The following is a 44,968-nucleotide window of genomic DNA, read 5'->3' on the forward strand; positions in this document are numbered from 1 at the left end:
ACTTGGAGAAGTCCTCGCCAAAGCAGCAGTCGTTAATGAAGTCAGACCCGACTACGGAAAGGTTGAAGCGATCAGTCTTGCAAGTGATATCGATGATCACGAGACCCTTCCCTTGAGCCCTAACACCTAGTAGACCCCATTTCGGGGTGATAGCGCGGAGTATTCAGGTGCTGAGGCTCGGCCGTCAACGCTGTAGAGGCTTGGTATCAACGCTTTCCCTCAAACGTCTGCATCACCGCCGGCTTCCTCGTCACGTGAATATCCAGCGGTAGTGCGGTTGCCGATGGAATATCAGGGCGGCGTTGGGGTGATAGCGCTGTGCGTCTCGGAAGAGATGATCATCGGGATCTCGACGCACTTCGCGGATGAATGGCGGCGTGCTGTAGTGCGTTGGCTGGTCCGGCCGTTTCGTGGGGGCCGGGTGTGCATTCAGGCAACGAATGTGAGAGCGGTCTTCTTTCTGCGGTTCACTCGGCTGGAGGGGTGGGTGCGGGGATGTGGTGGGCGGCGAGGAAGGCGCGCAGGGAGGCCGGTTTCACGGGTTTGGTGAGGAGGCGGTAGCCGCGTTCGCGGGCGTCGCGCTTGAGTTCGTCACGACCGTCGGCGGTGAGCAGGGCGCCGGCGATGGGGCCGGGGCTGGCGGCGCGCAGGGCGTCGAGGGTGGCCAGGCCGTCGAGGCGGTCGTGCAGGTGGTAGTCCACCAGCATCACGGCCGGGCCTTCGGCGATCTTCTGCAGGGCTTCGTCGACGGTGGTGGCGGTGATGACCTCGACCTGCCAGCGTCCGAGCAGGGCCTGCATGCCGTCGATGATCTCGCGGTCGTTGTCCACGCAGAGCACGCGCAGGCCGGCCAGCGAGTCGTTGGCCAGGGTGCTTCGACGCGGGACGGCGCGGCGCTCGTTGAGCTGGGTGCCGCGTGGCACGACGATGCAGAACATGCTGCCGCGGTCGACGGTGCTGCGCGCGTCCAGTTCGTGTTGCAGCAGGCGTGAGATGCGCTGGCAGATGGACAGGCCCAGCCCGAGGCCGCGTTCGCCCCAGTCGAACGGCTGCTGGTAGCGGTGGAACTCGTCGTAGATCTGCCGCATGTGGTTTTCGGGAATGCCCGGCCCGGTATCCCAGACCTGCAGGGCGATCCGTTCGCCCTGCGCGCGCATGCCGATGACGATGCGGCCCTCGCGCGTGTAGCGCAGCGCGTTGGCGAGGAAGTTCTGCAGCACGCGGCGCAGCAGGCGACGGTCGCTGCGTACGGGAATCGCACGCGCGTGCACGCGCAGCTTCAGCCCGCGGCCGGCGGCGACCGGGGCGTACTGCGCCGCCAGTTCGCGCATCAGTTCGCCGGCATCGAAGTCGGTGATCTGCGTCTGCAAGCCGCCGGCATCCAGGCGCGAGACGTCGAGCAGGCCGTCCAGCAGTTCCTCGGCGGCGCGCAGCGAGGCATCGACGCGTTCGGCCAGGTGCTGGCGTTCCTGCGCCTGCGCATCATTGCCCTGCTCGCTGTCGCGCAGGGCGCTGACGAACAGGCGTGCGGCGTTGAGCGGTTGCAGTACGTCGTGGCTGATCGCGGCGAGGAAGCGGGTGCGCGACTGCTGCGCGTGCTCCGCGGCTTCGCTGCGCTCGGCGACGCGTTGCTCCAGTGTCTCGTTGGTCTCCAGCAGCAGCGCTTCGGCATGCTTGAAGTCGGTGATGTCGTTGTAGCTGGTGACGTAGCCACCGCCCGGAAGCGGTTGGCCGCGCATCTCGATCACCTGGCCGTCGGCGCGCACGCGCTCGAAGATGTGCGGCGAGCCCGCGCGCATGTAACGGATGCGCTTGTTGATCTGCGCATCGATATCGCCTTCGCCCAGTTCGCCGCGCTCGGCGTTGTAGCGGATCAGGTCGGCGACGGGACGGCCCACATAGAGCATGCCGTCGGGATAACCGAACATCTGCTGGTAGCGGCGGTTCCAGGCGACCAGGCGCATGCCGGGGTCGACCACGCTGACGCCGGCGCTGATGTTCTCCAGCGTCGTGGACAGGATCTCGCGGTTGAAGCGCAGTTCCTGGCCGGCCTGGTCGAGCACCGCCACCACTTCGCCCAGTTCCATGCCCGAGCCGCGCAGCACGCTGGTCAGCACGATGCGCGCAGACGCGGCGCCGATGGCGGCGGCGAGCAGGCGTTCGGTGAACTGCACCCAGGCGCGGTCGGCCGGGACGTTGGGCTGGTATTCGCGTCCCAATACCTGCGCCTGTTCGGCGAAGGCGCGGCGCGCATGACGCTCGCCGACCACGCGCTCGGCCAGCGTGCGCAGGTCGCCCACGCGCACGCTGCCGGGCCACTCGCCGGCCACCAGCGCGGGCCGCTGCGCGTAGGGATCGAGGAACGGCGCAGCGCGCAGGCGTTCGTCCACGCCGGGGCGCGAGCGCGCCGACACGATCATCATCGCGCCGGTGTTGACCAGCAGCGACCAGAACGTGCCGTGCGTCAGCGTGTCCCAGCCGCTCAGGCCGAACAGCTGCTGCGGGCGCAGCCAGCGGATGCCGAAGGGACCGTCGTGCAGCCACAGCACGTCGAACCAGCCGGCCTGCGTCATCGTCGGCAGCAGCAGCGTGTAGATCCAGGTGGCGAAGCCGAGCACCATGCCGACTTCCACGCCGCGGCGGCTGGCACCGCGCCAGTACAGGCCGCCGATCAGGCCGGGCGCGAACTGCGCCACCGCGGCGAAGGCCATCAGGCCGTACGAGGCCAGTGTGCTGTCGTTGCCGCTGCTGCGGTAGTAGCTGTAGGCGGTCAGCGCCAGCAGCAGGATCGCCACGCGGCGGATCCACAGCACGCGCGAGGCGACGTCGGCTTCGGCATGGTGCTGCGCCCAGCCGCGCCGCAGCAGCAGCGGCATGACCAGGTCGTTGCTGACCATGGTGGCCAGCGCGATGCTGGCCACGATCACCATGCCGGTGGCGGCCGAGAAGCCGCCGACGTAGGCGATGATCGCCAGCGCGGTGCGGCCTTCGGCCAGCGGCAGCGCCAGCACATAGCTGTCGTCGGCCACGCTGGTGCCGCCGAACAGCGACGCGCCGGCGGCGGCGATCGGCACCACCATCAGCGAGAACAGCGCCAGGTAGCCGCCGAACAGCCAGCGCGCCTTGCGGATGTCGCCCACGTCGCTGCACTCCACTACCGCGACATGGAACTGGCGTGGCAGGCAGACGATGGCCAGGAAGCCGAGCAGGGTCTGCGCGATGAAGCCGACCGGCGGCGCGTTCTCGAACAGCGTGCGTGCGGAGTCGGTGATGCGGAAGGTGTTGTCGCCCAGCCACAGGTAGGCGAACACGCCCACCGCGATCATCGCCACCAGCTTGACCACCGATTCCAGCGAGATCGCCAGCATCATGCCGTGGTGGTGCTCGGTGGCGTCCACCTGGCGCGTGCCGAACAGCGCGGCGAACAGCGCCATCAGCAGCGCCACGTAAAGCGCCGGATCGGTGAAGAAGCCCTGCGTGCTGTCGCCGCCGTCGCCGCTGAGCACGCTCAGGCTCATCGCCACGGCCTTGTACTGCAGCGCCAGGTAGGGCACCACGCCGATCAGCGCGATCACCGTGACCAATGCGGCCAGCCGGCGCGAGCGGCCGTAGCGCGAGGAAATGAAGTCGGCGATGGAGACGGTGTTCTCGCTGCGCGCGATCAGCGCCAGCCGTTCGATGATGCGCCAGCCGAACAGCAACAGCAGCACCGGGCCCAGGTAGATCGGCAGGTAGCCCAGGCCGTTGCGTACCGCGCTGCCGACCGCGCCGTAGAAGGTCCACGACGAGCAGTACACCGCCAGCGCCAGGCTGTAGACCACCGGTCGCAGCCAGGGGCGGTCGGGATACAGCGGGCGCCGGTCGCCCCACCACGCCACGCCGAACAGCAGCGCGGCGTAGCCGACCGACACCAACAGCAGGATCCAGCTGGAAACCAACGCGTTCTCCCCGCGCTCAACCCGTCGCCGAGTGTACCGGCTGCGGCGTGCCGCGGCGGACGGTCAGGGCGTGGGCGGCGCGAGCAGTTCGCGCACGGCGGTCTCGGCCTGGCCGCGCAGTTCGGGGATGGCGATGCTTTCCCACACGCAGCCGATGCGCAGGCTGCCGAGGATGAAGATGCGTGGCTGCGATCGGCCCTCGGCATCGACCATGCGGCCGTCGCGCGCGGCCTTCAGGCCGATGCCGTGCGGTCCCGGCTGTGCGTGGCCCTTGCCCAGCAGGTCGTGCAGCAGCGGGTTGCGCATGGTCTGCGCACGCATTTCCACGCCGGTGGCGTTGACCACGTAGTCGACATCGAACTCGTCGGTGCGGCCATCGCGGGTATGCGTGCTCACCCGCAGGCCGCGGTCCATGGCCATCACCGTGTCCAGGCGGCCGCGATGCAGCCGCAGCTGGCCGCGGTCGAGCATCGCCTGCAGCTGGGCATGCACCTCCGGGGCGATGCGGTGGCGGTGCACGTCCCACTGGCGCACCACGTGGCGCAGGAAGCGGCGCTGGTCGGCAATCGACATCGACTGCCACAGCGTCTGTACGTGCGGACGGATCCGTTCCATCGCCGCCTGCCACGGCAGGCCGTCGGCGACGGCCTGTTTCGCCGCCGCGCGCAGGAAGCGCATGCGGGCGCGCAGGTCCATGGCCTGCAGCGGGGCGGGGTCGTACGTCGCCGCGCCTCCGTGGCAATGCGGCAGCGGCAGCAGTGCGTGCCGCGATAGTACGTGGATCGTGCCGGCGTGGCCGTTGTCGGCCAGGCTGAGTACGGTGTCGACCATGCTCAGGCCGGAACCGACGATGCAGAGTTCGGCGTCGGCCGGGATGGCCTTCACCGCATCGAAATCCCAGGCCGCCAGCGAACGGCCTTCCGGCAGCTGTGGCGCGCCGCGTGCCGGCAGCGGCTTGGGCGTGTTGCCGACCGCCATCACCACGCCGCCCGCCTGCAACGGACCGTGTTCCAGCAGTTGCAGCGTCGCACCGTCGTCGCGCGCATCCAGTTCGTACACGCTGTCGCGGATCACCTGCAGGGAAGCGGCACTGGCGGCGATGGCGTCCCGCAGCCGTACCCGCAGATAGTCGCCATAGCGACGGCGCTCGATGAAGGCATGCGCCAGCGTGTCGCGGTCCGGGCCATCGGCAGGCGTGGTGGCGACCACGTAGTCGAGGAAATCCGCGGGGCGGTCGTCGAAGGCGCTCATGCGCGCGGCCGGCACGTTGAGGACGTGTTCGCCGTAGGTCGTCGCATACGCCACGCCCTGCGCCAGCACTTCGCGCGGTTCGATCATCACGATGCGCAGCGGCGTGGTGGCCAGGCGCAGCGCCTGCATCGCCGCCAGCACGCCACCGGCGCCGCCGCCGATGATCGCGAGGTCGCAGGGCGGCAGGGGCGTCGTGGTCGCGGCAGTCATGCCGCCATTGTAGGCGAACGGGCGCCGTCGCCCGGACGGCACGCGGCCGCTACATCAGCGAATCCGCCAGCCGCGCGACGCCCTCGCGGCTGCGCTGCCAGCCGGGACGGCGGCGCCATGCCGCGCCGTCCACGTGGTCGGCGTGGGCCAGGTAGTCGGCCTCGATCGCACGGATCCGCGCCACCACGTCGGCGTCGTAGCAGACCAGGCCGATCTCGGCGTTGAGGGCGAAGGAGCGGATGTCCAGGTTGATCGAGCCGACCAGCGCGATGCCGTCGTCCACGGTCAGGTGCTTGGCGTGCAGGAAGTGTGGGCGGTACAGCGCGATCTTCACCCCGCAGGCCAGCAGTTCCTCGTAATACGACTGCTGCGCCCACGCCGTCAGCGTCTGGTTATTGGTGGCCGACAGCACCAGCTGCACGTCCACGCCGGACAGGGCGGCGATGCGCAGCGCACTGAGCGTGGCGTCGTCGGGCACGAAGTAGGGCGTGGTCAGCACCACCTTCTGGCGGGCGAGATGGATCAATGCGTTGACCGTGTCGCGCGCATTCTCGAACGGATACGCCGGCCCGCTGGGCAGCAGCTGCGCGGCCACATCCTGCGCCTGCACGCTGAGGTCGGGCTGCACGTCGAGGCGCTCGCCGGTCTCGATGTACCAGTCGCTGGCGAACACGCCTTCCAGGTGCGACACCACTGGCCCCTGCACGCGCGCGACCAGTTCGCGGTTCGGATGCCCGGGCACGAACACCGCATCGGCCAGGTTCTGCGAGCCCACGTAGCCGATGCGGTTGTCGATCACGGCGACCTTGCGGTGGTTGCGCAGATCCATGCGCCCGCTGCGCCGCCACTGCAGGCCGCCGGGCAGCATGGCATGCACCTGCACGCCGGCCGCGCGCAGTCGCGTGCCGTACGCGCGCAGCCCGCGCTTGGCGCCGACCGCGTCGAGCAGCAGGCGACAGGCCACACCACGCGCGGCAGCCCGGCACAGCGCAGTGACGACGGCTTCGCCCACCGCATCGTCGAACATCAGGTAATACAGCAGGTGCACCTGTTGCGTGGCGGCATCGATGTCGTCGAGCAGGGCACGCAGCGAGGCGTTGTAGTCGTCCAGCAGCGCCACCGCGTTGCCATGCGTGGGCATGAAAGCGCCTTGCCGTTCGATCAGCGGTGCGATCTCGGCGGCCGCGCCCTCATGCGCCGTCCAGCGCAAGGCGCTGAGCGGACGCTGCTCCTCGCGGATCACGTCCGACGCCCGCGCCTGCCGTTCGATGCGCTCGCGCGACAGCCAGGGATGGCCGAGCAGCAGGTACAACGGCAGGCCGAGCAGCGGAACGAAGCCCACCAGCAGCAGCCAGCTGCGCGCGGCCGCCGGCGAGGTCCGGCTGGGAATCCACCACAGCGCCGCCAGCCGGATCAGCCAGTCGACGATCAGCAGCGCGGTGCCGTAGGACCAGTCCATGGGGTGGGGGTGTTTGGGGGGTGAGACCTGATTCTGCGTTGGCTGGCGGATAAAGGAAAACGCGCGTGGGACCAGAAGGCAGGAAAGCCTGCTTGCTCCCTTCTCCCCGCCTGCGGGGAGAAGGTGCCCGAAGGGCGGATGAGGGGCAGCTTCTATGCTTCCTCGAAGCCCAGAAACAGAAAACCCCGCCGGAGCGGGGTCTTCTGTAAGGCACTGGATCCCCGCCTGCGCGGGGATGACCTAGTGGCAAAGGCGTTCGCTTTGCGAACGCGCCACTAGGTCACTTGATCTTGCCTTCCTTGTAGATCACGTGCTTGCGCACGACCGGGTCGTACTTCTTGATTTCCATCTTGCCCGGGGTGTTCTTCTTGTTCTTGTCCGTCGTGTAGAAGTGGCCGGTGTTGGCCGAGGAGATCAGACGGATCTTGTCGCGCTTGGATGCCATGGTCGGTTACTCCTCAGATCTTCTCGCCGCGCGCACGCAGCTCGGCCAGGACGGAGTCGATGCCGTTCTTGTCGATGGTGCGCAGCGCGTGCGCGGAAACTTTCAGCTTGATCCAGCGGTTTTCGCTGGCGACCCAGAAGCGGCGCTCGTGCAGGTTGGGCAGGAAACGACGACGGGTCTTGTTGTTGGCGTGGCTGACGTTGTTACCCGTCATCACACGCTTGCCGGTCACTTGGCATACGCGGGACATACGCACCTCGATAAATGATTGTGTCGCCCGTAGCCCGGGAGACGGCGGCCCCACCGCGAGCAAGCGCGGTGCACGAAACGGGCAGAATTTCTGCTGTCGGGAGCGGGTAGGAGACGTGCTTCCTGACCCGCACGGTCATGGACCGGACACAGCGAGCCGCGCATTATACCGACGTTCCCCTTTCCCCGCAAGCACTTAGGCGGACCGGGCGCAGGCCGTCGGGTCGGCTATACGGTAGGCCGAGGCCCGCTTTGCGGGCTTGAAGCAGACCGACATCGAACCGAGGGGCGTAGGAGCGTAGGTCGGGCCTTGGCCCGACATAGCGGCGTTTCGGGATTCGGAAGGCCGGACGGGTACGGTGGGCCGGGGCCCACCCCGCGATCACGGCGCCGCGGCCGCCGCCTTGCCCGGGCCGGCCTTGCTGGCGGCGATGAAGGCCCGGATCTGCTCCTCCAGCACCGGCAGGGTCACCGAGCCCTGCTTCAGCACGGCGTCGTGGAAGGCCTTGATGTCGAACGCCGGGCCCAGCGCCTGCTCGGCCTCGCCGCGCAGGCGGACGATGGCGATCTCGCCCAGCTTGTAGCTCAGCGCCTGCGCCGGCCAGGAGATGTAGCGGTCGACCTCGGTGGTCACTTCGTGCTCGGACAGGGCGGTGTGGTCGCGCAGGTAGGCCAGGGCCTGGTCGCGGGTCCAGCCCTTGTGGTGCACGCCGGTGTCGATCACCAGGCGGGCGGCGCGCCACATCTCGTAGGTCAGCCGGCCGAAGTCCTCGTAGGGCGTCTCGTAGATGCCCATCTCCTTGCCCAGCTTCTCGGTGTACAGCGCCCAGCCCTCGCCATAGGCGGAGATGTAGTTGTCGCGGCGGAACGCGGGCTGTTCGCCCTGCTCCTGTGCCAGCGCGGCCTGCAGCGAATGGCCGGGCGAGGATTCGTGCAGGGTCAGCGCCGGCAGGTTGTACAGCGGGCGCGAGGGCAGGTCGTAGGTGTTGAGCCAGTAGGTGCCCAGCCCGCCGCGGCCGGCGGTCCAGAACGGCGCGATGTCAGCCGGCACCTCGACGATGGTGAAGCGGCCGCGCGGCAGGGTGCCGATGTACTTGCCGACCTCGCCGTCGACGCGCTTGGAGATCCACGCGGCACGGTCCAGCAGCTGCTGCGGCGTCTTGGCATAGAACTGCGGATCGGTGCGCAGGAAGGTCAGGAACTCGGCGAACGTGCCCTTGAAGCCGGTCTGCTTGATGACCTGCTGCATCTCGGCCTGGATGCGCGCGACTTCCTTCAGGCCGATCTGGTGGATCTGTTCGGCGCTGAGGTCCAGCGTGGTGTATTCGCGGATCTGCTGCGCGTAGAAGTCCTTGCCGCCGGGCATCGCTTCGGCCGCCAGGGTGGTGCGCGCCTGCGGCACGTATTCGCTGCGGAAGAACGTCAGCAGCGTGCCGAACGCCGGCACCACCTGCTGGCGGATCGCCTCGCGCACTTCCTTGCGCAGCGCTTCCTGCTCGGCGGCGGGAATGCTGGCCGGCATCTTCCTGTACGGGGTGTAGAACGTGGACTGCTCGGGATCCTTCAACTCCGCGACGGCGGCGATCGACACGTCGCGGCCATCCAGCACCGCGCGCGGCACGGTGAAGCCGCGCTTCAAGCCGCTGCGCATGTTGGCGATGTGCTGGTCGAAGTAGCGCGGCACGTCGCGCAGGCGCGCGGCATAGGCGCGGTAGTCGTTCGCGTTCTTCATGGGGCGGCGCGCCATGAACGACAGGTTCGACCAGAACGAGGAATCGGAATTGAACGGCATCTCGTAGGCGCCCAGCCGCACTTCGTCGGCCAGGTTCTGCACCTGCGGGCGGTAGATCGCCAGGTTGATGCGGTTCTCCGGCGACAGCGCGTTCGCGTCGATGCCGTCCAGATCCTTCAGCACCTGCTCCCACACTTTCAGCCGCGCCTGCTGCGCCGCGGCGCCCACGTCCGGCAGGCGACGCTTGTCGCCGCTGGTGTCGGCATCCTCGTCGGCCTGGCCGGTCTGTTCCTGCCGCCACTTCCATTCCTTCTCGTACAGCGCCTGGAAGCGCTGGTCGGCGTCGGAGGGGGCGAAGGCGAGCGCGTGCAGCGGGGCGCAGGCGAGCAGCAGGGCGGCGATGCGGAGATTCAAGGCGGGCCATCCGGTGGAAGCGGAAAGCGGATGGTAATGCAGCGGCAATGTGCTCGTCCGGGCGGCTACGCCCTTCCTTGTGGGAGCGACGTAAGTCGCGAGCTTTTTGCTTGTCGGTGAATCAACCCTCACCGCTATCGCGACTTACGTCGCTCCCACATCCCACATCCTGCATCCCACAACAGCCCGAGCGCCTCAGGCCTTCGGGCGCAGGCGCTCGAGCACGCCGTCCAGGGTGTCCAGGTCGGTGTACTGGATGATCAGCTTGCCCTTGCCGCCGCGGCCGTGGGCGATGGTGACGCGGGTGCCGAGGCTTTCGGACAGTTCGGTTTCCAGCGAGGCAATGTCCGGCTGCGGCGCGGCCTTCGCCGGCTTGGCCTTCTTGCCGGTGACCGGCACCTTGCCGGCGGCGAACTGCTGGGCGCGGTGCTCGACCTCGCGGACCGACCAGCCCTGTTCGGCGGCGTCGGAGGCCAGCTTGCTGGCCAGGTCCGGCGACAGCGTCAGCAGGGCGCGGGCGTGGCCCATTTCCAGGCGGCGGGCTTCCAGCAGCGCGCGGATGGCCGGCGGCAGTTCCAGCAGGCGCAGCAGGTTGGACACCGCCGCACGCGAGCGGCCGACGGCTTCGGCCGCCTCGGCGTGGGTGAGGGCGAATTCGTTGATCAGGCGCTGCAGCGACTGCGCCTCTTCCAGCGGGTTGAGGTCTTCACGCTGGATGTTCTCGATCAGCGCCATCGCGATGACGGTGCGGTCGTCCAGGTCGCGCACCACCACCGGTACTTCGGCCAGGCCGGCTTCCCGCGAGGCGCGCCAGCGGCGTTCGCCGGCGACGATCTCGAACTTCCCCGGCGACAGCTCGCGCACGACGATCGGCTGGATGACGCCCTGCGCCTTGATCGATTCGGCCAGCTCGGTGAGCTTGGAGGCATCCATCTGCATGCGCGGCTGGTACTTGCCCGGCTGCAGCTGCTGCACGGGCACGGTGCGCAGCGCCTCGCCCGGCTGGGCTTCCGGCGGCGGCGTCTCGGCGGCCTTCGGGCCGAGCAGGGCTTCCAGTCCGCGACCCAGGCCGCGCTTCTTGGGGGCGCTCATCACGCGTGCTCCATCTGTTTCTGTTGCTTCTTGCGGTCGGCCGCGCGGCGCAGGATCTCGCCGGCCAGGCCCAGGTAGGCCACGCCGCCGCGCGAGGCGCGGTCGTAGCCGACGATGCTCTGGCCGTGGCTGGGCGCCTCGGCCACGCGCACGTTGCGCGGCACGATGGTGCGGAACACCTTGTCGCCGAAGTGGGTGGTCAGCTCGCCGGAGACCGCGTTGGCCAGGTTGTTGCGGATGTCGAACATCGTGCGCAGCACGCCTTCGATCTCCAGGCCGGGATTCAGGCGCGCACGCAGTGCCTCGATGGTTTCCATCAGCGCCGACAGGCCTTCCAGCGCGTAGTACTCGCACTGCATCGGCACCAGCACCGAATCGGCGGCGGTCAGCGCATTGAGCGTCAGCAGCGACAGCGCCGGCGGACAGTCGACGATGATGAAGTCGTAGTCGTCGCGGATGGGCTGCAAGGCGCTCTTCAGGCGCTGCTCGCGGCCGTCCACGTCCATCAGCTGGATCTCGGCGGCGGTCAGGTCGATGTTGCCCGGCATCAGGTCGAAGCCTTCGGGCGTGGTGACCACCGCGGCCTTCGCGTCCACCTCGCCCAGCAGCACGTCGCAGGTCGAGGCTTCCACCTCGCGCTTGTCGACACCGCTGCCCATGGTGGCGTTGCCCTGCGCATCCAGGTCGACCAGCAGCACCCGTTGCGGCGCGCGTGCCAGCGCGGCGGCCAGGTTGACGGCGGTGGTGGTCTTGCCGACTCCGCCTTTCTGGTTGGCGACGGCGATGATGCGGGCCATGCGAGGGCGCCTTATCGGATACGGGGGTGAAGGGGGATTATGCGGGCTCGGGCGGGGCCGTGCGAAATCAAGGGTACGGTGTCGGCGGCCACGTCCGGTCACCGCCCCGTGCGCGCGCAGCGCCGGCCAGTCTTTTCAACGGCTTACGTCTTGCCGGTGCCGCGTCGCCCCCTCAATCGCGGCGGACGACGACCATGTGGCGCTCGCCGACCAGCCCCGGCACCGCCAGCGGCTGGATCGTGTCCAGCGACCAGCCGGGCGGCAGTGCGGCGATCTCGTCGTCCGGGCGCACGCCCTTCATCGCCAGCAGGGCGCCGCCGGGTTTCAGCAGGTGCCCGCCGACCTCGATGATGCCGGCCAGCACGTCCAGCGCGCGGGCGGTGAGCGCGTCGTAGGCCTGCGGTTCGTCCAGCGCCTCGGCGCGCGATTCGGCCACGCGCGCGTTGTCCAGCTTCAACGTGCGCACGGCTTCGCGCAGGAAGCGTGCCTTCTTGCCGTTGCTCTCCACCAGCGTGACGCGCAGGCCCGGCTTGGCGATGGCCAGCGGAATGCCGGGCAGGCCGGGGCCGGTGCCGAGGTCGGCCAGCGCGCCGCCGTTCGCTGCCAGGTCGTCCACGAACGGATGCATCGCCAGCGAATCGAGCAGGTGGCGGGTGACCATCTCGCGCGGGTCGCGGATGGCGGTGAGGTTGTAGGTCCTGTTCCAGCGGTCGAGCAGGGCCAGGTAGGCGAGCAGCGGCGGCGCCAGCGCATCGGCGTCCAGGCCCAGTGAGCCGAGGCCACGGTGGAGGTCGTCGCGCAGGTCGGCGGGAAAGGCGGAGTGGTTCATCACGGCATTATCGCAGGCCGCCACACGGCGCCGCGCGGATGCCAGGCGAGCGCGGCGCGGTAGCCATCGGCAGGCGCCCATTCGTGCAGGCGCCAGTCGTCGACCCGGCCGAGGGCGGGATCGCAGCTGGCCAGCCGCACGCCGTCGTCGTCGAGGCGGACATGGAAGCGGTGCAGGCCGAACGAGATGCCCTGGCCATGCGCCTTCAGCACGGCTTCCTTGACGCACCACAGGCGCACGAAGGCGAGCAGGCGCGCGTCGGCCTCGTCGAGGGAGCGCAGCCAGGCGGTCTCGTCGGGATGGTAGAAGCGCTGCGCCAGTTCCATCGCGCGCGGCCGCGGTCGCAGGCGCTCGACATCGACGCCGAGTTCGATGTCCTCGCCCAGCGCCAGCAGCAGCGCCTCGCCGCTGTGGCTCCAGCCGGTTTCCAGATGGTGCAGCGGCGCGATGAAGTGCGGACGGCCCTGGGTGTCGCGGGTGATCGGCAGCGCATGCGGTGCCATGTCCAGCGCGCGCGCCAAGTGCTCGCGGGCGGCCGGCTCGCCGCGTTGCCGGGCTGCATGCGGCAGCAGCCACACCGCGATGCCGTCCAGCCGCCAGTCGGCCGGCGTGTCGCGCCAGGTCATCGGTCAGTACCGCGCGTGGTGCGGCACAGCGTGCAAGCCTGCGGCGATGGCGTTATCAAGCACGGGCACGGAGGCTTCCCCCACGGAGTTAACGACGGTTTCACGCGGTACGTTGGAGATTGAAGCGTGCCCCGCGCCAAGGGGTCCTGTCCATCGAGGGAGAAGCGACACAATGAATTTTCTCATCTATCTGATCGTGGGTGGCGTTGCCGGCTGGCTGGCGAGCATCGTGATGAAGCGCGACGGTTCGCAGGGCATCATCCTGAATGTCGTGGTCGGCATCATCGGTGGTTTCCTCGGCGGCTGGCTGCTGCCGACGCTGGGCCTCGGCCTGGGCGGCGGTTGGGTCGGGTTCCTGATCACCGCGTTCATCGGTGCGGTGGTGCTGTTGCTGATCGTCAACCTGTTCACGCGCGGCAAGGCGAGATAGCGGTTCCGCTGCGGCCGCGTGCGCGTTCGAGACGCACCCAAGGCCCGTGGCACTGCAAAGGCCCGGCACCTGCCGGGCCTTTGCTCGTTCTGGGTGCCGGGAATCCAGGGGGTTTTTCGACACGGATCAAAGCGGAGAAAGGCGGATGAAAAAGAAGCGTTTGATCCGTGTCTGCCTCTGGACGGTCCGCCGTCGGACCTGACGGCCGCTGCCGTGATCAACCGCCCAGACGGACCCATCACGGGTCATGCTGGGCGGGGGGGCAGAATGTTTTCGACACGGATCAAAGCAGAAAATGCGGATAAAAAAGCTTTTTATCCGTGTTGATCCGCCTTTATCCGTGTCTGTATCTTTTGGGGTCTGCCATCGCGACTGACGTCTCGGGTTCACCCGTCGAGTCGCACCCATGCCGGGGCATGGTCGCTGGGGCGTTCCCAGGTGCGCGGTTCGCGGTCGATGCCCGATTCCACCGCCTGCGCGCGCAGTGCGTCGGAGACCAGGGTCAGGTCGATGCGCAGGCCCAGGTTGCGGCGCAGGCCGCCCATCCGGTAATCCCACCAGCTGTAGACGTTGGCCTCGTCGCTGTGCAGGCGGAAGGCGTCGTGCAGGCCCAGTGCGTACAGCCGCTGCAGGGCCGCGCGTTCGTCGGTGGAGGTCAGGATGTGGTCGTCGTTCCACACCTTGGGATCGAACACATCGCGGTCGTCCGGCGCGATGTTGAAATCGCCCATCACCACCAGCTTCGGGTGCGCCTGCCGTTCGGCGGCGATCCAGTCGTGCACGGCGTCCAGCCAGCGCAGCTTGTAGGCGTACTTGTCCGTGCCCACGTCCTGGCCGTTGACCACGTACAGGTTGACGATGCGCACGTCGCCCACGGTCGCGGCGATCACGCGCTTCTGCTCGTCGTCGAAACCGGGAATCCCGACCTGCACCTCGCCGATCGGCGCGCGCGACAGCAGCGCCACGCCGTTGTAGGTCTTCTGCCCGGCGAACACGCTGCGGTAGCCCAGCTCGGCCAGCGCGGTGTCGGGGAAACGATGGTCCTCCAGCTTGGTCTCCTGCAGGCCCACGACGTCCGGCGCGAACGCGCCCAGCCACTGGGTGAGATGCGGCAGGCGCACGTTGAGCGAATTGACGTTCCAGCTGGCGATCTTCATGGCGGCGATTCTAAGCGAGGAAGTCGTTCACGCGCCCGCGGTGTCGTCGGCCACGGCCATGCCGTGGGCGGCGCCTTCGCCATCGCGCATCAGTCGCGCGGCCATCCACGCCGCGAGCAGCATCATCGCCATGCCGAACACCGCAATGGCGCGCATGGCGTCGGTGAACGCGGTGCGCGCCGTATCGACGACGCGCGCGCCGGCCGCACCGCCGAGTTCGCTGGCCACGGTGACCGCGCCGCCCAGGGTCGACAGCGCGCGTGTCGCATCGGTGTCGCCGAGCGTGGCCGGCAAGGCGGGGTCCAGCCACAACCGGTAGGCCAGCATGCCCGCGCTGCCCAGCAGCGCGATGCCGAGCGCGCCGCTGAGTTCGGCGCTGGTTTCCGCCAGCGCGGACGCCGCACCCGCGCGCTCCGGCGGCGCGGTGGTGATGATCAGTTCGTTGCCGACGGTGAACACCGGCGCCATGCCCAGGCTCATCGCCAGCATGCCGGCGATCAGGATCCACAGCCCGTACGGTGGCACCACCAGCGCGGTGATGGCGAAGCCGGCCGCGGCCAGCAGCAGGCCGCGCACCATCACCTGGCGCGCGCCCCAGTGCCGCGCCAGCCGGGGCGCCAGCAGCGAGCCGACGGTGAAGCACAGCGACCACGGCACCGTCGCAAGACCGGCCTGCAGCGGCGTCAGCCCCAGCACCAGTTGCAGGTACTGGGTCATGAAAATGTACACGCCCATCATCGACAGGCCGGCCAGCGCATAGGCAACGATGGCCGCGGAGAACGCCGGTCGCCGGAACAGGGTGACGTCGAGAAACGGATACGCCAGGTGCTTCTGCCGGCGCACGAACAGCACGCCCAGCGCAATGCCGGACACGAACACGGCGATGCCGCGCGGATCGATGCCGTACTCGGCGATGCGCTTGAGTCCGTAGACCACCGCCAGCACCGCGAACAGCGACTGCGCCATGCTGGCCGGGTCGAGTCTGCCGGCATCGGGATCGCGGTATTCCGGCAGCAGCTTCGGCCCCAGCACCAGCAGCAGCACCATCACCGGCACCGCCGCCAGGAAGGCCGCGCCCCACCACCACCATTGCAGCAGCAGGCCGCCGACCAGCGGGCCGATGGCGCCGCCGACCGAGAACGCCGCGATCCACACGCCGATGGCGAACTGCCGCTCGTGTTCGTCATGGAACATGTTGCGGATCAGCGACATCGTCGATGGCGCCAGCGTCGCGCCGGCCACGCCGAGCAGGGCACGCATCGCGATCAGCATCTCCGCGCTGCGCGAGAACGCCGCCAGCACCGACGCCACCGCGAACGCCGCCGCGCCGATCAACAACAGCTTGCGCCGGCCGATCCGGTCGCCCAGCGTACCCATGGTGATCAGGAAGCCGGCGACCAGGAAGCCGTACACGTCGACGATCCACAGCAACTGGCTGGCGGTGGGGTCGAGCTCGGCGCTGATCGCCGGCAGCGCCAGGTTCAGCACGGTCAGGTCCATCGCATAGACCATGCAGGGCAGGGCGATGATCGCCAGCCCGATCCATTCGCGGCGGGTGGCTTTGGCGGGTACGGAGGGGGTCGGCATGCGGGTCCTTGCGGCGGGGTCTGACCGTTCGACGGACGGGAAGGTCCATTTTCGACGAAGTGGCGAGTCGGGCGTGCGCCGGACCGCAAAGGAAGTCGCCATGAAAGGGTTTGGAACGTCGTCATCCCGGCGTAGGCCGGGACCCAGCGTCTTGCTGCACGGGACGGTGGAACCGCAACGCTGCAGCCGGCAGGCAGGAGGGCCTGCGCCAGCTACAAGTTCAGCAGCCGGACATGGTCACGAAGGGGATGGCACGCGCGGCAAGCAGCGACAGAGTCCAGCAAGGCGGTCGCCAGGTCTTCCGTATCCGGATTCTCGTTCACCACGAAAGGCCGGATGATCTCCCGGAATCTCGCGATCGAAATGCCCTCCCCCCTGGTGTACGTGTACCAATCCCCGGAGACGTTCAAGAAGGCGCTGACGAATCGTCTGATGCCCGTGTGATTGGCCCCGACAAACTCGAATGACCAGGCAAAGGCAGGAAGCAAACATCGCGGCGGTTCGCCCTCACCCCTACCCCTCTCCCGGGGGGAGAGGGGACTGCATGCCATGCGCTGCGAGCGCTCAGCGGATGATGAAGTCGATGAACTTCGCCACTTTGGAATAGGGCGGCTTCAGCAGGTCGCTGCCGGCGCGCCGGGGCTGCCACAGCACCGGCAGTGCCTTGCTCATCGCGTCGAAGCCGGCGCGGCCGTGGTAGGCGCCCATGCCGCTGGGCCCGATGCCGCCGAACGGCAGCGCGTTGATGCCGAAGTGCAGCACGGTGTCGTTGACGGTGACGCCGCCGGCCAGCGTGCTGCGCAGGATCTTCTCCACCCGCGTGCGGTCGTGGCTGAAGGGATACAGCGCCAGCGGTCGGTCGTGCGCGTTGACGTAGGCCAGGGCGTCGTCCAGCGAAGCGACGGTGCGGATCGGCAGGATCGGGCCGAAGATCTCGTCCTGCATCACCTTCGCCTCGTCGCCGGGCTCGATCACCAGGGTCGGCGCGAACAGGCGCTGCGCGCGGTCGTGCGTCGGCGCCAGCGGGATCACCTCGTGGCCGCGCTGGCGCGCGTCGTCGAGATAGCTTTCCAGTCGCGCGAACTGGCCGTCGTTGATGATGCGGGTGAAGTCGTCGGCGTCGGACAGGTCGCCGTAGCGCGCGGTGACCTGCTCGCGCAGCGCCTGCACCAATGCATCACGGCGCTGGCGGCCGACCAGCAGCACGTAGTCCGGCGCGATGCAGGTCTGCCCGCCGTTGAACCACTTGCCGGTCGCCAGGCGTGCAGCGGCCTGTTCCACCGGGAAATCGTCGCAGACGATGGCCGGCGACTTGCCGCCGAGTTCCAGGGTGAGCGGGGTCAGGTTCGGCGCGGCGGCGGCCATCACCTTGCGGCCCACGGCGGTGGAGCCGGTGAACACCAGATGGTCGAACGGCAGCGCGGCGAACGCGCCCGCCACCTCGGCGCCGCCGGCGGCGACGCTCACGCGCTCCGGCGGGAAGACTTCCGCAAGCAGCGAGCGCAGGAAGGCGGTCGTGCGCGGCGTGTGTTCGGAGGGTTTCAGGTAGACGTGGTTGCCGGCGGCGATGGCCGTGGCCAGCGGGATCAGCGCCAGGTTGACCGGGTAGTTCCACGGCGAGATCACGCCGACCACGCCGACAGGTTCCTGGCGGATCTCGGCGCGCGCCGGCCAGAAGCGCCAACCCACGCCGACCCGCTTCGGCTTCATCCAGCGGCGCAGGTGCGAGGCCAGATGGTCGATCTCGTTGAGCACGGTCATGCCGTCGGCGATCAGCGACTCGTGCCGCGAGCGGTGGCCGAAATCGGCCGCGATGGTGTCCGCCATCTCCGGCAGTCGCCGCTTCAGTGCCTCGCGCAGCCGGTGCAGGTCGTCGCGGCGCTGTGCGCAGGCGGGCTTGTGCGCCTGCCAGGTCTCGCGCAGCCGCTGCAGCGTGGGGGCGAGGTCGCCGACCGGGGTGTCGCCCTGCGGCGCGCGGCCGCCATGGCCGGCGGCCGCGGTGGTCGCGCCTTCGGCCGTGGCGGCGCTGATCGCGGCATTGGCGGCGGTGATGGCCGCGGTGGCGGCAGTCGTGGCGGCGTGCGGAAAGGTCGTCATGGCCCGAGTGTATGCCTTCGTTCCGGAGCGGGCGCACTACAATCCCGGCATGGACCCGAATCTGACCGCGCTGCGCCCCTACCTTGACCGCTTTCCCGTCCTCGGGCCGCGCGTCTATGTCGACCCGGCCGCCACCGTCATCGGCGACGTGGAACTGGCCGAAGACGTCTCCGTCTGGCCGGGCACCATCCTGCGCGGCGACGTCAACTACATCCGCGTCGGCGCCCGCACCAACGTGCAGGACGGCACCATCGTCCACGTCAGCCACCACAGCCCGTACAACAAGGCGGGCTATCCCACGCTGATCGGCGCCGACGTCACCATCGGCCACGGCACCATCATCCACGCCTGCACCATCGAGGACCTGTGCCTGATCGGCATGGGCGCCTGCATCCTCGATGGCGCGACGGTGAAGAAGTACGGCTTCGTCGGTGCCGGCGCGGTACTCGGGCCGGGCAAGGTGGTCGGCGAGGCCGAGCTGTGGCTCGGCAATCCGGCCCGGCTGGTACGCATGCTCAGCGAGCGCGAGATCGAGAGCCTGCATTATTCGGCCGGCCACTACGTCAAGCTGAAGGACCGTTACCTGCAGCCAACATCGCCCGCGGCATGATGGCGGGCGGCGCATTCCGCGCTGCCTGGGAGTTGCGCATGGCCTGGAAACCGCAGGGCTACACCTCGGTGGCCCCGTACCTCGTGGTCGACGGCGCGCAGCGCACGATCGACTTCCTCGTCGCCGTGTTCGATGCCGAACCGTTGCGCATGCATCCCATGGGCGACCGGCTGGGCCATGCCGAAGTGCGCATCGACGACACCGTGCTGATGCTCGCCGACGGCATGGACGGCTGGCCGCCGGTGCCGGCGCACGTGCATCTGTACGTGCCGGACGTGGAAGCCACGTGGACACGCGCGCTCGCCGCCGGCGCCGAGCCGGTGCAGGCGCCGGAAGAAAAGGGCGATGGCGACCGCCGCGGCGGCTTCCGCGATGCGGGCGGCACCACCTGGTGGATTTCCACCCAGGTGCGGTGACGGCGACGCGCCGTCAGGGCGCGGTGGCCTGTTCCAGCGCGGCCAGCAGGGCCATCGCCTCGGCGCGGCTGGCGCCGCACATCTCCGGCCCGGGTTTCAGCGTGCGGCAGAAGGCCGGACGCTCCGGCATGCCGAACAGCCGGCAGCGCAAGGCGTCGTCCAGTTGCACGCAGGCCATGCCGGCCGGCTTGCCCTGCGGCATGCCGGGGATCGGCGAGGTGATCGAGGGCGCGGTGCAGCAGGCGGCGCAGCCCGGGCGGCAGGCGAAGGCGGTGTCCATGGTGGCGCGCAGTGTAGGCCCTCGCGTGGCTGGGCAAGGATGGCGTTCGCGGCTAAAGTCGCCAGGCATGGGGAAGGCGCATGGACAGCGGGACACACGGGTTCCACCACATCGATCCGGTCACGGCCATCGCGCTGGCAGGGGAACCTCGCCCGTGGTGAGCGCCTGATGCTGGACACCTATCGCGAAGTCGTCACGCCGGAAGGCGTGGGCCTGCACTTGCCGGCGGCGGGTCCGGTGCCGCGTGCGCTGGCGTGGGGCATCGACCTGGCCATCCGCCTCGGCATCGTGCTGGTCATGGCCATATTCCTCGCCCTGCTGGGCAAGGTGGGCCAGGGCCTGCACCTGATCGTGATGTTCCTGGTGTTCTGGGCGTACCCGATCGTGCTGGAGTCGGTCTGGCGCGGACAGACGCCGGGCAAGAAGGCGCTGGGGCTGCGCGTGGTGGCGATCGACGGCGCGCCGGTCGGCTGGCTGGCGGCGATCACCCGCAACCTGCTGCGGACCGTCGACATGCTGCCGTTCGGCTATGCCGCGGGGCTGGTCGCCTGCCTGGCCGATGCGCATTCGCGCCGCCTCGGCGACATGGTCGCGGGCACGCTGGTCGTGCATGCCGGGCGCGAGCGCAGCCATGTGCCGGCACCGGTCAACACGGTGTTCGTGCCGCCGGCGCAATTGTTGCCGGAGGAGCAGGGCGCGATCGTCGCGTTCGCCGAGCGCGCGCCGCAGCTGACCCCATCGCGCCAGGAGGAACTGGCCAACCTCGCCCAGCCGATTACCGCCGCGCACGGGCAGGCCGGCGTGCAGCGCCTGTACGGCATGGCCAACTGGCTGCTGGGGCGGCGATGAGGCAGGAACAGTTCGTCGCCCGCCACCAGGCCGAATGGCTCGCCTTCGAATCGTGGTTGCACGCCCGCGGCGACAACGCCCGGCGCGCGCGCCGCGAGCGCAACAACGGCGAGCTGACCGACGAGGACGTGCCGGCGCGCTACCGCCGCATCTGCCAGCACCTGGCGCTGGCGCGGCGGCGCGGCTACAGCCCGGTGGTCGTGGATCGCCTGCAGGCGCTGATGCAGGCCGGCCACGGCGTGCTGTACCGCACGCCGCCGCCGCGCTGGCAGCGGGCGGTGCGTTTCCTGCTGGCGGACTTTCCGCGGCTGGTGCGCAGCGAGGCCGGCTGCATGTGGGTGGCGGCGGCGGTGTTCGTGGTCCCGCTGGTGCTGATGTTCGTGTTGCTGCAGTTCCGCCCGGAGCTGGTGTACAGCCTGGCCTCGCCCGAGCAGGTGGCGATGTACGAGCGCATGTACGACCCCAGCGACCCCAGCCATGCGCTGGGCCGCGAGAGCGGCACCGACTGGCAGATGTTCGGCCACTACATCTGGAACAACATCGGCATCGGTCTGCGCACGTTCGCCGGCGGGTTGCTGGCCGGCGTGGGCGCGCTGTTCGTGCTGGTGGTCAACGGCATCGGCATCGGCACGGTGTTCGGCCATCTGCAGCAGATCGGCTACGGCGATCCGCTGTGGCGTTTCGTCTGCGGCCATGCGCCGTTCGAGCTGACCGCCATCGTGCTGGCCGGCGGCGCCGGCCTGCGGCTGGGCCTGAGCCTGGTGGCGCCCGGCCGGCACCGGCGCATCGATGCACTGGCGATCGCCGGCGCCAAGGGCGCGCGGCTGTGCCTGGGCGTGGCCTTCATGCTGCTGGTGGCGGCCTTCATCGAAGCCTTCTGGTCCTCGACCCAGTCCATTCCGGCGGCGGTGAAGTACAGCGTGTCCGGCGTGCTGTGGACGCTGGTGGCGGTATGGCTGGGCCTCGGCGGACGCGGGGTGGCCGATGAGGATTGAACAGCTGACCGTGCGCCTGCGCGCGCGCTCGGACTGGGAAGCCATCGAGCTGGGCATGGCGCTGGTGCGCCAGCATGCGGGCGCCATCTGGAGGCCGTGGCTGTGGTTCACCCTGCCGGTGTTCGCGCTGCTCAACCTGGGCGCGTGGTGGATCGACCGGATGTGGGTCGCGGCCTTGCTGATGTGGTGGCTGAAGCCGGCGTTCGACCGTATCCCGCTGTACGTCATCTCGCGCGCGGTGTTCGGCAGCGTGCCGGGCACGCGCGACACGCTGCGCGCGCAGGCGCACTGGGGCCTGCGCACGCTGCCGCACCTGCTCACCTGGCGCCGCTTCAGTCCGGTGCGCGCGCTGTACATGCCGATCGACCTGCTGGAAGGCGTGCAGGGCGAACGCCTGCGCCAGCGGCGCCGCGTGCTCGGCGGCCAGGCCTACGGCACGGCGATCCTGCTGACCTGGATCTGCCTGCTGTTCCAGGGCGTGCTGATGCTGGGCGGCATCGTGGCGGTGGTGATGTACCTGCCGCAGGACCTGCTGCCGGACAGCGTGCAGGCGGCGTTCCAGATTGCCGCCATCGCATGGCCGGTCTGGTTCGAGCTGGCATGGAATGCGCTGGCCTGGGCGGCGATCAGCGTGATCGAGCCGTTCTACGTGGGCGCCGGTTTCGGCCTGTACCTCAACCGGCGCACGCAGATCGAGGCCTGGGATCTGGAAATCGTGTTCCGCAAGCTGCGCGCCCGCCTGGCTGCCGCCGCGCCGATGGTGCTCGCCGCGGTGTTGTGGGCCGGTGCCGGCATCGCCGAGGCGCAGGAGCGCCACGGCGCGCCGCCGGTCGCGCCGGCGCCTGCGGAGACGACGGAAGCAGAAGAGAAGCCGACACCGCCGACCCTGCCATTGGTGTTCGGCGACCAGCGCGTGGACGATCGCGCGTTCCACAAGGCCGCCGACCAGGCTTACCGCGATCCGCTGCTCGACCGCCGGCACGTGCAGTCCGGCTGGGAGCGCCGCACCCCCGAAGAGAAACAGCGGGACGAGGACGCGCAGGACGGCGACCGCGCGCTGCTGGCCGGCTTCGGCACGGTGCTGGCCTTCATCGGCGAATGGGGCCTGTGGCTGGTCGTCGGCGTGCTGGTGGTGATGCTGCTGGCGACGGTGCGCTACTGGTGGCCGTGGATGCGCGGCCTGACGCGCGCGCCGGTGGCCGCCCCCGAAGCGCCGCAGACCGAGGCACTGGTGCTGCCGGAGACGCTGCCCGACGACATCGCCACCGCGGCGCGCCGCTTGTGGCGCGACGGCCGTCCGCGCCACGCGCTGGCCCTGCTGTATCGCGCCAGCGTGGACAGCATGAGCCAGCGCGCCGACCTGGTGCTGCCGCCGGGCGCGACCGAAGCCGAATGCCTGCGCGCGTCGCGGCGCATGCCGCTGGCGGAGGACCGGCAGAGCTTCGCGCGCATCGTCCGCACGTGGCAGTACGCCGCCTATGCGGAACGGTTGCCCGGCGATGACGAATTCGATGCGCTGGTCGGCGAGCTGCAGCAGCGCTACGGATGGGCGGCATGACCTCCGCGCGCCGAAACGGCCGGCTGGTGGCCGCGACGCTGGTCGTGGCGGTGGTGCTGCTGGTGCTGGTGGGCCTGTGGTTCCGGCACAGCTTCCACCGTGTCGAGAAGACGCTGTACCTGCCGCCCTCCGGCGAGGCCGCCTACAACCCGTTGTATGCGTTGGCCAAAACGCTGGAAGCCGACGGCGTGAAGGTCAACGCGCGCCAGCGCCTGATGCTGGACGACAACGCCCTGGCGCCGGGCGACACGCTGCTGCTGTTCAACGATCCGCGCGCGCTGTCGCCGCCCGAAGCCGAGCGCCTGCTGGCGTGGGTGGAGGACGGCGGTCACCTGCTGATCCGCACGCCGGTGTATTCGCCCGGCGAGGACATCGCCGGCCCCAATGCGCCGCAGTCGCAGATGCTGGACCTGCTGTCGGCCTGGCTGGTCGACGAGATGCCATCGTGCGAGGACTTCCAGGTGGAAGGCGAGGACCACCACGTTGAGTTCTGCCGTGGCCGCCGTTTCGCCTTCGAGGACGTGGTGCCCGAACTCGCCTGGGGCGACCTGCAGAACGGCTACGTGTATGCCCGCATCGTGGTGGGCAAGGGCCATGTCGACGTGCTGGCCGACTTCGATTTCCTCGCCAACACCGCCACGCGCGGTCCGCTGCAGGAAGAACTCGACGCCCCGCCGGACGGCGGTCTGCGCGATGGTCCGCACCGCGCGCTGGCGCGGCAGGTGCTGGCGCCCAACTACCGCCAGGGCACCCTGCACCTGGTCTATGCGGCCGAAATGCCATCGCTGTGGCGCACGCTGTTCCTGCGCGGCTGGATGGTGTGGGCGCCGCTGCTGCTGGCGCTGGCGGCGTGGCTGTGGATGCGCATGCAGCGGTTCGGCCCGCCGGTGCCGTCGCCGGCCGGCGAGCGCCGTTCGCTGCTCGAGCACGTGCGCGCCAGCGGCGAACATCTCTACCGCTACGGCCGTGGCGTGATGCTGTACTCGGCGGTGCGCGCGGCCTTCCTCGCGCGCCTGCGCCGCCGCGATCCGGTCGCCGCCGCGCTGACCGGCGAGCCGCAGGTCGCCGCCATCGCCGAGCGCACCGGCCAGCCGGCCGAACGCATCCGCACCGCCCTCCATGTTCCTGCCTCGCACGACCGGCAGGCTTTCCGCGACCGCATCGCCCTGTTGATCCAACTGAGAAACCGCCTATGAACGACGAGACCGCCGCCGCGCCGCCCGCGCTGCCGCCGACGCCGCGCAACGCCCTGTCCGACCGCGTCGAGGCCGTGCGCGAGGAAGTGTCGCGCGCCTTCATCGGCCAGCCCGACGTGCTGGACCAGATCCTGATCGCGCTGCTTGCCGGCGGCCACGTGCTGATCGAAGGCGTGCCCGGGTTGGGCAAGACGCTGCTGGTGCGCGCGCTGGCGCAGGCGCTGGAGCTGACCTACGCGCGCGTGCAGTTCACCCCCGACCTGATGCCCAGCGACGTCAGCGGCCACGCCGTCTACGACCCGAAGACCGAGAGCTTCCAGATCCGTCGCGGCCCGGTGTTCACCCACATCCTGCTCGCCGATGAGATCAACCGCGCGCCGGCCAAGACCCAGTCCGCGCTGCTGGAAGTGATGCAGGAAGGGCAGGTCACCATCGAAGGCACCTCGTTCCCGCTGTCGCCGCCGTTCATCACCCTGGCCACGCAGAACCCGGTGGAACAGGAAGGCACGTATCCGCTGCCGGAAGCACAGCTGGACCGCTTCCTGCTGAAGGTGCTGATCGACTACCCGTCGGTCGAGGACGAGAAGCGCATGGTCGATGCCATCACCACCGGCCGCACCGCCGCCGACTTCGACCTGTCGCAGGTCAAGCGCGTGCTCGGCGCCGCCGACATCGCCGCGATGCAGCGCGAGACCGCTGCGGTGCGCGTGGACCCGGAAGTGATCGACTACGCCGTGCGCATCGTCGCGGCCACCCGCAAGTGGCCGGGCATCTCGCTGGGCGCGGGGCCTCGCGGCAGCATCGCGCTGGTGCGCGCGGCACGTGCGCAGGCGGTGCTGCAGGGCCGCGACTTCGTCACCCCCGACGACGTGCGCGACATCGCACGGCCGGCCCTGCGCCACCGCATCACGCTGGCGCCCGAACTGCAGATCGAAGGACAGTCGCCGGACGACGCACTGCGTGCGCTGCTGGCGAAAGTGGATGCGCCGCGCAAATGAGCGTCCGCGCTGTCGCATGCGACCTCGTGATTGGCCCCCTCCTCCGCTTGCGGGGGAGGGTTGGGGTGGGGGCGCGCGATCAACATGATGTTGTACGGACTTATCCCTTCTCCGTTTGCCTCCCTCACAGCCTTCCCCCGCAGGCGGGGGAAGGAGCACGCCTATGAGACCTGCGCCGCTGCTGATCCTGTTGATCGCGGGCTGGGGACTGTCCGGCCTGGCGGTGCCGTTCCTCGGCTGGCCGCTGTGGCAGTGGCAGACCGCCGGTGCGGCGTTGCTGGTGCTGGCGGCGCTCGATGCGTGGCGGCTGCGGGGCCGGCCCACGCCGGAGATCGTGCGCGAGGTGCCGGAGGCGCTGCCGCTCGGCATCGAGCGCGACGTCGCGCTGAGCTTCGAGTCGCGCGTGCGGCAGCGGCTGGAGGTGTTCGATCTGCATCCGGGCGCATGGGCATCTTCCGGGCTGCCGCGCACGCTGACGCTGGCGCCGATGTCGGCGACCCGCATCCACTATCGCCTGCGTCCTGCCGTGCGCGGCGATGCGCAGTTCGATGGCGTGCAACTTCGCCTGCGTTCGCCGTTGGCCTTGTGGCGGCAGTCGCGCGTGGCCGGCGCGCCGCAGCGGGTGCGCGTGTATCCGAACTTCGCACCGCTGACACGCTTCGCGCTGTTCAGTGCCGAACAGGCCTCGCGCCTGGTCGGCGCGCACCTGAAGCGGCGTCGCGGCGAAGGCACCGACTTCCACCAGATGCGCGAGTACCGCGTCGGCGACAGCCTGCGCCAGGTCGACTGGAAGGCCACCGCACGCGCGCGCAAGCTGATCTCGCGCGAGTACCAGGACGAGAAGAACCAGCAACTGGTGATGCTGATCGACACCGGCCGCCGGATGATGGCGCGCGAGGACGCGCTGGGCCACTTCGACCACGTGCTCAACGCCTCGCTGGTGGTGTCCTACCTGGCGCTGCGGCAGGGCGACGGCGTGGGCCTGTTCGCCGCCGGCGGCGACAGCCGCTGGGTCGCGCCGCAACGCGGCATGGCCGCCATCGATACGCTGCTGCGCGCCAGCTACGACCTGCAGCCGCGCCCGGTGGCCACCGATTACCTGGCAGCGGCCACCGAGCTCAGCCTGCGCCAGCGCCGCCGCGCGCTGGTGATGCTGGTTACCAACGTGCGCGACGAGGACATCGACGATTTGCTCGCGGCGGTGCGCCTTCTGCAGAAGCGGCACCTGGTCTGCGTGGCCAGCCTGCGCGAGACCTCGCTGGACGATGCGCTGGATGGCGAGGTGCGCGACCTGCAGGGGGCGATCCATGCCGGTGCGGTCGCGCGCTACCTGGAACAGCGCACCGCCGCGCACGATGCCCTGCGCAGCCACCGCGTGATGGTGCTGGACGTCACCGCCGACGAACTGCCGGCCGCGCTTGTGGAGCGCTATCTGGCGGTGAAGCGCGACGGCCTGTTGTAGTGGTGAGTATGCGCCGCACCTTTTCTTATGCCGCGTTTCGATTCCGGATCTGCGCACGCTGCGAATCTCAGACGCATCGATGTCCAGGCTACGGAGGTTTCTCCGAAGTTAGAACTGCGCTGCATATTCAAGCTCACTAATCAATTCAGATCGCAACCATGTCGCCGCGTGGTGCCTTCTGTGTGTGGCTTAGCGACCATGGCATATCCTTACTTCTGGTAGCAGGTCCTGGGCGTGGCAGCCACCAAAGTCTTGAGCTGGCCTTGCGACTATGGGCTGTCCAGTAGTGGAAACAGAAGCGCAATCAGTATCTGAAGTCGTAGATACAGACGACTCAAGACCTCTGTGTGCATCTCTGGCGTCACGATTTAAAAAGCTTATTTGCGGTATCCAGTTAGGATCGATGACCAGATTCGGGTAGATTTGGCTCGGCCAACAGCACGCTTCTATGAGCATGCTCCCAGCTGTCTCTGCATTCATGGGGGTTTGTATTGCGGCGCATGCCGACAAAGAACTCAAGATCGTTCCGTAAGGTGGGAATGATCCACTCGCATTCCAAAGAAGTCAAAGCCAGATCACACAATCTTGTCATTAGAAGCGCGAACGAGTCTGGAGTGAACGACCAGCAATGGACATCGTGATAGGCCCCATTCTCTTCGGCGTCACGCGCGATTGCGAACGCACTTTCGTCGGTATACGTTCGCTTCAGTGAGGACGCATCGATCCGACCGTGCCATGCTTCTGCGCAATCGATATCGGCGGCACTGAGTGTGAAGTCCAGAATGCGGGAGGCGCTCGGCGCGCGCCGTTTCCGCAGGTACTCGACGAGGCAATCGGCTAGTGTGGTAGTCGCCCTCAAGTAGTCGAAGGTGTAGCGCTTGTCGGGGATTGCAAGACGAACCAAGCCGCCAGAGACCAGCGTCGCCTCTACTTCTTGCAGCCACGCAATTAGGTCAGGAACATGCTCGATGACATGCGAAGCTACAAGATAGTTCGCGCCAGACCAGTTCTCGCCGCGAGCATACGCGGCTGCGGCGATCGACGCGGTGAGTGTATGATCGCCCCACACGGCATCTACGTGTAGCCGAGCAATGTCGATACGCGTATCCGCCGACCATCGGCGACGTAACTCTTCTGTGTTACAATGATCGACATACCAGACCGTTGCATTGCTTTTTCCGACCAGTGGTTTATCCAGCGGCCCTACCTCGATGCCTATCATCGAGTTGAGTTCGATTCCCTGCAGCATCTTTTCGCGTCGGTTCATAGCGTCAGCCCTCTAGCTTTCACCTATTCGTAAGACAGGTTGAAGCAGACCCCCCCCCCGCCTGCAACTCAGGTCCTTGGGCATTGCATGGCTTTGCAGGCACCCCAAGTCGGCATGAACAAATCCGCAGCGAAAGCGACGCTCGGCAGCATAGCGAAAGCGTAGAACAATCTCATCATTCAGCTCAATGGCGAGTAACAGTTCATAGTGTTGCTGACCCTCCAGGCCTGCTACACCCCCATCACGCCACGCAGCAGGGTGGTGAGCAGCATCAGTGCCGCGCCGGCCAGCGCCAGTTTGCGTCCGGGTGCTGCAGGCGCCCACATCGCCAGCATCGCGACGCCGGCCACGCAGGCCAGCAGGTCGGGAAGCTGGTAGCCGAGCATGGTCAGCAGTTGGGTAAGGAATCCGTCCATCTATACTCTTTGAATCCAAGTGGGCGGTGTAGCCAGACCCCACATCCGTGTGGTTCCCACGAATCATGGGGAAACATCCTTTCAGGATGATCTGCTCGAAATCCGCTTGGCGCTTCGACGAACGCCTATAGGCACCGCGTTTGTCAGAGAGCGCCCGCGCAAGTGCGGGCGCTCGAGCAGGGCCGATGAGGGGTCAGGGTTCCAGCGGGTCAGCTGAACTTCCGAGTGAAATGCAGTTTCCTCCTTGAGAATTGCAGTACCAGAGATCTCCGTTGCTATCTACGAAAGCGTATCCGCCGCCTTCAGGAAGGTTCGGCGGCGGCGGTGGCGGCGGTGAAGACGGGCCGTCGGCCAGCGCCAAGATCGGGGAAATCGATAATGCTCCAAGCAATGCAACTTTCATCAGCAATTTCATGACTAGCTTCCTTGTGCTCATGTGTCACGGCTCGTGACGAAGAGAAATATAAGCACAGCGGAGACTGGGTACTAGTGGATTTCGCTAGATTCGGCGAGGTAAATAGATTTAGTGATTGCGTTGCAGCCTCTCGTTAGAGCGTGCTCGCTTAAGCCAATTTTGATTGACCGTGATGTTTGTACGACCTACGCTCAATCCGCCGTCACCAGCACCTTGTCCCTGTCGCGCAAGGCGGTATAGACCGCATCCGTCTCCGGACGCACGCCATGCCACTGCTCGAACGCTTCGGCGGCCTGTTCCACCAGCATGCCCAGTCCGTCCACCGCGTCGTGGCAGCCGGCCGTACGGGCCCAGGCGAGGAACGGGATCGCCGCCTCGCCATAGTTGAGGTCCACCGCCAGCGTGCGCGGCGAGGCGAGGGTGAAGGGCAGGGTGAATGCGCTCTGGTCCTGGCGCGCCGCCGAGGTGGCGTTGACGATCAGCGAGAAGTCGCCGAGGTTGCGCAGGTCGTCCCAGTAGCGCGAATGCGCGCGATCCGGTTCGCCCAGTGCATCGGCCAGCGCATCGGCGCGGTCGGCGGTGCGGTTGACGATGATCAGTTCGCTGATGCCGGCATCGAGCAGCGCGGGCGCCACGCCGCGCGCGGCGCCCCCGGCCCCGAGCAGCAGCGCACGGCGACCGCGCAGGTCCAGGCCGTGGCGCTCGGTGAGGTCGCGCACCAGGCCGACGCCGTCGGTGTTGTCGCCATGCCACTGGCCGTCGTTACGGGTCAGCGTATTCACCGCCCCGGCGCGCCGCGCACGGTCGCTGGCCTTCGCGCAGATCGCGAAGGCGGCTTCCTTCAACGGCAGGGTGACGTTCGCACCGGCACCGCCCTCGCCGGCGAAACGGTCGAGCGTGGCCACGAAGTCGTGCGGGGCCGTGTCGATGGTGGTGTACTCCAGCGCGATGCCGACCTGCTGCGCGAAGGCCGCATGGATGCGCGGCGACAGCGAGTGGGTGACGGGATGGCCGAAGACGGCGTAACGATGGTGGGTCATGGCGCGGTCCCTGTCTTCAGTCGTTGTCCGCAGTCTACGCGCGCGCGCCCCGCCTTGACAGGCGCTGCGGCGCGCTGCACTGTGCCGCCGCCGAAGGGGGTGAGCCAGGGAACAAGGCGACAGGCAGGCCGGGCTGGGGAGTCCGTCCGCCTTCCATCGAACTCTGCCACTGCGAGGATGCGCGTCGACCGTAGACGGAGCGACGCTGCGTCGGCGCACGCTCACCCGTCGGCATCGCCATCCACCCCGCCGGTACCGCAAGGACGCGGGGATTCCACATGACCGAAAGGGAGACCACCATGAAGCCGTTGTTCCGTTGCCTGCCGCTCGCGCTGGCGGCCTTTGCCCTGCACGCCCAGGCGCAGTCCATCTCGCCGGCGTACGAAGCCTTCCGCAAGAAGGAAGCCCCGCAGCCCGCGCCCACCCAGCCCGCGACGCCGCCCGCCCAGCAGGCGGCCCCGGCCGCAGCACAGGCACCCGCGCCGACGTACGCGGCTCCCGCACCTGCGCCCTACGTCGCCCCTGCACCCGCAAGGGAAGCGCAGGCGAACGGCGGCTTCTTCGTCGGTGCGCAGGTGGGCCAGGGCTGGATCTATGAGGACGTCGAACAGGACGCCGTGGCCGTCAATGCCGGCTACCGCTGGCAGGCCGGTCCGTGGGCGCAGGTCGGTGTGGAGCTCTCGGGCGGCCGGCTGGACGAGACGACAGAAGGTGACTTGCGTTTCGCGAAGGCGACCTACAAGGCGATCGGTGCCAACGCCCGCATGAACTTCGGCGACAGCCCGTGGTTCGCCACCGTGCGCGGCGGATACTTCGACGCCGAGGTCGACGGTGCCGACGAGGAGTTCGACGCCGACGGCGGCTATGCGGGTGTGGCGATCGGCGTTGACATCAACCGCCATTTCAACATCAGCCTGGGCTACACCGCTTTCGTCTACGCGGACGACTACACGTACGACGACTGCGATGACGCTCTCGATTGCGACTTCAACCGTGCCGACACGGTGATGTTGGGCGTCGAAGCCCGCTTCTGATGCCGGAACGGAAACGGGAGCCGACAGGCTCCCGTTTTTCCTGAGCCACCGAGCTCACGCCGCATCGTCATGCCACGCATCACGGATGACGACAGCAGGCGGGTCAGCCCTCACGCAACCAGCGCGCCGCATCCAGCGCGAAGTAGGTCAGCACGCCGTCGGCGCCGGCGCGCTTGAACGCGGTGAGCGCTTCCAGCGCGCAGGCCTTCTCGTCCAGCCAGCCGTTGGCGGCGGCGGCCTTGATCATCGCGTACTCGCCGCTGACCTGGTAGGCGAAGGTCGGCACGCCGAATTCGTCCTTCACCCGGCGGATCACGTCCAGATACGGCAAGCCCGGCTTGACCATCACCATGTCCGCGCCTTCCTCCAGGTCCAGCGCGATCTCGTGCAGCGCTTCGTTGGAATTGGCCGGGTCCATCTGGTAGTTGAACTTGTTGCCCTTGCCCAGGTTGCCGGCGCTGCCCACCGCACTGCGGAACGGGCCGTAGAACGCGCTGGCGTACTTGGCGGCGTACGACATGATGCGGGTGTTGATGTGGCCGGCCATCTCCAGCGCTTCGCGGATCGCGCCGATGCGGCCGTCCATCATGTCGCTGGGCGACAGGATGTCCACGCCCGCCGCGGCATGCGCCAGCGACTGCTTCACCAGCGCTTCGATGGTCTCGTCGTTGAGGATGTAGCCGGTGTCGTCGATCAGGCCGTCCTGGCCGTGGGTGGTGTACGGGTCCAGTGCCTGGTCGCTCATCACGCCGAGTTCGGGGAAGCGCGACTTCAGCGCGCGGATCGCGCGCGGGATGATGCCGTCCTCGTCCCAGGCGATGCGGCCGTCGGCGGTCTTCGCCGCCGGATCGGGCACGCCGAACAGGTCCAGCACCGGCACGCCCAGTTCCAGCGCCTGCTCGCCCACGCGCAGCAGTTCGTCGATCGACAGCCGTTCCACGCCCGGCATCGACGCCACGGGTGCGCGACCCTTTTCCTCGTGCACGAACACGGGGTAGATCAGGTCGTTGGTGGTCAGTACGTGCTCGCGCATCAGGCGACGGGAAAACTCGTCGCGGCGCATGCGGCGCGGGCGGGTATGGGGATAGGCCATCACGGGCTCCTGGCAGAGCGGTGAATGATACGCCCGTGGCCGGTGCGGCGGCCTGCGGCGGGCGGTCGCAGTGCGCCACGCGGCGACCGGCCTGGCGTCAGATGAAGCCGCCGCCGATTGACAGGCGGATGATGCCCACCACGATCACGATGCCGTTGAGCAGCAGGCCGGCCTTGGCGCGACCGCGGTTCTCGGTCCGCGTGAACAGGATGCCGATGGCGGCGATGATCGCGCCGACGGCGGCGAACGGGATCAGGAACCAGTTGCCCCATCCCAGCAGCGGAATCAGCGCCAACACCATCCACAGCATCGACACGATGCCCCACAGCAGGCTGATCAGTCCCATCGAACGTACTCCGGCATTGGGCGCGCGAAACGGCGCCTCATGCCATCACTATGTGGTCAGCCGGCAGGCGCTTCAAGCACCGACGCCGTGCATGCCCTCGATCTCCACCAGCAGTTCGCGGCGGCAGACGTCGGCGTGCAGCATCAGCCACGGCACCCGCGTGCCCAGTCGCGCTTCCAGCTGCGCGGCCACGGCATCGGCATCGTCGGCGTCGCTCACGTAGATCTTGAGGCGCGAACTGGCATCCAGGTGCGGCGGCAGCGACGGCGCATGCGCGCGCGCGGCACCGAGCAGGCTGTCGAGGTTGGTCAGGGTTTCGTCGAGCTGCGCGCGCAGGGAGTCGGCGTGCTGCGAGGCATGGCCCACGATGCTGGCCGTGCCGGACAGCAGCAGCGGCACGCGCGGCGACGGCGGCAGCAGGGCGCGCGCGAAGCTGGGCGACTGCGGGCCGTATTCGCGCGGATAGCGGTAGGCGCTCACCTGGCGGGGATTTTCCAGCGGCAGGCCGGGTTCGCGGGCGGCCAGCCAGTACACCTGCAGCACGCGACGGCCGTCGTGGCTGCCGATCGCGGTGGCGGCCGGCAGCAGGCGCGTATCGATATCGCCCAGCCCCTGTACACGGCCGACGCAGAACTGCCGGTAGCGTTCGGCATCGCCTTCACCGTCGGTGATGGCGTCGAAGTAGTTCCAGATGCGCAACAGGTACGGATAGCCGCTGTCCCGCCAGAATGCCGCCATCGCCGCGTAAGCATGGGCGCTGGCGTGCAGGATGCCGCCCTCGGGCTCCTCCCACTCCACCACGCCGAACATCAGGGCGCCGTCGTGGCTGTAGCGCACCGCGCCGTCGCGTCCGGTCGTGACCGGCCCGCTCGCGCGCCAGACTTCGTAGGGCGCGGCGGCTTCCCGCAGCGGCGACAGCGGTACGCGCAGGTAGCGCGGATCGTCGATGCTGGCGGTCGCCGGCGCCAGCGCGCCGAAACCCAACACGGCCAGGGTCTCCGGCAGGCCCAGCAGCGCCTGCGGTGTCGGTGCATGGATGTAGTCGACGGCCAGCCGCTGCGGGGCGGGTGGCTGGTCGGGGGCGGAGCTCATCGTGCGGGAAACAGGGGCATGTCGGGGCGAAATGATAACCCGCCCACCCCGTCACGCCGGCCGGGCGCAGGCTGTGCCAACATTCAGGCCTTGCGGCGGAAGATCGCCAGCATTCCCAGGGAGAAGCCGTCATGACGTTCCGCACCGTTCCCGTCGTGTTCGCCATGTTGCTGGCCGCCGGGTGCGCCAGCAGTTCCAAGGTCATGCTGGGGCAGGCGCGCCCCGCCCTCGATCCATCGCAGGTCCAGGTCTACCGCACCGCACCGGCGGGATCACTGGAAATCGCGCAGCTGGAATCGAAGAGCGCGGTCGGTTTCGGCACCCAGGGCCAGACCGATGCCGCCGTGGCCCGCCTCAAGCGCGAAGCCGCCGCCCTCGGCGCCAATGGCGTGGTGTTGATCGGCGTGGGCTCCAGCGGCTCCCCGGTCGGCATGTCGGTGGGCGCCGGCAGCTACGGCCGCCACTCCGGTGGTGGCCTCAGCATGGGCATCCCCACCACGCAGAAGCAGGCGGCCGGCGTGGCGATCTACGTGCCGCCCGGCACGGCGGTGGAGCCGGGGCTGGTGGTTCCGGATCCCGCCGCGAAGCCGTAAGGCTGTCCAGGGATGACAAGCGCGAAGGCGGCCGATGGCCGCCTTCGCCGTTGAGGGATCAGGGCGAGGCGGTCGCTGCGTGGTCTTCCAGCACGATCCGCTCGCCGCCGTCCACGTTCACTGCCAGCGTCTCGTAGCGCCATTCGCCGGCGCGCTTCTCAGCCACGACGTAGAGCGTGCCGTCGGCGCGCGGGCCGTCGAGGGGAATCGCCAGGTCGGCTTCGCCGCTGGCTCCGCTGGTGCTGATGTTTCCCTGTACGAACCAGCCCGCACGGATCGGTTCGCCGAGCGCGGCGATGACGGCAGGGTCGGACTGCGCCCGCGTGAGGGCTTGCTGATAGGCGCCCGAGGACTTGATCGCCCCCAGCAGCAGCGCCACGCCGCCGAGGGCGAGCGCAACGAACATCGCCAGCAGCAGCGCGCCCAGCACCGGCACGCACCACTTCCAGTTGCGTTGCCACCAGCCGGGTTGGGCGGGGACGTGCGTCGACATGCGAGGGCTCCGGATCGGGTCAGGGCTTCAGGCAGCGGGCGAAGAAATCCTCGGTCAGCCGGTAACGGTGCAGCAGGTCGCTGCCGCGCAGGCCGTGCTTGGCGCCGGGGTAGGTCATCAGCTCGAACGGGGTGCCGCGCTTCTGCAGGTCGCTCATCAACTGCGTGGAATTGGTGAACAGCACGTTGTCGTCGGCCATGCCGTGGATCAGCAGCAGCTTCGAGCGCAGGCCCGCCAGGTGGGTGAACACGCTGGCTTCGCGGTAGCCGGCCTCGTTCGCCTTCGGCAGATCCATGTAGCGTTCGGTGTAGTGGGTGTCGTACAGCGCCCAGTCGGTCACCGGCGCGCCCGCCACGCCGCAGGCGTACGCCTCGCTGTGTTTGGCCAGCAGCATCAGCGTCATGTAGCCGCCGTTCGACCAGCCATGCACGCCGATGCGCGCCGGGTCGACGAACGACTGCGTCTTCAACCACGCCACGCCGCGCAGCTGGTCGTCCACTTCCACCGTGCCCTGTCTGCCGTACAGCGCGCCACCGAAGGCCGCGCCGCGACGCGGTGTGCCGCGGTTGTCCAGCGAGAACACCACGTAGCCCTGCTGCGCCAGGTACTGGTTGAAGAAGGCATCGCTGCGCCCCGGCCAGGCGCGGGTGACGGTCTGTGCGGCGGGACCGCCATAGACGAAGACCACCACCGGATACTTCTTCTTCGGATCGAAATGGGCGGGTTTGATCAGGCTGTAGTGCAGCGGCGTGGTGCCGTCCGCCGCGGTCAGCGTGCCGAACGTGGTCGGCTGATGTGCAGTGAGATACTTGGCATACGGATGCCCGGCCTCTGCAGCGTCGTTCTCGAGCAGCGTCGCGAGCTTCGTGCCATCGGCCTTGAACAGTTCGATCTGCGGCAACACGGTGTCGCTGGACCAGCTGTCGACATAGACGCTGGCGTTGCGGGCGAAGCTGATGGCGTGCACGCCGGGCGCCTGGGTCAGTCGGCGCGATTCGCCGCCGCCCAGCGGAACCGCATAGGCGTGCGCCTCGGTGGCGCCGTCGCGGGTGCCGCTGACGTAGGCCAGGCCCTTGTCTTCGTCCACGGCCAGCAGGCTGTCCACCACCCAGTCGCCATGGGTCAGCTGCGACAGCGACGCCCCTTCCTCGGACACGAGGTACAGATGCTCGAAGCCATGGCGCTCCGACGACCACAGGAAACGCCCGTCCTTCAGGAAGCGCAGGTCGTTGTGCAGCGGCACCCAGGTCTTCGACGTCTCGGTGACCAGCGTGCGCTGCGTGCCGGTGGCCAGCGTGGTCTCGATCAGGTCGAGTGTCTTCTGGTCGCGCGACTGGCGCTGGAAGGTCAGGCGCTGCGGATCACGCCAATCCACGCGGGCCAGGTAGATGTCCTGCTCCGCGCCCAGGCCGATCCAGCGCGGCGTCGCCCCCGCCTTCGGCGCAATCACGCCCAGCTGCACCCGCACGTTGTCGTCGCCGGCCGCCGGATAACGCTGTTCGATCACTTCGGTGCGGTCGGGATACACCTCGTAGCGCTTCACCAGCGGCACGGGCGTTTCGTCGATGCGGGCGAAGGCGATGGCTGCATCGTCCGGTGCCCACCAGTAACCGGTGTGGCGGTCCATCTCCTCGTCGGCGACGAACTCGGCCACGCCGTTGCCGATGGTGGCGCTGCCATCGCGCGTGAGCTGCGCTTCCTTCCCGCTGGCCAGATCGATGACCCACAGGTTGCGCTCGCGGATGAAGCTGACGAAGCCGCCCTTCGGCGAGATCTTGGGATCGGTGGCGAAGCCGCCGCCGTCCGTCAGCTTGCGCACCGCGTCCTTGCCGGCCTTGGACAGGTCGTAGAAATACAGCTCACCGCCGAGCGGGAACAGCAGCGCTTTCCCATCCGGCGACCACTGGTAGTCGACGATGCCGGACAGCGCGGCGATGCGCTGGCGTTCGCGGCGCGCCTTCTCCTCGTCGCTCAGCACCTCTTCGCCGGGCAGCACCACCGACGAATCCACCAGCAGACGCGTCTGCCCGCTGGCGATGTCGTACTCCCACAGGTCCAGCCGGTTGCGGTCGCTGTCCTTGCCGCGCAGGAAGGTCACCCGCGAGCCGTCCGGCGCCACCTGCGGCTTGGTCAGCGTGGGGCCGGACAGCGGTGCGCTGCCGGTGATCGCTTCCAGCGTGAGTTTGTCGGCGTGGGCGGGCAGGGCGGCGGTGAGGGTCATCAGGGCGAACAGGGCAAGGCGCATCGGATTTCTCGGGCGGCGGGGCCGGTCAGGCCCGGATTATTGCACCCGGGCGTAGCGTGCGCTGCGCGCACGACCTGGGGGTCCCACACCGCGCGTCGTACGCATGTCGCGTGATGTAGGGGTCAGGCGATCGTGCGCATAGCGCACGCTACCGGCCGAACAGGTGCTTGCGTTCTTCGTCGGTCAGCGGTTTGCCGGCATCGGGATTGACCTGCGTCTTCAGCGCATACGCACGTTGCACGGCCGGGCGCGCGGCGATCTCCGCGTGCCAGCGCTGCAGGGCGGGGTAGGGCGACATGTCCAGCGGCGCCTTGTCGTAGGCGTTGACCCACGGATGGATCGCCATGTCGGCGATGCTGTAATCCTCGCCGGCCACGTACGCATGCTTCGTCAGCTGCCCATCCAGCACGCCAAGCAGGCGCTGCACTTCGCGGGTGTAACGGTCGATGGCGTAGGGGATCTTCTCCGGCGCGTACACGGTGAAGTGGCCGTACTGCCCGCTCATCGGGCCCAGGCCGGCCATCTGCCACATCAGCCACTGGTTCACCGCCACTTTCTGCCGGGTGTCGCTGCCGAAGAAGCGGCCGGTCTTGTTGGCCAGGTACAGCAGGATGGCACCGGACTCGAACACGCTGATCGGCTCGCCGCCGTCGGCGGGGGCGTGGTCGATGATGGCCGGCATCTTGTTGTTGGGCGAGAACGCCAGGTAGTCGGGCTTGAACTGGTCGCCCTTGCCGATGTTCACCGGCACGATGCGGTAGTCCAGCCTGGCGCCGGCCTCCGCCAGTTCTTCCAGCAGCAGCGTGATCTTGTGGCCGTTCGGGGTGGGCCAGTAATAAAGGTCGATCATGGGGAATTCCGCAGGAGGGGGAGGCCTTCGAGTCTAGCCGTCCGTGCGGACTTGGCAGCGTCAAGATCCGCCGCTACCCTGCCGCATCCTTGGAAAACACTGTTCCCATGACGCTTCCGCCCAGCCCTCGCCCCAACTTCCTGCCCAACCTGATCTTTGCGTCGCGCTGGCTGCAGCTGCCGCTGTACCTGGGCCTGATCGTGGCGCAGTGCGTCTACGTGTTCCTGTTCGGCAAGGAGCTGTGGCACCTGATTCATCGCGCGCCGGGTCTGGGCGAGCAGGAAATCATGCTGATCGTGCTCGGCCTGATCGACGTGGTGATGATCTCCAACCTGCTGGTCATGGTGATCGTCGGCGGCTATGAGACCTTCGTATCCCGGCTGCGGCTGGAAGGCCACCCGGACCAGCCGGAATGGTTGAGCCACGTCAATGCGTCCGTGCTGAAGGTGAAGCTGGCGATGGCGATCATCGGCATCTCGTCGATCCACCTGCTGAAAACCTTCATCGCGGCGGGCGCCTTGAATGGCCTTCCGTTCTGCACGCCTGCGCAACTGGCTCAAATGAAGGCGGAGATGGCCATCACCAGCACGCAGTGCACGCAGCTGACACCGGACGGCGTGCTCTGGCAAACCATCATCCACTGCGTCTTCATCCTGTCGGCGATTGGCATTGCCTGGACGGACAAGCTGATGAATGGCGGCGCACCCGCCAAACACGCTGCGCACTGATCCCGTGACGGCCGAGCTGCTCATCCGCGACGCGGTCGATGCCGACATCGCGGCCATCGTCGCCCTGAACACGTCCGAGGTCCGCCACACCAGTCCGATGGATGAGTACAGGGCGCGCCAGCTGGCGTCCCTGTCGGCCTACCTCCGCGTGGCGGAACTGGACGGCCGCGTCGTCGCCTTCCTGCTGGCGATGCGCGCAGGCGCGGACTACCGCAACGACAACTTCGGCTGGTTCGCCGCCCGCTTCCCGGACTTCCTCTACGTGGACCGCATCGTCGTGGACGCGTCGGTGCAGGGGCACCGGCTGGGCTCGGCGCTGTACGGCGACCTGTTCGCGTTCGCCAGCGAAGCGGGCATCCCGCGCATCACCTGCGAGTTCAACGTGGTGCCGCCGAACGAGCCCTCGCGGCTGTTCCACGCCCGCCACGGCTTTGTCGAAGCCGGCCGCCAGTGGCTGGACGACGGCCGCAAGCAGGTCTCGATGCAGGTCGCCGAGCGGGGCTGAACAGGCCGCGTCTCAGGGTGTGGGCCGCCGCAGGCCGTAAAATGCGCGGATGGATGTCTCCCACCTGCTCGACGATCTGAATCCCGCCCAGCGCGACGCCGTCTCCGCCGAACCCGGGCACTACCTGGTGCTGGCCGGCGCCGGCTCCGGCAAGACCCGCGTGCTGACCCACCGCATCGCCTGGCTCAACGAAGTCCATGGCGTGCCGACCCACGGCATTCTCGCGGTGACCTTCACCAACAAGGCCGCCGGCGAGATGCGCGCGCGCGCCGACGTGCAGCTGCGCAACGGCAGCCGCGGCATGTGGATCGGCACCTTCCATGGCCTGGCCCATCGCTTGCTGCGCCTGCACTGGCAGGAAGCGAAGCTGCCCGAGACCTTCCAGGTGCTGGACAGCGACGACCAGCAGCGGCTGGTCAAGCGCGTGGTGCAGGCGATGGAGCTGGACGAGGGCAAGTACCCGCCCAAGCAGCTCACCTGGTGGATCAACGAGCAGAAGGACGAAGGGCGCCGGCCCGAGCACATCCAGCCGGCACCGAACGACGACTGGCTGGACGTGCGCCGGCAGGTCTACGCCGGCTACCAGGAGCGCTGCGACCGCGCCGGCCTGGTCGACTTCGCCGAGCTGCTGCTGCGCGCGCACGAAGTGTTGCGCGACACGCCGGCGCTGCTGGCGCACTACCGCACGCGTTTCCGGCAGATCCTGGTGGACGAGTTCCAGGACACCAATGCCATCCAGTACGCCTTCGTGCGCGTGCTGGCCGGCGACACCGGGCATGTCTTCGTGGTCGGCGACGACGACCAGAGCATCTACGGCTGGCGTGGAGCGAAGGTCGAGAACATGCAGCAGTTCCTGCGCGACTACCCGGCCGCGCGGACCATCCGGCTGGAGCAGAACTACCGATCCAGCGCCAACATCCTGGGTGCCGCCAACGCGGTGATCGCGCACAACCCGGGCCGCATCGGCAAGCAGCTGTGGACCGACACCGGCGACGGCGAGCCGATCGACCTGTACGCCGCCTACAACGAGATGGACGAGGCGCGCTTCGTCGTCGAACGCATCCGCCAGTGGGTGCGCGACGGCGGTAGCCTGGGCGATGCCGCCATCCTCTACCGCAGCAACGCGCAGTCGCGGGCCTTTGAAGAGGCGCTGCTGTCCGAGCAGGTGCCGTACCGCGTGTATGGCGGCATGCGCTTCTTCGAGCGTGCGGAAATCAAGGACGCGCTCGCATATCTACGTTTGATGGCCAACCGCGCCGATGACGCCGCGTTCGAGCGCGTGGTCAACACGCCGACGCGCGGCATCGGCGAGCGCACGCTGGACGAAGTACGCCGGCTGGCGCGTGGTGCCCGCGTGTCGCTGTGGGGCGCGGCCTCGCTGGCGGCACAAGGCACGGAGCTGGCCGGGCGCGCGCGCAATGCGCTGGCCGCGTTCGCCGCATTGGTCGACCAGCTGGCCGAGGAAACCGCCGAGATGACGCTGGCCGAACGCGTCGACCACGTGCTTGCGCGCTCCGGCCTGCGCGAGCACTGGGCGCGCGAGAGTCGCGGCGGGCTGGATTCCGAATCGCGCACCGAGAACCTCGACGAACTGGTGTCGGTGGCCTCGCGCTTCGTGCGCCGCGAGGACATCGCGGCCGAGGAGGACGGCCAGGAAGGCATGAGCGAACTGGTCGCGTTCCTTTCCTATGCGGCGCTGGAAGCCGGTGAAGGCCAGGTCGAGGCCGGCGAGGACGGCGTGCAGCTGATGACGCTGCACTCGGCCAAGGGCCTGGAGTTTCCTCTGGTGTTCCTGGCCGGGCTGGAGGAGGGACTGTTCCCCAGCAACCGCTCGCTGGACGAGAGCGGGCGGCTGGAGGAAGAGCGGCGGCTTGCCTACGTCGGCATCACCCGCGCGCGGCAGAAGCTGGTGCTGAGCTATGCCGAAGCGCGCCGCCTGCACGGGCAGGACATGTACGGCATCCCGTCGCGCTTCCTGCGCGAGATTCCCGCCACCCTGCTCAACGAGGTGCGGCCGCGCGTGCAGGTCAGCCGGCCGGCCTCCGGCTTCGCCACGCGGGTGACGCCCGGCCATGCCAGCCTGGAAACGCCGGGCCTCAAGCTGGGCCAGACCGTCACCCACGCCAAGTTCGGTGCCGGCGTGGTGACCGATTACGAGGGCAGCGGCGCGCATGCGCGCGTGCAGGTCAACTTCGACAGCGAAGGCAGCAAGTGGCTGGTGATGGCCTACGCGAACCTGCAGGCGGTATAGCCGGCGCAATTGATCCAGATCACGGCGCCGTAAGCCCGCCGGGCGTGTAATGGCCGCACCCCAAGCTCATGAGGTGCGGCATGTACCGGCATATCCTGATGGCGACCGATGGCTCCGAGCGGGCCAGCAAGGGCGTGCAGCACGGCCTGGCCCTGGCCGGCAGCCTGCAGGCCAGGGCGACGGTGCTGACCGTCAGCGAGCCCATCAGCACGGGCTTCGACGATGCGCTGGGCTGGAGCGCGGTGGCGACGTCGCTGCCCGATTTCCAGAAGGCGCGCGAGGATGCCGCGCGCAAGGTGCTCGATGCCGTCACCGCGCAGGCGCAGCAGGCCGGCGTGACGCCGCAGCTGCTGCATGTGGCCGACCGTTACGCGGCCGAGGCCATCGTCGACACCGCCGAACGCGAGGGCTGCGACCTGATCGTGATGGCGTCGCACGGGCGGCGCGCACTGGGCCACCTGCTGCTGGGCAGCCAGACCAGCGAAGTGCTGGCGCGCTGCGGCGTGCCGGTGCTGGTGATCCGCTGAACGCGGCAGCTCACCAGCCGTAGAGCTTCCAGTACACCGGCGAGACGTCGCTGTTGTCCTTGCTCTTGTCCAGGCGGCCGTCGCCGTCGGAGTCGTACAGGTAATACGGCGCACCGCGCGCGGGCGTGACCTTGACCATGCGCAGGTTGCCGGCCACGCGGTATTCCTCGATGGTGTCGCCGTTCTTCTCCGTGCGCACCGCGACCTGCGCGTTGGCCAGATCCATGTCGGCGGGATTGCCGCCGGTCGAGGCGCAACCGGCCATCGCCAACAGGAAGGACAACGGCAGGGCAAGGGTCGTCATGCGGTTCATGGTGGCGTCCGGTCGGGGGAATGACGGCCCGATTATGCCCCCAATGCGACGCGGCGCGCGTGACGCCGCGCGCAGGAGCGGGGCGTAGAATGCCGGCATGACACGACTCGTATTGATCGACGGCTCCAGCTACCTGTTCCGCGCATTCCACGCGCTGCCTCCGCTGACCAATGCGCAGGGCGAGCCCACCGGCGCGCTGTTCGGCGTGGTCAACATGCTGCGCGCCACGCTGAAGGAGCGGCCGGATTTCGTCGCGTTCGTCCTCGATGCCAGCGGCCCCACGTTCCGCGACGAACTCTATCCCGACTACAAGGCCAACCGGCCACCGATGCCGGAAGAGTTGCGCGCGCAGATCGAGCCGATGATCCGCATCGTGCAGGCGCTGGGGTTCCCGTTGTTGCGGGTGGACGGCGTGGAAGCGGACGACGTGATCGGCACGCTCGCGCTGCAGGGCGCAGCGCAGGGCATGGAGGTCACCATCTCCACCAGCGACAAGGACTTCGCACAGCTGGTGCGTCCGGGCATTGCGCTGGTCAACACGATGAGCGGAAGCCGGCTGGATTCGAGCGAGGCCGTGATCGAGAAGTTCGGCGTGCGCCCCGAGCAGATCGTCGATTACCTGGCCCTGATGGGCGATACCGTCGACAACGTCCCGGGCGTGGAGAAGTGCGGGCCCAAGACCGCCGCCAAGTGGCTGGGCGAGTACGGCACGCTCGATGCGATCCTGGACAAGGCGGGCGAGATCAAGGGCAAGATCGGCGACAACCTGCGTGCCGCGCTGCCGCGCCTGCCGCTGAACCGCGAACTGGTGACCATCAAGACCGACGTCGCGCTGGACGGCGGGCCGGAGACGCTGCCGCTGCGCGAACGCCATGTCGACGAGCTGCGCGAGCTGTATGCGCGCTACGGCTTCAACCAGGCACTGAAGGAACTGGAAGGCGGTGCGATCGACGCGTCATCCGTCGCCGAGAAGGAACCCGGCCGCGCGCGCGGCACGGGGCGCGTGTCGTCCGCCGTCACCGATGATGCGCCTCTCGATGCCGCGCTGAGTGTGGCTGGCGAATACGCCGCCGTCACCGAGCCGGCACAGCTCGATGCACTGGTCGCGCAATTGCAGCAGGCGGACGAATTCGCCTTCGACACCGAGACCGACAGCCTCGATCCGATGCGTGCCAACCTGGTGGGCCTGAGCTTTGCCACCGAACCCGGCAAGGCGGTCTACGTACCCGTGGGACACGACTATCCCGGCGCGCCGCCGCAGCTCGACCGCGCAGCGGTCCTGACCGCGCTGGCGCCGGTGCTCGGTGATGCCGGCAAGCGCAAGCTGGGCCAGCATGGCAAATACGATCTGCACATCCTGCGTCGCCATGGCGTGGATGTGCAGGGATATGCCGACGACACGATGCTGGAGAGCTTCGTGTTGAATGCCGGCAGCAACCGCCACGACATGGACAGCCTGGCAAAGCGATTCCTCGGCTACGACACCATCAAGTACGAAGACGTCGCCGGCAAGGGCGCCAAGCAGATCCTGTTCTCGCAGGTCGCCGTCGACGATGCCACCCGTTACGCCGCCGAAGACGCCGACATCACGCTGCGCCTGCATCGCGCGCTGGCGCCGAAGCTGGCGGCCGAGCCCGGCCTGGAAAGCGTCTACCGCGACATCGAGATGCCGCTGGTGCCCGTGCTGGCGCGCATCGAAGCCAACGGCGTGATGATCGACGGCGACGAACTGCGCCGGCAGAGCGCCGACCTGTCCAAGCGCATGCTGGCCGCGCAGCAGAAGGCGACCGAGCTGGCGGGCCGCACCTTCAACCTCGATTCGCCCAAGCAGCTGCAGGCGCTGCTGTTCGACGAACTGAAACTGCCGGCGCTGGTGAAGACGCCCACCGGCCAGCCCAGCACCAACGAAGAAGCGCTGGAAGCCATCGCCGACCAGCACGAGCTGCCGCGGGTGATCCTGGAATACCGCGGGCTGGCGAAGCTGCGCAGCACCTACACCGACAAGCTGCCGGAGATGGTCAACGCCGGCACCGGCCGCGTGCATACCAGCTACCACCAGGCCGGTGCGGCGACCGGACGGCTGTCGTCCACCGATCCCAACCTGCAGAACATCCCGATCCGCACCGACGATGGCCGGCGCATCCGCAAGGCCTTCGTCGCGCCGCCGGGCCGCAAGCTGGTGGCCTGCGACTACTCGCAGATCGAGCTGCGGATCATGGCGCACCTGTCGCAGGACCCCGGTCTGGTGCGCGCGTTCGAATCCGGCGCCGACATCCACAAGGCCACGGCGGCGGAAGTGTTCGGCCGCAAGCTGGAAGACGTCACCGGCAACGAGCGTCGCGCCGCCAAGGCGATCAACTTCGGCCTGATGTACGGCATGAGCGCGTTCGGCCTGGCCCGCCAGCTGGGCATCGCGCGCGGCGAGGCGCAGGACTACATCGCGCTCTACTTCAGCCGCTATCCCGGCGTGCGCGACTACATGGAACGCACCCGCCAGCAGGCGCGCGAGCTGGGCTACGTCGAGACCGTGTTCGGCCGCCGCCTATACCTGGAGTACATCAACAAGGGCACGCAGGGCCAGCGTGCGGGCGCCGAACGCGCGGCGATCAATGCACCCATGCAGGGCACGGCGGCGGACATCATCAAGCGCGCGATGATCGGCGTGGACGCATGGCTGTCGGTGCACCGCGAACGCGCGCTGATGATCCTGCAGGTGCACGACGAACTGGTGTTCGAGGCCGAGGCCGACTTCGTGCCGACCCTGCTGGAGGAGGCGACCGCGCGAATGGCGGCGGCGGCACAACTCAGCGTTCCGCTGGTGGTCGACAGTGGGGTCGGCGACAACTGGGAAGAGGCCCATTGAGCGGGGCTGAAAACGGTTTCCCTTCCGGAACAATCGCTTGCGAAATGTTCGGGAAAATCCTGTCAGGTATATTTGTATACCGACCAGTTCAATAAACTGAATTCCTCCTGAATCTTACGGATTTTTAACCGGAATCTTCACGAACTATCCATGTGCGGAGTGGTCATATAGCCCGTGACAGATGCAACGTCTGTCACTGATCTCTCCCATCCCCTGGAGC

General features: G+C 68.3%; 41 protein-coding genes. 16 read left to right on the top strand and 25 right to left on the bottom strand.

Translation table 11 applies throughout. The annotated features are described in order from the left end of the window. Positions 1-467: 467 nt before the first annotated feature. The 10 genes from MMG85_RS16040 to MMG85_RS16085 all read right to left on the bottom strand — a co-directional run bounded on the left by MMG85_RS16040 (position 468) and on the right by MMG85_RS16085 (position 13,042). Positions 468-3,938 (bottom strand): PAS domain-containing hybrid sensor histidine kinase/response regulator, encoded by a 3,471-nt coding sequence (locus tag MMG85_RS16040; protein WP_241046945.1) that lies wholly within the window; start codon positions 3,936-3,938, stop codon positions 468-470. A 63-nt stretch (positions 3,939-4,001) separates the two neighbouring features. Then, on the bottom strand, positions 4,002-5,399 hold the full coding sequence (locus MMG85_RS16045; RefSeq protein WP_241046946.1) for an FAD/NAD(P)-binding protein: 1,398 nt from the start codon (positions 5,397-5,399) through the stop codon (positions 4,002-4,004). Positions 5,400-5,448: 49 nt separating this feature from the next. Next, complete coding sequence (gene cls, locus MMG85_RS16050) at positions 5,449-6,858, bottom strand: cardiolipin synthase (RefSeq protein ID WP_241046947.1); 1,410 nt, start codon at positions 6,856-6,858, stop codon at positions 5,449-5,451. Positions 6,859-7,138: 280 nt separating this feature from the next. Continuing rightward, positions 7,139-7,303 (bottom strand): 50S ribosomal protein L33, encoded by a 165-nt coding sequence (rpmG, locus tag MMG85_RS16055; RefSeq protein ID WP_027070918.1) that lies wholly within the window; start codon positions 7,301-7,303, stop codon positions 7,139-7,141. Positions 7,304-7,316: 13 nt separating this feature from the next. Then, positions 7,317-7,553 (bottom strand): 50S ribosomal protein L28, encoded by a 237-nt coding sequence (gene rpmB, locus MMG85_RS16060; protein WP_062351567.1) that lies wholly within the window; start codon positions 7,551-7,553, stop codon positions 7,317-7,319. A gap of 381 nt (positions 7,554-7,934) precedes the next feature. Continuing rightward, positions 7,935-9,698, bottom strand: a complete 1,764-nt coding sequence (locus MMG85_RS16065; RefSeq protein ID WP_345778862.1) for a DUF885 family protein — start codon at positions 9,696-9,698, stop codon at positions 7,935-7,937. A 195-nt stretch (positions 9,699-9,893) separates the two neighbouring features. After that, on the bottom strand, positions 9,894-10,790 hold the full coding sequence (locus MMG85_RS16070; RefSeq protein ID WP_241046948.1) for a ParB/RepB/Spo0J family partition protein: 897 nt from the start codon (positions 10,788-10,790) through the stop codon (positions 9,894-9,896). After that, on the bottom strand, positions 10,790-11,587 hold the full coding sequence (locus tag MMG85_RS16075) for an AAA family ATPase (protein ID WP_055939194.1): 798 nt from the start codon (positions 11,585-11,587) through the stop codon (positions 10,790-10,792). The genes MMG85_RS16070 and MMG85_RS16075 overlap by 1 nt, the downstream gene beginning before the upstream one ends. 172 nt (positions 11,588-11,759) lie before the next feature. Then, positions 11,760-12,416, bottom strand: a complete 657-nt coding sequence (gene rsmG / locus MMG85_RS16080) for a 16S rRNA (guanine(527)-N(7))-methyltransferase RsmG (RefSeq protein ID WP_241046949.1) — start codon at positions 12,414-12,416, stop codon at positions 11,760-11,762. After that, positions 12,416-13,042, bottom strand: coding sequence for a 4'-phosphopantetheinyl transferase superfamily protein (locus tag MMG85_RS16085; RefSeq protein ID WP_241046950.1), 627 nt, complete (start codon positions 13,040-13,042; stop codon positions 12,416-12,418). The genes rsmG and MMG85_RS16085 overlap by 1 nt, the downstream gene beginning before the upstream one ends. A 172-nt stretch (positions 13,043-13,214) precedes the next feature. Here MMG85_RS16085 and MMG85_RS16090 point away from each other — a divergent pair, with 172 nt between their 5' ends. Continuing rightward, entirely contained in the window at positions 13,215-13,472 is a 258-nt protein-coding gene (locus MMG85_RS16090) for a GlsB/YeaQ/YmgE family stress response membrane protein (RefSeq protein WP_241046951.1), read from the top strand. Positions 13,473-13,858: 386 nt separating this feature from the next. On the opposite strand, the gene xth is transcribed toward MMG85_RS16090, so the two are convergent. From xth to MMG85_RS16105, 3 genes are all read right to left on the bottom strand, one after another. Continuing rightward, positions 13,859-14,629: an exodeoxyribonuclease III gene (gene xth, locus MMG85_RS16095; protein WP_241046952.1), complete on the bottom strand. Its 771-nt coding sequence runs from the start codon at positions 14,627-14,629 to the stop codon at positions 13,859-13,861. Between the two features lie 27 nt (positions 14,630-14,656). Continuing rightward, positions 14,657-16,216, bottom strand: a complete 1,560-nt coding sequence (locus MMG85_RS16100) for an MFS transporter (RefSeq protein ID WP_241046953.1) — start codon at positions 16,214-16,216, stop codon at positions 14,657-14,659. 564 nt (positions 16,217-16,780) lie between these two features. Then, entirely contained in the window at positions 16,781-18,313 is a 1,533-nt protein-coding gene (locus tag MMG85_RS16105; protein WP_241046954.1) for a coniferyl aldehyde dehydrogenase, read from the bottom strand. 61 nt (positions 18,314-18,374) lie between these two features. On the opposite strand from MMG85_RS16105, the gene MMG85_RS16110 reads away from it, so the two are divergent. Both MMG85_RS16110 and MMG85_RS16115 read left to right on the top strand, forming a co-directional pair. Further along, positions 18,375-18,923 carry a gamma carbonic anhydrase family protein gene (locus tag MMG85_RS16110; protein ID WP_241046981.1) on the top strand — a complete coding sequence of 183 codons (549 nt, stop codon included), beginning with the start codon at positions 18,375-18,377 and terminating at the stop codon, positions 18,921-18,923. A gap of 38 nt (positions 18,924-18,961) precedes the next feature. Beyond that, a complete protein-coding gene (locus MMG85_RS16115) occupies positions 18,962-19,339 on the top strand; it encodes a VOC family protein (protein WP_241046955.1) in 378 nt (125 codons plus the stop codon). A 13-nt stretch (positions 19,340-19,352) separates the two neighbouring features. On the opposite strand, the gene MMG85_RS16120 is transcribed toward MMG85_RS16115, so the two are convergent. Beyond that, positions 19,353-19,619 carry a YkgJ family cysteine cluster protein gene (locus tag MMG85_RS16120; protein WP_241046956.1) on the bottom strand — a complete coding sequence of 89 codons (267 nt, stop codon included), beginning with the start codon at positions 19,617-19,619 and terminating at the stop codon, positions 19,353-19,355. A gap of 168 nt (positions 19,620-19,787) precedes the next feature. Between MMG85_RS16120 and MMG85_RS16125 the strand changes: the two genes are divergently transcribed. The 6 genes from MMG85_RS16125 to MMG85_RS16150 all read left to right on the top strand — a co-directional run bounded on the left by MMG85_RS16125 (position 19,788) and on the right by MMG85_RS16150 (position 26,677). Next, positions 19,788-20,468: an RDD family protein gene (locus MMG85_RS16125; protein WP_241046957.1), complete on the top strand. Its 681-nt coding sequence runs from the start codon at positions 19,788-19,790 to the stop codon at positions 20,466-20,468. Further along, positions 20,465-21,463 carry a stage II sporulation protein M gene (locus tag MMG85_RS16130; protein ID WP_241046958.1) on the top strand — a complete coding sequence of 333 codons (999 nt, stop codon included), beginning with the start codon at positions 20,465-20,467 and terminating at the stop codon, positions 21,461-21,463. The genes MMG85_RS16125 and MMG85_RS16130 overlap by 4 nt, the downstream gene beginning before the upstream one ends. Next, positions 21,453-23,021, top strand: coding sequence for a DUF4129 domain-containing protein (locus MMG85_RS16135; RefSeq protein WP_241046959.1), 1,569 nt, complete (start codon positions 21,453-21,455; stop codon positions 23,019-23,021). The genes MMG85_RS16130 and MMG85_RS16135 overlap by 11 nt, the downstream gene beginning before the upstream one ends. Beyond that, complete coding sequence (locus MMG85_RS16140; RefSeq protein ID WP_241046960.1) at positions 23,018-24,217, top strand: DUF4350 domain-containing protein; 1,200 nt, start codon at positions 23,018-23,020, stop codon at positions 24,215-24,217. Before MMG85_RS16135 ends, MMG85_RS16140 begins: the two co-directional genes overlap by 4 nt. Next, complete coding sequence (locus tag MMG85_RS16145; RefSeq protein ID WP_241046961.1) at positions 24,214-25,215, top strand: MoxR family ATPase; 1,002 nt, start codon at positions 24,214-24,216, stop codon at positions 25,213-25,215. The genes MMG85_RS16140 and MMG85_RS16145 overlap by 4 nt, the downstream gene beginning before the upstream one ends. 163 nt (positions 25,216-25,378) lie before the next feature. Continuing rightward, positions 25,379-26,677, top strand: a complete 1,299-nt coding sequence (locus tag MMG85_RS16150) for a DUF58 domain-containing protein (RefSeq protein ID WP_241046962.1) — start codon at positions 25,379-25,381, stop codon at positions 26,675-26,677. Between the two features lie 394 nt (positions 26,678-27,071). On the opposite strand, the gene MMG85_RS16155 is transcribed toward MMG85_RS16150, so the two are convergent. From MMG85_RS16155 to aroE, 4 genes are all read right to left on the bottom strand, one after another. After that, entirely contained in the window at positions 27,072-27,944 is an 873-nt protein-coding gene (locus tag MMG85_RS16155) for a hypothetical protein (RefSeq protein ID WP_241046963.1), read from the bottom strand. Between the two features lie 230 nt (positions 27,945-28,174). Then, positions 28,175-28,360 carry a hypothetical protein gene (locus tag MMG85_RS16160; RefSeq protein WP_241046964.1) on the bottom strand — a complete coding sequence of 62 codons (186 nt, stop codon included), beginning with the start codon at positions 28,358-28,360 and terminating at the stop codon, positions 28,175-28,177. Between the two features lie 193 nt (positions 28,361-28,553). Continuing rightward, the gene (locus MMG85_RS16165) at positions 28,554-28,775 is read right to left on the bottom strand and encodes a hypothetical protein (protein WP_241046965.1); all 222 of its coding nucleotides are present in this window, start codon (positions 28,773-28,775) and stop codon (positions 28,554-28,556) included. Between the two features lie 191 nt (positions 28,776-28,966). Then, entirely contained in the window at positions 28,967-29,815 is an 849-nt protein-coding gene (gene aroE, locus MMG85_RS16170; protein WP_241046966.1) for a shikimate dehydrogenase, read from the bottom strand. Between the two features lie 299 nt (positions 29,816-30,114). Here aroE and MMG85_RS16175 point away from each other — a divergent pair, with 299 nt between their 5' ends. Beyond that, positions 30,115-30,849 carry an outer membrane beta-barrel protein gene (locus MMG85_RS16175; RefSeq protein WP_241046967.1) on the top strand — a complete coding sequence of 245 codons (735 nt, stop codon included), beginning with the start codon at positions 30,115-30,117 and terminating at the stop codon, positions 30,847-30,849. A 103-nt stretch (positions 30,850-30,952) separates the two neighbouring features. On the opposite strand, the gene hemB is transcribed toward MMG85_RS16175, so the two are convergent. From hemB to MMG85_RS16190, 3 genes are all read right to left on the bottom strand, one after another. Then, the gene (hemB, locus tag MMG85_RS16180; RefSeq protein WP_241046968.1) at positions 30,953-31,942 is read right to left on the bottom strand and encodes a porphobilinogen synthase; all 990 of its coding nucleotides are present in this window, start codon (positions 31,940-31,942) and stop codon (positions 30,953-30,955) included. Between the two features lie 97 nt (positions 31,943-32,039). Continuing rightward, a complete protein-coding gene (locus MMG85_RS16185) occupies positions 32,040-32,288 on the bottom strand; it encodes a hypothetical protein (RefSeq protein ID WP_241046969.1) in 249 nt (82 codons plus the stop codon). 72 nt (positions 32,289-32,360) lie between these two features. Next, positions 32,361-33,380 carry a pteridine-dependent deoxygenase gene (locus MMG85_RS16190; RefSeq protein WP_241046970.1) on the bottom strand — a complete coding sequence of 340 codons (1,020 nt, stop codon included), beginning with the start codon at positions 33,378-33,380 and terminating at the stop codon, positions 32,361-32,363. 131 nt (positions 33,381-33,511) lie between these two features. Between MMG85_RS16190 and MMG85_RS16195 the strand changes: the two genes are divergently transcribed. Then, positions 33,512-33,973, top strand: a complete 462-nt coding sequence (locus tag MMG85_RS16195) for a hypothetical protein (RefSeq protein ID WP_241046971.1) — start codon at positions 33,512-33,514, stop codon at positions 33,971-33,973. A gap of 58 nt (positions 33,974-34,031) precedes the next feature. Here the strand turns inward: MMG85_RS16195 and MMG85_RS16200 are convergent, their stop codons facing one another. The 3 genes from MMG85_RS16200 to MMG85_RS16210 form a co-directional block, all read right to left on the bottom strand. Further along, a complete protein-coding gene (locus tag MMG85_RS16200) occupies positions 34,032-34,466 on the bottom strand; it encodes a cytochrome c oxidase assembly factor Coa1 family protein (protein ID WP_241046972.1) in 435 nt (144 codons plus the stop codon). 19 nt (positions 34,467-34,485) lie between these two features. Continuing rightward, a complete protein-coding gene (locus MMG85_RS16205) occupies positions 34,486-36,711 on the bottom strand; it encodes a S9 family peptidase (protein WP_241046973.1) in 2,226 nt (741 codons plus the stop codon). Between the two features lie 148 nt (positions 36,712-36,859). Next, the gene (locus MMG85_RS16210) at positions 36,860-37,561 is read right to left on the bottom strand and encodes a glutathione binding-like protein (RefSeq protein WP_241046974.1); all 702 of its coding nucleotides are present in this window, start codon (positions 37,559-37,561) and stop codon (positions 36,860-36,862) included. A 107-nt stretch (positions 37,562-37,668) separates the two neighbouring features. On the opposite strand from MMG85_RS16210, the gene MMG85_RS16215 reads away from it, so the two are divergent. The 4 genes from MMG85_RS16215 to MMG85_RS16230 all read left to right on the top strand — a co-directional run bounded on the left by MMG85_RS16215 (position 37,669) and on the right by MMG85_RS16230 (position 41,572). Further along, entirely contained in the window at positions 37,669-38,289 is a 621-nt protein-coding gene (locus tag MMG85_RS16215; protein WP_241046975.1) for a TIGR00645 family protein, read from the top strand. Positions 38,290-38,293: 4 nt separating this feature from the next. Next, on the top strand, positions 38,294-38,794 hold the full coding sequence (locus MMG85_RS16220) for a GNAT family N-acetyltransferase (RefSeq protein WP_241046976.1): 501 nt from the start codon (positions 38,294-38,296) through the stop codon (positions 38,792-38,794). Between the two features lie 49 nt (positions 38,795-38,843). After that, positions 38,844-41,045: a DNA helicase II gene (gene uvrD, locus MMG85_RS16225; protein WP_241046977.1), complete on the top strand. Its 2,202-nt coding sequence runs from the start codon at positions 38,844-38,846 to the stop codon at positions 41,043-41,045. 80 nt (positions 41,046-41,125) lie between these two features. Then, positions 41,126-41,572, top strand: coding sequence for a universal stress protein (locus MMG85_RS16230; RefSeq protein ID WP_241046978.1), 447 nt, complete (start codon positions 41,126-41,128; stop codon positions 41,570-41,572). A 10-nt stretch (positions 41,573-41,582) separates the two neighbouring features. Here the strand turns inward: MMG85_RS16230 and MMG85_RS16235 are convergent, their stop codons facing one another. After that, positions 41,583-41,885, bottom strand: a complete 303-nt coding sequence (locus MMG85_RS16235) for a DUF2782 domain-containing protein (protein WP_241046979.1) — start codon at positions 41,883-41,885, stop codon at positions 41,583-41,585. A gap of 97 nt (positions 41,886-41,982) precedes the next feature. On the opposite strand from MMG85_RS16235, the gene polA reads away from it, so the two are divergent. Further along, positions 41,983-44,748 carry a DNA polymerase I gene (polA, locus tag MMG85_RS16240; RefSeq protein WP_241046980.1) on the top strand — a complete coding sequence of 922 codons (2,766 nt, stop codon included), beginning with the start codon at positions 41,983-41,985 and terminating at the stop codon, positions 44,746-44,748. Positions 44,749-44,968 lie beyond the last annotated feature (220 nt).

It is taken from the genome of Pseudoxanthomonas sp. LH2527, from assembly GCF_022539275.1.
Classification (GTDB): Bacteria; Pseudomonadota; Gammaproteobacteria; order Xanthomonadales; family Xanthomonadaceae; genus Pseudoxanthomonas_A.

Excerpts from the sequence above, each read along its gene's own strand:
- MMG85_RS16045 (WP_241046946.1), bottom strand. The coding sequence starts at position 5,399 with ATGACTGCCGCGACCACGACGCCCCTGCCGCCCTGCGACCTCGCGATC.
- cls (WP_241046947.1), bottom strand. The coding sequence starts at position 6,858 with ATGGACTGGTCCTACGGCACCGCGCTGCTGATCGTCGACTGGCTGATC.
- rpmG (WP_027070918.1), bottom strand. The coding sequence starts at position 7,303 with ATGGCATCCAAGCGCGACAAGATCCGTCTGATCTCCTCGGCCAACACC.
- rpmB (WP_062351567.1), bottom strand. The coding sequence starts at position 7,553 with ATGTCCCGCGTATGCCAAGTGACCGGCAAGCGTGTGATGACGGGTAAC.
- MMG85_RS16070 (WP_241046948.1), bottom strand. The coding sequence starts at position 10,790 with ATGAGCGCCCCCAAGAAGCGCGGCCTGGGTCGCGGACTGGAAGCCCTG.
- MMG85_RS16075 (WP_055939194.1), bottom strand. The coding sequence starts at position 11,587 with ATGGCCCGCATCATCGCCGTCGCCAACCAGAAAGGCGGAGTCGGCAAG.
- rsmG (WP_241046949.1), bottom strand. The coding sequence starts at position 12,416 with ATGAACCACTCCGCCTTTCCCGCCGACCTGCGCGACGACCTCCACCGT.
- MMG85_RS16085 (WP_241046950.1), bottom strand. The coding sequence starts at position 13,042 with ATGACCTGGCGCGACACGCCGGCCGACTGGCGGCTGGACGGCATCGCG.
- MMG85_RS16090 (WP_241046951.1), top strand. The coding sequence starts at position 13,215 with ATGAATTTTCTCATCTATCTGATCGTGGGTGGCGTTGCCGGCTGGCTG.
- xth (WP_241046952.1), bottom strand. The coding sequence starts at position 14,629 with ATGAAGATCGCCAGCTGGAACGTCAATTCGCTCAACGTGCGCCTGCCG.
- MMG85_RS16100 (WP_241046953.1), bottom strand. The coding sequence starts at position 16,216 with ATGCCGACCCCCTCCGTACCCGCCAAAGCCACCCGCCGCGAATGGATC.
- MMG85_RS16105 (WP_241046954.1), bottom strand. The coding sequence starts at position 18,313 with ATGACGACCTTTCCGCACGCCGCCACGACTGCCGCCACCGCGGCCATC.
- MMG85_RS16115 (WP_241046955.1), top strand. The coding sequence starts at position 18,962 with ATGGCCTGGAAACCGCAGGGCTACACCTCGGTGGCCCCGTACCTCGTG.
- MMG85_RS16120 (WP_241046956.1), bottom strand. The coding sequence starts at position 19,619 with ATGGACACCGCCTTCGCCTGCCGCCCGGGCTGCGCCGCCTGCTGCACC.
- MMG85_RS16125 (WP_241046957.1), top strand. The coding sequence starts at position 19,788 with ATGCTGGACACCTATCGCGAAGTCGTCACGCCGGAAGGCGTGGGCCTG.
- MMG85_RS16130 (WP_241046958.1), top strand. The coding sequence starts at position 20,465 with ATGAGGCAGGAACAGTTCGTCGCCCGCCACCAGGCCGAATGGCTCGCC.
- MMG85_RS16135 (WP_241046959.1), top strand. The coding sequence starts at position 21,453 with ATGAGGATTGAACAGCTGACCGTGCGCCTGCGCGCGCGCTCGGACTGG.
- MMG85_RS16140 (WP_241046960.1), top strand. The coding sequence starts at position 23,018 with ATGACCTCCGCGCGCCGAAACGGCCGGCTGGTGGCCGCGACGCTGGTC.
- MMG85_RS16145 (WP_241046961.1), top strand. The coding sequence starts at position 24,214 with ATGAACGACGAGACCGCCGCCGCGCCGCCCGCGCTGCCGCCGACGCCG.
- MMG85_RS16150 (WP_241046962.1), top strand. The coding sequence starts at position 25,379 with ATGAGACCTGCGCCGCTGCTGATCCTGTTGATCGCGGGCTGGGGACTG.
- MMG85_RS16155 (WP_241046963.1), bottom strand. The coding sequence starts at position 27,944 with ATGAACCGACGCGAAAAGATGCTGCAGGGAATCGAACTCAACTCGATG.
- MMG85_RS16160 (WP_241046964.1), bottom strand. The coding sequence starts at position 28,360 with ATGGACGGATTCCTTACCCAACTGCTGACCATGCTCGGCTACCAGCTT.
- MMG85_RS16165 (WP_241046965.1), bottom strand. The coding sequence starts at position 28,775 with ATGAAATTGCTGATGAAAGTTGCATTGCTTGGAGCATTATCGATTTCC.
- aroE (WP_241046966.1), bottom strand. The coding sequence starts at position 29,815 with ATGACCCACCATCGTTACGCCGTCTTCGGCCATCCCGTCACCCACTCG.
- MMG85_RS16175 (WP_241046967.1), top strand. The coding sequence starts at position 30,115 with ATGAAGCCGTTGTTCCGTTGCCTGCCGCTCGCGCTGGCGGCCTTTGCC.
- hemB (WP_241046968.1), bottom strand. The coding sequence starts at position 31,942 with ATGGCCTATCCCCATACCCGCCCGCGCCGCATGCGCCGCGACGAGTTT.
- MMG85_RS16185 (WP_241046969.1), bottom strand. The coding sequence starts at position 32,288 with ATGGGACTGATCAGCCTGCTGTGGGGCATCGTGTCGATGCTGTGGATG.
- MMG85_RS16190 (WP_241046970.1), bottom strand. The coding sequence starts at position 33,380 with ATGAGCTCCGCCCCCGACCAGCCACCCGCCCCGCAGCGGCTGGCCGTC.
- MMG85_RS16195 (WP_241046971.1), top strand. The coding sequence starts at position 33,512 with ATGACGTTCCGCACCGTTCCCGTCGTGTTCGCCATGTTGCTGGCCGCC.
- MMG85_RS16200 (WP_241046972.1), bottom strand. The coding sequence starts at position 34,466 with ATGTCGACGCACGTCCCCGCCCAACCCGGCTGGTGGCAACGCAACTGG.
- MMG85_RS16205 (WP_241046973.1), bottom strand. The coding sequence starts at position 36,711 with ATGCGCCTTGCCCTGTTCGCCCTGATGACCCTCACCGCCGCCCTGCCC.
- MMG85_RS16210 (WP_241046974.1), bottom strand. The coding sequence starts at position 37,561 with ATGATCGACCTTTATTACTGGCCCACCCCGAACGGCCACAAGATCACG.
- MMG85_RS16215 (WP_241046975.1), top strand. The coding sequence starts at position 37,669 with ATGACGCTTCCGCCCAGCCCTCGCCCCAACTTCCTGCCCAACCTGATC.
- uvrD (WP_241046977.1), top strand. The coding sequence starts at position 38,844 with ATGGATGTCTCCCACCTGCTCGACGATCTGAATCCCGCCCAGCGCGAC.
- MMG85_RS16230 (WP_241046978.1), top strand. The coding sequence starts at position 41,126 with ATGTACCGGCATATCCTGATGGCGACCGATGGCTCCGAGCGGGCCAGC.
- MMG85_RS16235 (WP_241046979.1), bottom strand. The coding sequence starts at position 41,885 with ATGAACCGCATGACGACCCTTGCCCTGCCGTTGTCCTTCCTGTTGGCG.
- polA (WP_241046980.1), top strand. The coding sequence starts at position 41,983 with ATGACACGACTCGTATTGATCGACGGCTCCAGCTACCTGTTCCGCGCA.